Annotated in this window: 52 protein-coding genes and 1 pseudogene (1 of these 53 cut by a window edge); 29 read left to right on the top strand and 24 right to left on the bottom strand. The window is 39.6% G+C overall.

Going from position 1 to position 51,031, the window contains the following annotated elements; all coding sequences use genetic code 11:
* Both tsf and rpsB read right to left on the bottom strand, forming a co-directional pair.
* A protein-coding gene (tsf, locus tag HPSH112_RS07790; RefSeq protein ID WP_000014384.1) for a translation elongation factor Ts crosses the window boundary here: on the bottom strand, positions 1–973 show its 5' portion. It extends 95 nt beyond the left edge of the window; only the first 973 of its 1,068 coding nucleotides appear in the window; the start codon lies at positions 971–973; its stop codon lies beyond the left edge, outside the window.
* Entirely contained in the window at positions 973–1,767 is a 795-nt protein-coding gene (gene rpsB / locus HPSH112_RS07795) for a 30S ribosomal protein S2 (protein ID WP_000258279.1), read from the bottom strand. Before rpsB ends, tsf begins: the two co-directional genes overlap by 1 nt.
* A gap of 250 nt (positions 1,768–2,017) precedes the next feature.
* Here rpsB and HPSH112_RS07800 point away from each other — a divergent pair, with 250 nt between their 5' ends.
* The 18 genes from HPSH112_RS07800 (at position 2,018) to HPSH112_RS08905 (ending at position 23,205) form a co-directional block, all read left to right on the top strand.
* A complete protein-coding gene (locus HPSH112_RS07800; RefSeq protein ID WP_014662302.1) occupies positions 2,018–4,834 on the top strand; it encodes a RecB-like helicase in 2,817 nt (938 codons plus the stop codon).
* Positions 4,835–4,857: 23 nt separating this feature from the next.
* Positions 4,858–6,174, top strand: coding sequence for a sodium/proton antiporter NhaA (gene nhaA / locus HPSH112_RS07805; protein ID WP_001022256.1), 1,317 nt, complete (start codon positions 4,858–4,860; stop codon positions 6,172–6,174).
* 47 nt (positions 6,175–6,221) lie between these two features.
* On the top strand, positions 6,222–6,515 hold the full coding sequence (yajC, locus tag HPSH112_RS07810; RefSeq protein WP_000531748.1) for a preprotein translocase subunit YajC: 294 nt from the start codon (positions 6,222–6,224) through the stop codon (positions 6,513–6,515).
* Positions 6,515–8,092 carry a protein translocase subunit SecD gene (gene secD / locus HPSH112_RS07815; protein ID WP_000765485.1) on the top strand — a complete coding sequence of 526 codons (1,578 nt, stop codon included), beginning with the start codon at positions 6,515–6,517 and terminating at the stop codon, positions 8,090–8,092. Before yajC ends, secD begins: the two co-directional genes overlap by 1 nt.
* A gap of 8 nt (positions 8,093–8,100) precedes the next feature.
* Complete coding sequence (gene secF / locus HPSH112_RS07820) at positions 8,101–9,072, top strand: protein translocase subunit SecF (RefSeq protein ID WP_000418570.1); 972 nt, start codon at positions 8,101–8,103, stop codon at positions 9,070–9,072.
* A gap of 9 nt (positions 9,073–9,081) precedes the next feature.
* Positions 9,082–9,420, top strand: a complete 339-nt coding sequence (locus HPSH112_RS07825) for a DUF6394 family protein (protein WP_000383760.1) — start codon at positions 9,082–9,084, stop codon at positions 9,418–9,420.
* A 9-nt stretch (positions 9,421–9,429) separates the two neighbouring features.
* Positions 9,430–11,850, top strand: coding sequence for a leucine--tRNA ligase (leuS, locus tag HPSH112_RS07830; RefSeq protein ID WP_000345718.1), 2,421 nt, complete (start codon positions 9,430–9,432; stop codon positions 11,848–11,850).
* The gene (gene lptE / locus HPSH112_RS07835; RefSeq protein ID WP_001202096.1) at positions 11,847–12,359 is read left to right on the top strand and encodes an LPS assembly lipoprotein LptE; all 513 of its coding nucleotides are present in this window, start codon (positions 11,847–11,849) and stop codon (positions 12,357–12,359) included. Before leuS ends, lptE begins: the two co-directional genes overlap by 4 nt.
* Positions 12,349–13,518, top strand: coding sequence for a bifunctional folylpolyglutamate synthase/dihydrofolate synthase (locus HPSH112_RS07840; RefSeq protein ID WP_000797885.1), 1,170 nt, complete (start codon positions 12,349–12,351; stop codon positions 13,516–13,518). The genes lptE and HPSH112_RS07840 overlap by 11 nt, the downstream gene beginning before the upstream one ends.
* Positions 13,518–14,444 (top strand): M23B family cell shape-determining DD-metalloendopeptidase Csd2, encoded by a 927-nt coding sequence (gene csd2 / locus HPSH112_RS07845; protein WP_001135966.1) that lies wholly within the window; start codon positions 13,518–13,520, stop codon positions 14,442–14,444. The genes HPSH112_RS07840 and csd2 overlap by 1 nt, the downstream gene beginning before the upstream one ends.
* Before the next feature lie 8 nt (positions 14,445–14,452).
* On the top strand, positions 14,453–15,388 hold the full coding sequence (csd1, locus tag HPSH112_RS07850; protein WP_000478060.1) for a peptidoglycan DD-metalloendopeptidase Csd1: 936 nt from the start codon (positions 14,453–14,455) through the stop codon (positions 15,386–15,388).
* Complete coding sequence (locus tag HPSH112_RS07855) at positions 15,307–15,717, top strand: bactofilin family protein (RefSeq protein WP_014662303.1); 411 nt, start codon at positions 15,307–15,309, stop codon at positions 15,715–15,717. The genes csd1 and HPSH112_RS07855 overlap by 82 nt, the downstream gene beginning before the upstream one ends.
* Positions 15,718–15,720: 3 nt before the next feature.
* Complete coding sequence (gene mfd, locus HPSH112_RS07860; RefSeq protein ID WP_000616343.1) at positions 15,721–18,720, top strand: transcription-repair coupling factor; 3,000 nt, start codon at positions 15,721–15,723, stop codon at positions 18,718–18,720.
* Between the two features lie 123 nt (positions 18,721–18,843).
* Entirely contained in the window at positions 18,844–19,347 is a 504-nt protein-coding gene (locus tag HPSH112_RS07865) for a ubiquinol-cytochrome c reductase iron-sulfur subunit (RefSeq protein WP_000763647.1), read from the top strand.
* 10 nt (positions 19,348–19,357) lie between these two features.
* On the top strand, positions 19,358–20,596 hold the full coding sequence (locus HPSH112_RS07870; RefSeq protein WP_000807835.1) for a cytochrome b: 1,239 nt from the start codon (positions 19,358–19,360) through the stop codon (positions 20,594–20,596).
* Positions 20,593–21,450, top strand: a complete 858-nt coding sequence (locus tag HPSH112_RS07875) for a cytochrome c1 (RefSeq protein ID WP_000657567.1) — start codon at positions 20,593–20,595, stop codon at positions 21,448–21,450. Before HPSH112_RS07870 ends, HPSH112_RS07875 begins: the two co-directional genes overlap by 4 nt.
* Before the next feature lie 88 nt (positions 21,451–21,538).
* Positions 21,539–22,672, top strand: a complete 1,134-nt coding sequence (locus HPSH112_RS08900; protein WP_041199849.1) for a sulfatase-like hydrolase/transferase — start codon at positions 21,539–21,541, stop codon at positions 22,670–22,672.
* On the top strand, positions 22,669–23,205 hold the full coding sequence (locus HPSH112_RS08905; protein WP_000579973.1) for a sulfatase-like hydrolase/transferase: 537 nt from the start codon (positions 22,669–22,671) through the stop codon (positions 23,203–23,205). The genes HPSH112_RS08900 and HPSH112_RS08905 overlap by 4 nt, the downstream gene beginning before the upstream one ends.
* Positions 23,206–23,408: 203 nt before the next feature.
* Here the strand turns inward: HPSH112_RS08905 and HPSH112_RS07890 are convergent, their stop codons facing one another.
* The 5 genes from HPSH112_RS07890 to flgB form a co-directional block, all read right to left on the bottom strand.
* The gene (locus tag HPSH112_RS07890) at positions 23,409–25,256 is read right to left on the bottom strand and encodes a peptidoglycan D,D-transpeptidase FtsI family protein (RefSeq protein ID WP_000369084.1); all 1,848 of its coding nucleotides are present in this window, start codon (positions 25,254–25,256) and stop codon (positions 23,409–23,411) included.
* Between the two features lie 6 nt (positions 25,257–25,262).
* Entirely contained in the window at positions 25,263–25,385 is a 123-nt protein-coding gene (locus tag HPSH112_RS08670; RefSeq protein ID WP_079992015.1) for a transcriptional regulator, read from the bottom strand.
* Between the two features lie 23 nt (positions 25,386–25,408).
* Positions 25,409–25,738 (bottom strand): flagellar hook-basal body complex protein FliE, encoded by a 330-nt coding sequence (fliE, locus tag HPSH112_RS07895; RefSeq protein WP_001147923.1) that lies wholly within the window; start codon positions 25,736–25,738, stop codon positions 25,409–25,411.
* 127 nt (positions 25,739–25,865) lie between these two features.
* Entirely contained in the window at positions 25,866–26,351 is a 486-nt protein-coding gene (gene flgC / locus HPSH112_RS07900; protein ID WP_000480077.1) for a flagellar basal body rod protein FlgC, read from the bottom strand.
* 12 nt (positions 26,352–26,363) lie between these two features.
* Positions 26,364–26,786: a flagellar basal body rod protein FlgB gene (gene flgB / locus HPSH112_RS07905; RefSeq protein ID WP_000347779.1), complete on the bottom strand. Its 423-nt coding sequence runs from the start codon at positions 26,784–26,786 to the stop codon at positions 26,364–26,366.
* Between the two features lie 205 nt (positions 26,787–26,991).
* On the opposite strand from flgB, the gene HPSH112_RS07910 reads away from it, so the two are divergent.
* Positions 26,992–28,158 (top strand): FtsW/RodA/SpoVE family cell cycle protein, encoded by a 1,167-nt coding sequence (locus HPSH112_RS07910; protein WP_000205624.1) that lies wholly within the window; start codon positions 26,992–26,994, stop codon positions 28,156–28,158.
* A gap of 25 nt (positions 28,159–28,183) precedes the next feature.
* On the opposite strand, the gene HPSH112_RS07915 is transcribed toward HPSH112_RS07910, so the two are convergent.
* Positions 28,184–29,191 carry an ABC transporter substrate-binding protein gene (locus HPSH112_RS07915; protein ID WP_000961722.1) on the bottom strand — a complete coding sequence of 336 codons (1,008 nt, stop codon included), beginning with the start codon at positions 29,189–29,191 and terminating at the stop codon, positions 28,184–28,186.
* Positions 29,192–29,396: 205 nt separating this feature from the next.
* Positions 29,397–30,398, bottom strand: coding sequence for an ABC transporter substrate-binding protein (locus HPSH112_RS07920; RefSeq protein WP_000903749.1), 1,002 nt, complete (start codon positions 30,396–30,398; stop codon positions 29,397–29,399).
* Positions 30,399–30,636: 238 nt separating this feature from the next.
* Between HPSH112_RS07920 and HPSH112_RS07925 the strand changes: the two genes are divergently transcribed.
* Both HPSH112_RS07925 and HPSH112_RS07930 read left to right on the top strand, forming a co-directional pair.
* On the top strand, positions 30,637–31,233 hold the full coding sequence (locus tag HPSH112_RS07925) for a peroxiredoxin (RefSeq protein WP_000961651.1): 597 nt from the start codon (positions 30,637–30,639) through the stop codon (positions 31,231–31,233).
* Positions 31,234–31,378: 145 nt separating this feature from the next.
* Positions 31,379–32,194 (top strand): MetQ/NlpA family ABC transporter substrate-binding protein, encoded by an 816-nt coding sequence (locus tag HPSH112_RS07930; RefSeq protein WP_001020056.1) that lies wholly within the window; start codon positions 31,379–31,381, stop codon positions 32,192–32,194.
* 67 nt (positions 32,195–32,261) lie between these two features.
* On the opposite strand, the gene mrdA is transcribed toward HPSH112_RS07930, so the two are convergent.
* The 9 genes from mrdA to HPSH112_RS07975 all read right to left on the bottom strand — a co-directional run bounded on the left by mrdA (position 32,262) and on the right by HPSH112_RS07975 (position 39,639).
* Positions 32,262–34,037, bottom strand: coding sequence for a penicillin-binding protein 2 (mrdA, locus tag HPSH112_RS07935; RefSeq protein ID WP_000793700.1), 1,776 nt, complete (start codon positions 34,035–34,037; stop codon positions 32,262–32,264).
* Positions 34,018–34,461, bottom strand: a complete 444-nt coding sequence (locus HPSH112_RS07940) for a hypothetical protein (RefSeq protein WP_000949885.1) — start codon at positions 34,459–34,461, stop codon at positions 34,018–34,020. Before HPSH112_RS07940 ends, mrdA begins: the two co-directional genes overlap by 20 nt.
* Positions 34,462–34,473: 12 nt before the next feature.
* Positions 34,474–35,100, bottom strand: coding sequence for a ribosome biogenesis GTP-binding protein YihA/YsxC (yihA, locus tag HPSH112_RS07945; protein WP_000560436.1), 627 nt, complete (start codon positions 35,098–35,100; stop codon positions 34,474–34,476).
* A complete protein-coding gene (gene lptA / locus HPSH112_RS07950) occupies positions 35,097–35,654 on the bottom strand; it encodes a lipopolysaccharide transport periplasmic protein LptA (protein ID WP_001267824.1) in 558 nt (185 codons plus the stop codon). The genes yihA and lptA overlap by 4 nt, the downstream gene beginning before the upstream one ends.
* Complete coding sequence (locus HPSH112_RS07955; RefSeq protein ID WP_000830944.1) at positions 35,654–36,247, bottom strand: hypothetical protein; 594 nt, start codon at positions 36,245–36,247, stop codon at positions 35,654–35,656. Before HPSH112_RS07955 ends, lptA begins: the two co-directional genes overlap by 1 nt.
* On the bottom strand, positions 36,222–36,716 hold the full coding sequence (locus HPSH112_RS07960) for a KdsC family phosphatase (RefSeq protein ID WP_000593764.1): 495 nt from the start codon (positions 36,714–36,716) through the stop codon (positions 36,222–36,224). Before HPSH112_RS07960 ends, HPSH112_RS07955 begins: the two co-directional genes overlap by 26 nt.
* Positions 36,713–37,660, bottom strand: coding sequence for a septal ring lytic transglycosylase RlpA family protein (locus HPSH112_RS07965; protein WP_000521839.1), 948 nt, complete (start codon positions 37,658–37,660; stop codon positions 36,713–36,715). Before HPSH112_RS07965 ends, HPSH112_RS07960 begins: the two co-directional genes overlap by 4 nt.
* Positions 37,660–38,784, bottom strand: a complete 1,125-nt coding sequence (locus tag HPSH112_RS07970) for a lytic transglycosylase domain-containing protein (RefSeq protein WP_001126211.1) — start codon at positions 38,782–38,784, stop codon at positions 37,660–37,662. The genes HPSH112_RS07965 and HPSH112_RS07970 overlap by 1 nt, the downstream gene beginning before the upstream one ends.
* Positions 38,785–38,874: 90 nt before the next feature.
* Complete coding sequence (locus HPSH112_RS07975) at positions 38,875–39,639, bottom strand: TatD family hydrolase (protein WP_000469323.1); 765 nt, start codon at positions 39,637–39,639, stop codon at positions 38,875–38,877.
* Between the two features lie 74 nt (positions 39,640–39,713).
* Between HPSH112_RS07975 and ribE the strand changes: the two genes are divergently transcribed.
* The 4 genes from ribE to HPSH112_RS07995 are packed head-to-tail and all read left to right on the top strand — an operon-like array spanning position 39,714 to position 42,261.
* Positions 39,714–40,334 carry a riboflavin synthase gene (gene ribE / locus HPSH112_RS07980; protein ID WP_000491059.1) on the top strand — a complete coding sequence of 207 codons (621 nt, stop codon included), beginning with the start codon at positions 39,714–39,716 and terminating at the stop codon, positions 40,332–40,334.
* The gene (locus HPSH112_RS07985) at positions 40,335–40,607 is read left to right on the top strand and encodes a FlhB-like flagellar biosynthesis protein (protein ID WP_001044053.1); all 273 of its coding nucleotides are present in this window, start codon (positions 40,335–40,337) and stop codon (positions 40,605–40,607) included.
* Between the two features lie 21 nt (positions 40,608–40,628).
* On the top strand, positions 40,629–41,612 hold the full coding sequence (locus HPSH112_RS07990) for a methionine ABC transporter ATP-binding protein (RefSeq protein ID WP_000259772.1): 984 nt from the start codon (positions 40,629–40,631) through the stop codon (positions 41,610–41,612).
* Between the two features lies 1 nt (position 41,613).
* Entirely contained in the window at positions 41,614–42,261 is a 648-nt protein-coding gene (locus HPSH112_RS07995; RefSeq protein ID WP_000625477.1) for a methionine ABC transporter permease, read from the top strand.
* 188 nt (positions 42,262–42,449) lie between these two features.
* Here the strand turns inward: HPSH112_RS07995 and HPSH112_RS08000 are convergent, their stop codons facing one another.
* From HPSH112_RS08000 to wecA, 3 genes are read right to left on the bottom strand one after another with little or no spacing between them, the layout of a single operon-like run.
* Positions 42,450–42,881: a hypothetical protein gene (locus HPSH112_RS08000; protein WP_000914317.1), complete on the bottom strand. Its 432-nt coding sequence runs from the start codon at positions 42,879–42,881 to the stop codon at positions 42,450–42,452.
* 9 nt (positions 42,882–42,890) lie between these two features.
* Positions 42,891–43,487, bottom strand: coding sequence for a lipid A 4'-phosphatase (gene lpxF, locus HPSH112_RS08005; RefSeq protein WP_012443461.1), 597 nt, complete (start codon positions 43,485–43,487; stop codon positions 42,891–42,893).
* A complete protein-coding gene (wecA, locus tag HPSH112_RS08010; RefSeq protein WP_014662305.1) occupies positions 43,487–44,494 on the bottom strand; it encodes an undecaprenylphosphate N-acetylglucosaminyl transferase WecA in 1,008 nt (335 codons plus the stop codon). The genes lpxF and wecA overlap by 1 nt, the downstream gene beginning before the upstream one ends.
* 135 nt (positions 44,495–44,629) lie before the next feature.
* Between wecA and pdxJ the strand changes: the two genes are divergently transcribed.
* The 4 genes from pdxJ (at position 44,630) to flgG (ending at position 48,396) form a co-directional block, all read left to right on the top strand.
* The gene (gene pdxJ / locus HPSH112_RS08015) at positions 44,630–45,418 is read left to right on the top strand and encodes a pyridoxine 5'-phosphate synthase (protein ID WP_001210835.1); all 789 of its coding nucleotides are present in this window, start codon (positions 44,630–44,632) and stop codon (positions 45,416–45,418) included.
* Between the two features lies 1 nt (position 45,419).
* The gene (pdxA, locus tag HPSH112_RS08020; RefSeq protein ID WP_000239369.1) at positions 45,420–46,343 is read left to right on the top strand and encodes a 4-hydroxythreonine-4-phosphate dehydrogenase; all 924 of its coding nucleotides are present in this window, start codon (positions 45,420–45,422) and stop codon (positions 46,341–46,343) included.
* A gap of 63 nt (positions 46,344–46,406) precedes the next feature.
* Complete coding sequence (tsaD, locus tag HPSH112_RS08025) at positions 46,407–47,429, top strand: tRNA (adenosine(37)-N6)-threonylcarbamoyltransferase complex transferase subunit TsaD (RefSeq protein ID WP_000603702.1); 1,023 nt, start codon at positions 46,407–46,409, stop codon at positions 47,427–47,429.
* 178 nt (positions 47,430–47,607) lie between these two features.
* On the top strand, positions 47,608–48,396 hold the full coding sequence (gene flgG, locus HPSH112_RS08030) for a flagellar basal-body rod protein FlgG (protein WP_000946438.1): 789 nt from the start codon (positions 47,608–47,610) through the stop codon (positions 48,394–48,396).
* Between the two features lie 292 nt (positions 48,397–48,688).
* Here flgG and HPSH112_RS08545 read toward each other — a convergent pair.
* The 3 genes and pseudogenes from HPSH112_RS08545 to HPSH112_RS08050 all read right to left on the bottom strand — a co-directional run.
* A pseudogene (locus HPSH112_RS08545) lies at positions 48,689–49,448 on the bottom strand (DUF3944 domain-containing protein); the annotation flags it as partial.
* 353 nt (positions 49,449–49,801) lie between these two features.
* Positions 49,802–49,942, bottom strand: coding sequence for a hypothetical protein (locus tag HPSH112_RS08675; RefSeq protein WP_000071314.1), 141 nt, complete (start codon positions 49,940–49,942; stop codon positions 49,802–49,804).
* Positions 49,943–50,026: 84 nt separating this feature from the next.
* Positions 50,027–50,788 carry a DUF3944 domain-containing protein gene (locus tag HPSH112_RS08050; RefSeq protein ID WP_000323696.1) on the bottom strand — a complete coding sequence of 254 codons (762 nt, stop codon included), beginning with the start codon at positions 50,786–50,788 and terminating at the stop codon, positions 50,027–50,029.
* Positions 50,789–51,031 lie beyond the last annotated feature (243 nt).

Below are 51,031 nucleotides of genomic sequence, written 5' to 3' on the forward strand. Positions count from 1 at the left end.
AATGGTCATCCCATTCTTTGGAGCAATCAGCAACCACTTGAGCGATAGTTTTTTTATCGTCCATGACATAGAATTGCCCTAAAAGGGTTAGGCGTTGATCAATAAGGGTGTTATCAGCGATAAATCTTTCCATTTTTCCAGGAACGATTTTATCCCAGATTTTTTCAGGCTTGCCCTGCACTTTTAATTCGTCTTCAAAAGCTTTTTTTTGGTGTGCTAAAACTTCATCGCTCAATTCAATGCGGCTCCCAAAAGTAGGAATATTTTTTAAAGGTTTGCCCAAGCGTTTAGCCTCTTCATTGTCTTTTTCAATTTCAGCGATCAAGGCTAAAGTTTCTTTTTTGACAAAATCAAGGCTAAAGTCTTTGCTGTCTAATACTTGAGGTTTCATCGCTGCGGCATGCATAGCGATGTTTCGGGCCAGTTCCACCACTTTTGGAGCGTTTTTCTCATTATCGTATTTTATGGTGATTAACACGCCCACCCTGGCGTTAGAATGCGCATAGCCATTGATGATGTGAAAGCTAGGGGCTTTTAAATGAGCGATTTTTCTCACTAAAATGTTTTCACCAATCACAGCGATTTGAGAGTGCAAATATTCTTCAAAAGGCTTGTTGTCTAACGGGCTTTTAAGCAGTTCTTCTGTGGTGTGAATATTGTGGGCTTTGATCGTTTCTAAAGTTTTTTTCACCAATTCCTTAAAGCCCTCATTTTTAGCCACAAAATCCGTTTCGCTATTGATTTCTACCATCATCGCGCTTTTAAAATCAGGCGCTACTTCTAAAGCGATTACGCCCTCAGCAGCGATCCTATCGGCTTTTTTAGCGGCTTTACTCAAGCCTTTTTCGCGCAAGAAATCAATAGCCTTTTGCAAATCCCCAGCCACTTCTACAAGGGCTTTTTTGCAATCCATCATGCCCGCATCGGTTAAATCCCTTAATTTTTTGACTAATTGGGCGCTAATTCCTGACATTATTCGGCTCCTTGAGTGATTTCTTTTTGGATTTCAGCGAGCATTTCTTCTTTTTCTTCATTACTCACATATTCTATCTCTTCGCTATTTTCATCCGCATGGACGATTTCTTCTTGCATGAGTTCTCGCCCCTCTAAAATCGCTTCGCTCATTTCTTTACAAAATAGCCTAATAGAGCGGATCGCATCGTCATTTCCAGGAATGGGGTAATCCACTAAATCAGGATCGCAGTTAGTGTCTAAGGGAGCCACGATAGGGATGTGGAGTTTTCTGGCTTCAGCGACAGCGATTTTTTCTTTAGCCACATCAATCACAAAAATCATATCAGGGATTTTTTTCATGTGGCGCACCCCGCCAAGATATTTATCCAGCTTTTCTTTTTTCCTTAAAATCATGAGCTTTTCTTTTTTAGTCAATAAATCAATTTGACCGCTATTTTCCATTTCTTCAATGATTTCTAATTTCCTCACCGATTTTCTAATGGTGCTAAAATTAGTCAGCATGCCACCAAGCCAGCGGTAATTGACATAAGGGACTTGAATGCTTTCAGCAAATTCTTTCAAAGTTTCATTGGCTTGTTTTTTAGTGCCTACAAACATGATGCTCTTGCCTTGAGCGCTCGCATCGCGCACGATATTATAAGTGTATCTAAAATAGCGCAAAGTTTTTTGCAGATCAATAATATGGATATTTTTCCTAACGCCAAAAATGAATTTCTTGGTTTTAGGATTCCAACGCCTTGTTTGGTGTCCAAAATGCACACCGCATTCTAATAAATCTTTCATGGTTACCATGAGAATATTCTCCTTAAAGTTATTTTGGTTCTCTTCCTCCATGCTCATCTGATTCTTAAATTTCTTAAGAACACCTAAATCAAGGATTAGCATGTGTGAATTTGACGCTGTCTTTGCCTTTGATTCCTATAAAATGATAGAAAAACGACAAAACCCTACGATTATAGCAAAAGATTAGGGTTTTTTAGCTTAAGTAAAAAAGGCTTTTAGGTTATAATAAAGGCAAAATAGAATTTTTAGGATAGATCTAATGGATACACAAAGACAATGCATGGCTTTAAAGGCTTCAGCAGGAAGCGGGAAGACTTTCGCTTTGAGCGTGCGGTTTTTGGCCCTGTTGTTTAAGGGGGCTAATCCTAGCGAGATTTTAACGCTCACTTTCACTAAAAAGGCCACCGCCGAAATGAAAGAGCGCATTTTAGACTATTTAAAAATCTTGCAAAAAGAAAACCTTGAAGATGAAAAAGAAAAAGAAAAATCCCAAAATATCCTAAAAGAATTAGAAGAAAAATACCACTTAAACCCTAGTTTCGTGCAAAATAGCGCTCAAGAAATCTACCAACGCTTTTTAAACGCCGAAATGAGAATCAGCACCATTGATGCGTTTTTCCAAAGCATTTTAAGGAAATTTTGTTGGTTTGTGGGGTTGAGCGCGAATTTTGAAGTCAATGAAGACACAAAAGCGCACCAGCAACAGCTCAATGCGAGTTTTTTGAGCGCTTTAAATAATAAACAGCTTGAGGAATTGAGCGTTTTTATCACTCAATGCTTAAGCCATGATAATTACACAAGCGATTCTATTTTAGAGCGGTTGCGTTTTTTAAAAAACAAGCTCTATTTATTTGATCCCAATAAGAAAGAGCCTGCATTTGATGAAAAGGGTTTTTTAGAAAAATTAAGAAGCTTGAACCAACAAATTCAAAGCGTAGAAACAGCGTCAGATATGGCTAAAACAGCCATTAAATGCGATGATTTTAGGGGGTTTTTAAACAGCTCTTTAACCTGGCTTGAAAAAAAGAGCGAATACCGCCATTTCAAAAAACTCAAAGATGAAATCCCCACTTTAGAGAGCGAATGCGAAGAGATTGAAAACGATCTAAAACGCTATTATGAAGCCAAAGAAAGCGCATTGTTTAAAAAATTCCCTAAATTCATCCAGCTTTATGATAAAGCCACTTCTAAAATCCAAGCCCTGGATTTTGATGCGATTAAAGATAAAGTCCATGCCTTATTGAATGGCTATGAAGAAATGCCGGCGGAGTTTTTTTATTTCAGATTGGACAGCAGGATCGCGCACATTTTGATTGATGAATTTCAAGACACGAGCTTGAACGATTATAAGATTTTAGCCCCTTTTATTGATGAGATTAAAGCCGGGATAGGGCAAGCTAAATGGCACAGGAGCGTGTTTTTTGTGGGCGATGTCAAGCAGAGCATTTATGGCTTTAGGGGGAGTTTTAGCTCCTTGTTTGAAAGCGTTTCTAAGGATTTTTACCACGATAATTTACAATTCAACCACCGCAGTTCGCCTTTGATCATTAATTATGTGAATACCATTTTTAAAAAGGCTTATCAAAATTCCCCCACCGCTTATTTGGAGCAAAAATACCCTAAAGCTTCCAGCAACAAACATGCTAGAGACGGCTATGTTAAAGTCTCTTTAGTGGCTGATGAAAGAGAATTGTTATTAAAACAAATCTTGCAAGAAGCTAAAAACCTTTTAGAGCACCGCATTGATCCTAAAGACATTACCCTTTTATGCGCCACTAATGACGACGCTTTAGAAATCAAAAATTATTTGCAAGAGAATTTGAGTGCGATTCGCCCAAGCACGGAATCTAGCGCTAAATTGTCTCAATTTGTGGAATCTAAAATCATTAAGAACGCTTTAGAATACGCTCTAGCTGAAGAACCTTACAAGCCCTTTTATAAGCACAGCGTTTTAAAACTCGCTGGATACTTGCATGATGATGCCATCGCTTTAGCTGGTTTCAACCCTAAAAAAGAGAGTGTGGCAGGCTTTGTGTGGAAGGTGATGGAATTGTTTGAGCTTTATGGAGAGTGCGCGCAAATCTGCTTGGAGTTGGCGGTTGGGTGCGAAGACGCGAATGAATTTTTAGAAAAATTAGAGGCTAAAGAGATCGCTTCTTTCAATGCAAAAGGCGCTCAAATCATGACCATCCATAAATCTAAAGGCATGCAATTCCCTTATGTGATCGTGTGCGAACGCTTGGGCAAGCCTAAATCAAATAGCTCCAATCAATTCCTTGAAGAATATGATGGCACAGAGCTTCTTCGCCTTTATTACAGAATGAAAAATCGTGAGATGGTGGATAAAGATTACGCTAGGGCTTTAGATAAAGAAGAAGCGGCTAAAGATCATGAAGAAACCAATGTGTATTATGTCGCATTCACTAGGGCTGAGTTAGGGCTGATTGTCGTGGCTAAAGACAAAAAAGGAATGCGCGAAAAATTGGATCTTTTGCCTTTAGAAGAGGGAGAAATCGCGCCGGTTATTTCTTCTCAAAAAGAGCCTTTAATTGCAAGCGTTGTAATCAAGCCCCATGCCTATGGCGAGCAAGTCCAAGAGATAGAAGAAGAGCCTAGCGATTATGAAAAGAATAACGACCAGGAAGCGATCAATTTTGGTATCGCCTTGCACAAGGGATTGGAATACCAATACGCTTATAATATTCCTAAAAAAAGCGTTTTAGAATACTTAAACTACCATCATGGTTTTTATGGTTTGGATTACCAAGCGTTAGAAGAAAGTTTAGAGCTTTTTGAAAACGATGCAAAGATACAAGCTCTTTTTAAAAATTTGGCCCTAAGGGGCGAAGTGGCTTTTTTATTTGAAGGGGTTGTGTCTAGGATTGATGTTTTATTGTGGGATAAGGGGCAAAATTTGTATGTTTTAGATTATAAAAGCTCTCAAAATTACCAGCAAAGCCATAAGGCGCAAGTTTCTCATTACGCTGCGTTTTTGCAAACTCAAGCCCCCCATTTTAAGATACAAGCAGGCATTATTTACGCTCATAAAAGACTGCTTGAAAAATTATGGGTTTGAAATTAAAAATTTTAAGGTTGTCTATGAATATCAAAAAAACAGAAAACGCGCTCAGTGTAACGCTTAAAAACTTTATTAAAAGCGAGTCTTTTGGAGGGATTTTCCTCTTTTTAAACGCTGTTTTGGCGATGGTGGTGGCTAATTCGTTTTTAAAAGAAAGTTATTTTGCGCTATGGCACACTCCTTTTGGGTTTCAAATAGGGGATTTTTTCATCGGCTTTAGTTTGCACAACTGGATTGATGATGTTTTAATGGCGTTATTCTTTTTGATGATAGGCTTGGAGATCAAGCGAGAATTGTTGTTTGGGGAGCTATCCAGTTTCAAAAAAGCTTCTTTTCCTGTGATTGCGGCCATAGGGGGCATGATAGCCCCAGGATTGATTTATTTTTTTCTTAACGCTGACACGCCTTCTCAGCATGGTTTTGGGATCCCTATGGCGACAGATATTGCATTCGCTTTAGGCGTGATCATGCTTTTAGGCAAGAGGGTGCCAACCGCCTTAAAGGTTTTTTTAATCACTCTAGCGGTGGCTGATGACTTGGGGGCTATTGTGGTGATCGCGCTCTTTTATACCACGAATTTAAAATTCGCATGGCTTTTAGGGGCTTTAGGGGTGGTTCTTGTTTTAGCTGTATTAAACCGCTTGAATATGCGCTCGCTTATCCCTTACTTGCTTTTAGGGGTGTTGCTTTGGTTTTGCGTGCATGAGAGCGGTATCCATGCGACCATTGCTGCAGTGATTCTAGCTTTTATGATACCGGTGAAGATCCCTAAAGATTCTAAAAATGTAGAGCTTTTAGAACTGGGCAAGCGATACGCAGAAACGAGTTCAGGAGCGCTTTTGACCAAAGAGCAGCAAGAAATCTTGCATTCTATTGAAGAAAAAGCGAGCGCTTTACAAAGCCCCTTAGAAAGATTGGAGCATTTTTTAGCCCCCATTAGCGGGTATTTCATCATGCCCTTGTTTGCGTTTGCAAACGCTGGGGTGAGCGTTGATTCTAGCATCAATTTAGAAGTGGATAAGGTGCTTTTAGGGGTTATTTTAGGGCTTTGTTTGGGCAAGCCTTTAGGGATTTTCCTCATTACTTTTATAAGCGAAAAGCTTAAAATCACTGCGCGCCCTAAAGGCATCAGCTGGTGGCACATTTTGGGGGCTGGGCTTTTAGCAGGGATTGGCTTTACCATGTCTATGTTTATTTCTAATCTGGCTTTCACGAGCGAGCATAAGGACGCTATGGAAGTGGCAAAAATTGCGATTTTACTAGGATCTTTGATTTCTGGGATCATAGGGGCTTTGTATTTATTTTTATTAAACCAAAGAGCGGCTTTAAAGAAATAGCTAAAAATGCTATAATTTGAGATTAAAACATCTTTTAAGGGAATTAAATGGGACAAACTAAAGACATTCTAACGACGCTTTTACCCCTTGTGGTGCTGTTTCTTATTTTTTATTTTTTGATTGTTCGCCCGCAACGCCAGCAACAAAAAAAGCACAAAGAAATGATAGAGGGCTTGACTAAGGGCGATAAAATTGTCACTCAAGGCGGGTTGATTGTTGAGGTGCTTAAAGCGGAAGCGAATTTTTTTAGCGTGAAACTCAATGATGACACCACCGCTAAACTTTCTAAAAACTATATAGCGTTCAAATTAGACGAAGAAGTGGCACAAAATAACAACTAATGAAACTTTTTAACTCTCGCTTAATCGTTTTTATTTGTGCGCTTCTTTTAGGGGTAGGGTTTTCTGTGCCTTCTTTGCTAGAGACTAAAGGCCCTAAAATCACTTTAGGCTTGGATTTAAGGGGGGGGTTAAACATGCTTTTAGGGGTGCAAACCGATGAGGCTTTAAAAAACAAGTATTTAAGCTTGGCGTCCGCTTTAGAATACAACGCTAAAAAGCAAAATATCTTGCTTAAAGACATTAAATCCAGCCTAGAAGGGATCAGTTTTGAGCTTTTAGATGAAGATGAAGCGAAAAAATTAGACGCGCTTTTAGTGGAATTGCAAGGTCATAGCCAGTTTGAAATCAAAAAAGAAGCGGAATTTTATAGCGTGAAGCTCACCCCTTTAGAGCAAGAGGAATTGCGTAAAAACACGATTTTGCAAGTGATAGGGATCATTCGTAACCGCTTGGATCAATTTGGTTTGGCAGAGCCTGTAGTCATTCAGCAGGGTAAAGAAGAAATTTCGGTGCAATTGCCCGGTATTAAGACTCTAGAAGAAGAAAGGCGCGCTAAAGAGTTGATCTCTCGATCCGCTCATTTGCAGATGATGGCAGTGGATGAAGAACACAATAAAGATGCGATGAAAATGACGGATTTAGAGGCTCAAAAATTAGGCAGCGTGTTGTTATCGGATGTGGAAATGGGGGGTAAAATCTTGCTCAAAGCGATCCCCATTTTAGATGGCGAAATGCTTACAGATGCGAAAGTGGTGTATGATCAAAACAACCAGCCGGTGGTGAGCTTCACGCTAGATGCGCAAGGGGCTAAGATTTTTGGGGATTTCTCAGGCGCGAATGTGGGCAAACGTATGGCGATTGTTTTAGACAATAAGGTCTATTCAGCCCCGGTGATTAGGGAGCGTATTGGCGGGGGGAGCGGGCAAATTAGCGGGAATTTTAGCGTGGCTCAAGCGAGCGATTTAGCGATCGCTTTAAGGAGTGGGGCGATGAGCGCTCCCATTCAGGTTTTAGAAAAAAGGATTATAGGCCCGAGTTTAGGGAAAGACAGCATTAAAACTTCCATCATCGCTCTAGTTGGGGGCTTTATTTTGGTGATGGGCTTTATGGTGCTTTATTACTCCATGGCGGGGGTGATCGCTTGTTTGGCGTTAGTGGTCAATCTTTTTTTGATTCTGGCGGTCATGGCGATTTTTGGAGCGACGCTGACTTTACCGGGAATGGCGGGGATTGTTTTAACCGTGGGGATTGCTGTGGATGCTAATATCATTATCAACGAACGCATTAGAGAGGTTTTAAGAGAGAATGAAGGCATCGCTAAGGCGATCCATTTAGGCTATATCAATGCGAGCCGGGCGATTTTTGATTCTAATATCACTTCCTTGATCGCTTCAGTGTTATTATACGCTTATGGCACAGGAGCGATTAAAGGCTTTGCCCTAACCACAGGCATTGGGATTTTAGCCTCTATTATCACCGCTATTGTAGGCACGCAAGGGATTTATCACGCCCTTTTACCTAAACTCACCCAAACAAAAAGCCTTTATTTTTGGTTTGGCGTGAATAAAAGAGCTTAGGAGTTTTTATGGAATTGTTCAAACAAACTAGAATCTTAAACTTCATGCGTTATTCCAATTATGGGGTGGTTGTTTCAGCGATCTTAGCGCTTTTAGCGTTGGGGCTTTTGTTTTTTAAGGGGTTTTCTTTAGGGATTGATTTTGCGGGGGGGAGTTTGGTGCAAGTGCGCTACACCCAAAACGCTCCCATTAAAGAAGTGCGCGATCTTTTTGAAAAAGAAGCTCGCTTCAAAGGCGTGCAAGTGAGCGAATTTGGCTCTAAAGAAGAAATGTTAATTAAATTCCCTTTTGTAGAAACGGCTGAAAATGAAGATCTGAACGCTATCGTGGCTAATATTTTAAAACCCAGTGGCGATTTTGAAATCCGTAAATTTGACACCGTGGGTCCTAGAGTGGGGAGCGAATTGAAAGAAAAGGGCATTTTGTCGCTGATTTTAGCGTTAATGGCGATCATGGTTTATGTGAGTTTCCGCTATGAATGGCGTTTTGCTTTAGCGAGCGTCGTTGCGCTTGTGCATGATGTGATTTTAGTGGCAAGCTCAGTGATTGTTTTTAAGATTGATATGAATTTGGAAGTGATTGCGGCTTTACTCACCTTGATTGGGTATTCCATTAATGATACGATCATTATTTTTGACAGGATCAGAGAAGAGATGCTCTCTCAAAAAACTAAAAATGCCATTCAAGCCATTAATGAAGCCATCTCTAGCACGCTCACGCGCACGCTTCTAACTTCTTTAACCGTGTTTTTTGTGGTGTTGATTTTGTGCGTGTTTGGGAGCAAGATCATTATTGGCTTTTCATTGCCAATGCTAATAGGCACGATTGTAGGGACTTATAGTTCTATTTTCATCGCCCCTAAAGTAGCGTTATTGTTGGGCTTTGATATGGATAAATACTATGAGAATGAGGCTAGAAAAATCAAAAAAGCTCAAGAGAAAGAAAAAATGCGCCGTTTGTATGAGGGCGGTCAAGTTTAAGGAGTTTCTATGGATTGGGGTCGGGTCATTCATGTGCTGTTTAGCCTTATTTCTTTAACCACCATTGCAGGGTTTTTGTATGAGCCTAACACGGTGGTGTTGTTTGTAGCGTTGGCTTTAAATCTTATTTCTGTTACGCTTAAAATTGGGGTGTGTAAGCGTTTCGCTTCAGAGCTGTTAGCGAGCTCTTTAGCTACCGTGTTGCACCTCATACCGGCGTTTGTGTTTTTACAGATCTTAAATAATTTGGTTAGCGCTTACATGCTCATGATTGGGGCGTTGATTAGCAACGCTTTCAGTCTTATCTTTTTGTTGATTGAAAGCGTTGTAACGAGCGAAACGGATTAAGGGGTAACGATGGATTTTATCAATATAGAAAAAAAATGGCAAGAATTTTGGTGGAAAAATAAGAGTTTTGAGCCTAAAGACGATTTTAACCTCCCTAAAAAATACATTTTGAGCATGCTGCCTTATCCTAGTGGGGAAATCCACATGGGGCATGTGCGCAATTACACCATTGGCGACGCTTTGGCGCGTTATTATCGTTTACACCATTATAATGTGTTACACCCTATGGGGTTTGATTCTTTTGGGATGCCTGCAGAAAATGCGGCCATTAAGCATGGTATCCACCCTAAAACCTGGACTTATGAAAACATTGAAAACATGCAAAAAGAGTTTGAAACTTTAGGGTTTTCTTTTTCTAAAAATAGGGAATTTGCCACTTCAGATCCGGATTACACGAAATTTGAACAGCAATTTTTCATTGACTTGTGGGAAAAGGGGCTAGTCTATCGCAAGAAAGCCATGCTCAATTGGTGCCCTAACGATAAAACCGTTTTAGCTAATGAGCAAGTCATTGATGGGAGGTGTTGGCGTTGCGATACAGAAGTTATTCAAAAAGAACTCTATCAATATTATTTGAAGATCACAAATTACGCTGAAGAATTGCTCAAAGACTTAGAGGCTTTAGAAAACCATTGGCCTTCTCAAGTCCTAATTATGCAAAAAAACTGGATAGGGAAATCTAGCGGGTTGCAATTTGGTTTTAAAATCGCTGATGAGTGCTTGAAGGCTTGCAATGGCATTCAAGAAATTGAAGTTTTTACCACAAGAGCGGACACCATTTATGGCGTAACTTACATCGCCATCGCCCCAGAACACCCTTTAGTAGAGCATGCCATTAAGCAAGTGAGCCAAGAAGATTCAAAGATCATTAAAGCGATTTTAAACACGACTCAAAGAGAAAGAGCTTTAGAGAAAAAAGGGGTGTTTTTAGGCATTTACGCTATCCACCCTTTAACAAAGCAAAAAATCCCTGTTTGGGTGGCTAATTTCGCCCTAGCTAATTATGGCTCTGGGGCGTTAATGGGCGTGCCAGCCTGCGATGAAAGGGATTTTGAATTCGCTAATCTTTATCATATCCCTATTAAAGTGATCACTCAAAGCTCTCAAAATTTGCCTCACACCAAAGAAGAGGTTTTAAAAAATAGCGGGGAGTGGAGCGATCTTTCTAGCTCAGTGGCCAGAGAAAAAATCATCGCTTATTTTGAAAAAGAAAACCTCGGTAAAAGGGTGATCAACTACCGCTTGCAAGATTGGGGAGTGAGCCGCCAAAGGTATTGGGGAGCGCCAATTCCCATGATTCATTGCAAACATTGCGGGATTGTGCCTGAAACCCAACTGCCGGTAACTTTACCTGAAGACATTGTAATTGACGGGGAGGGCAATCCGTTAGAAAAGCATGCGAGTTGGAAATTCGCTCAATGCCCTAAATGCCACAAAAACGCTTTAAGAGAAACAGACACCATGGATACTTTCATCCAATCTAGTTGGTATTTCTTGCGCTACACCACGCCCAAAAATCAGCGTGAAAATCAAGCGTTTGATCAAAATTACTTGAAGTATTTCATGCCAGTGGACACTTACATTGGCGGCATTGAACATGCGATTTTGCACTTGTTATACGCGCGCTTTTTCACTAAGGCTTTAAGGGATTTGGGCTATCTTAATTTAGATGAGCCTTTTAAACAGCTTATCACTCAAGGCATGGTTTTAAAAGATGGCGCTAAGATGAGCAAATCTAAAGGCAATGTCGTTAGCCCTAAAGAGATACTTAAAAAATACGGGGCCGATGCGGCGAGGCTTTTTATCCTTTTTGCTGCCCCACCGGCTAAAGAGTTAGAATGGAATGACAACGCTTTAGAAGGCGCGCACCGGTTCATCAAGCGCTTATACGACAAAGCGAGCGCTATTAACCCCACTACTTCTAAGCCTGAATTTAAAGAAGTCAGCCTGAATGAAGCGGAAAAATTAGGGCGTAAAAAAGTCTATGAAGCGTTAAAAAAATCGCATGAAATTTTCAATAAGGCTGAAAGCGCTTACTCGTTTAACACTTTGATCGCAAGTTGCATGGAGGCTTTAAACGCTTTGAGCGCGCAAAATAATGAGCGGATTTTATGCGAGGGTTATTTTGTGTTGTTGCAAATTTTAGAGCCTATTATCCCGCACACGGCATGGGAGTTGAGCGAGAGGCTTTTTAAAAGAGAGAATTTTAAGCCTATAGCGATCGATGAAAGCGCTTTTGTGGAAGACTTTATGACTTTAGGGCTTACCATTAATGGCAAAAGGCGCGCGGAATTGAAAGTCAATATTAACGCCGATAAAGAAGAAATCATTATTTTGGCTAAAAAAGAATTAGAGAAATATTTAGAAAATGCGAGCGTTAAAAAAGAAATTTATGTGCCTAATAAGCTTGTTAATTTTGTTATCGCATGAGGGCTTTACTTTTTTTTATTTTGTTATTTTTGTTCAAGGGCTGTGGGTATAAGCCCATCGCCGCTTACGCTCAAAACGCTTTAGGCGATAGCATATACGTGAAACTCATTGTGAATTTGCCTAACCCTGAAAACTCTGTAGAGTTTAAGGATTTGATGAATCGTTTAGTCGTGCAACGCTTCCAAAGCCGCTTAGCGAGTGAAAAGGATGCGGATTCTATCATTATTATAGAAATCACGAATGTAACCGATACGAGTATCACGCAAAATAAAGAGGGCTTTACGACTTTCTATCGCGCAACCGTGTCTGTGAATTACACCTACGATAATAAGAGAGGCACACAAAAGACTTTTCAAGATAGCGGGTATTATAATTACGCTGTGAATTTGCAAGACCCCCTTAATACCTACCAAAACCGCTATTATGCTATCAATCAGGCTGTGGAACAAACTTTGACTAAATTTGTGGCTCAAATCGCTTATGAGGGGAAATTCAATAATGAAAAATAGCCATGGATTAAAGGCGTTTTTAGAAACAAAGCCTAAAGAATACCACAAGTTTGACCCTAGCCGTTTCATTCAAATTTATAAAGATTTTAAAAACGCTTTTTTTGAGATTCAAGCGAAAGTCATTCATGTGGTAGGGACTAATGGCAAGGGCAGCACGGGGCGGTTTTTAACCCTTTTATTAGCCGATCAAAATTTTAAGGTGTTGCATTTCACCTCCCCTCATGTTTTTGAATTTAGGGAGCGCTTTTTTTTGAATGGTTCTGTTGTTAAAGAAAGCGTTTTAGAAAACGCCCACCAGCAATTGCAATCACACGCTTTCAGCAGCGCTTGCTCGTATTTTGAATACGCTACCTTACTGGCCGTCATGCTCGCTAAAGATTGCGATTATTTGGTTTTAGAAGCAGGGCTTGGAGGGGAGTTTGACAGCACGAACGCTTTAGAAAAAACTCTAAGCGTTTTCACCCCCATTGATTATGACCATAAGGAATTTTTAGGGGATAGTTTAGAAAGCATTGCGCAAACTAAATTAAAAGCGATGGGCTCTCTTAACATCATCGCTCCCCAACAAGAACTGGTTTTAAATGTGGCTCAAAAAATCGCCAAAGAAAAACACGCAAAATTGATTTTAGTCCAAAATGAAATTTCAAAAGGAGTCAGGGATTATATTGAACGCCACCATTTAGCCCATTTTTTAGCGATGAATTTAGAAGTGGCTCTAAAAGCGTTTGAAACGCTTATGCCATGCAAAGAACAAGAAGTTTTAAAAAACCTAAAGCCCTTGGATTTAATCGGCCGTTGCGAGCTTTTAAGCCCTAATATCTTAATAGATGTCGGGCATAACCCCCATAGCGCCAAAGCCTTAAAAGAAGAAATCAAACGCATTTTTAACGCTAAAGTCATTTTAATTTATAATTGCTATCAAGATAAGGACGCTTTTTTGGTGCTAGAAATTTTAAAGCCTGTGGTTAAAAAGGTTTTGATTTTAGAATTGCATCAAGAAAGGGTTATCAAGTTAGAAAAGCTTAAAGGGATTTTAGAAACTTTAGGGTTAGAATACGCTTTGTTTGAAGATTTGAAAGAAAATGAAAATTATTTGGTGTATGGCTCATTTCTGGTAGCCAACGCTTTTTATAAGCGCTATCAAAAGAAGAGGGATTGATGCCACAAAACCAGCTCATGATCACCATCATTGATGAATCAGGCTCTAAACAGCTCAAATTTTCTAAAAATTTAAAACGCAACCTCATCATTTCTGTTGTTATTTTTTTGTTGATCGTGGGGCTTGGCGTGGGGTTTTTAAAATTTTTAATCGCTAAAATGGATACGATGACAGCACAAAGGAATGCGGTTTTAAGGGATTTTAGGGATTTGTATCAAAAAAATTACACTTTAACAAAAGAGATTAAAAACAAGCGAGAAGAGCTCTTTGTTGTGGGGCAAAAGATTCGCACGATAGAATCCTTGATTGAAGTCAAAAGAGGGGCTAATGGGGGCGTGCATCTTTATGATGAAGTGGATTTAGAAAATTTGAATTTGGCCCAAAAACATTTAGCGCTCATGCTCATTCCTAATGGCATGCCCTTGAAAACTTATAGCGCTATCAAACCCACCAAAGAAAGGAACCACCCCATTAAAAAAATTAAGGGCGTTGAATCCGGGATTGATTTTATCGCGCCATTGAACACGCCTGTTTATGCGAGCGCTGATGGGATTGTGGATTTTGTGAAGACCAATTCTAATGTGGGGTATGGGAACTTGGTGCGCATTGAACATGCGTTTGGTTTTAGCTCCATTTACACGCATTTAGATCATGTCAATGTGCAGCCCAAAAGCTTTATCCAAAAAGGGCAGTTGATTGGCTATAGCGGGAAGAGCGGTAATAGCGGCGGCGAAAAATTGCATTATGAAGTGCGCTTTTTGGGTAAAATTTTAGACGCGCAAAAATTTCTAGCATGGGATTTAGATCATTTTCAAAGCGCTTTAGAAGAAAATAAATTTATTGAATGGAAGAATTTGTTTTGGGTTTTAGAAGACATTGTCCAGCTCCAAGAGCATGTGGATAAAGATGCGCTCATAGGCCAGTAAGGATTTTAGTGTTTTTGGATAGGCGTTTGATTGTGATGGTTACGGACTCTAAAGGGAGCCGTTATATTAATGTTCATATCTTATTCCGTCAAATTGGCTTGTATGCGCTTTTGAGCGTTGTGGGATCTTTATTGTTTTTAGGCATTTCGCTACTGGTTTTAAATAAAGAGATTAAAAACATTGACAAGCAGCATGCTTTAATCACTAAGGAATTTGAGAAAAAAAGAGAGACGAATGAAAAACTTTCTTTGCAAATGGATGAATTTTTAGACGATTTGCAACTTTCAGGGGAGCGCATCAACGATTTAGAAGAAGTGGTGGGAGTGAATAGGCCTGAAGAAAAAGAAGAGGGCAATTTTTCTAGCCGCTTAGATGTCGCTGGGATTACTGGGCTTCAAAAAAGCTTTATCATGCGCCTTATCCCTAATGACTACCCGCTAGAATCCTATCGGCGCGTTTCAGCCGCCTTTAATAAAAGAATCCACCCTATTTTGCATGTGTTGCACAACCATACCGGGCTTGACTTAAGCACCGCTATTAACACCCCTGTGTATGCGAGTGCAAGCGGGGTAGTGGGGTTAGCGAGTATGGGGTGGAATGGGGGGTATGGGAATTTGATTAAAGTTTTCCACCCTTTTGGTTTTAAAACCTACTACGCCCATTTGAATAAAATCATCGTAAAAACGGGCGAATTTGTCAAAAAAGGGCAGTTGATTGGGTATAGTGGTAATACAGGGATGAGCACAGGGCCGCATTTGCATTATGAAGTGCGTTTTTTAAATCAGCCCATAAACCCCATGAGTTTCACTAAATGGAACATGAGGGATTTTGAAGAAGTTTTCAATAAAGAAAGGAGCATCAGATGGCAATCTTTGATAACAATAATAAATCGGCTAATGCAAAAACAGGACCAGCGACTATCATCGCTCAAGGCACAAAAATAAAGGGGGAGCTTCATTTGGATTGCCATTTGCATATAGATGGCGAATTAGAAGGGGTGGTGCATTCTAAAAGCACGGTGGTGATCGGGCAAACCGGAGCGGTAGTGGGTGAGATTTTCGCTAATAAATTAGTGGTCAGTGGCAAATTTACTGGCACGGTGGAAGCGGAAGTGGTAGAAATCATGCCTTTAGGACGCCTTGATGGTAAAATCTCTAGCCAAGAGCTTGTGGTGGAAAGAAAGGGGATTTTGATTGGGGAAACGCACCCTAAAAACCTTCAAGGGGGGGCGTTGTTGATCAATGAGCAAGAAAAGAAAATTGAAAATAAATAGGGAATGATCCAATCTAGCCTTTATAGAGCCTTAAACAAAGGCTTTGATTATCAAATACTCGCTTGTAAGGATTTTAAAGAGTCCGAGCTCGCTAAAGAAGTCATAAGCTATTTTAGGCCAAATACCAAAGCCATTCTTTTCCCGGAGTTTAGGGCTAAAAAAAACGACGATTTGCGTTCGTTTTTTGAAGAATTTTTACAGCTTTTAGGGGGTTTAAGGGAGTTTTATCAAGCCTTAGAAAACAAGCAAGAAGCGATCATTATTGCCCCTATTAGCGCGTTATTGCACCCTTTGCCTAAAAAAGAACTTTTAGAAAGCTTTAAAATCACTCTTTTAGAAAAATATAACCTTAAAGATTTAAAAGACAAGCTTTTTTATTATGGTTATGAAATTTTAGACTTAGTGGAAGTGGAAGGCGAAGCGAGCTTTAGGGGGGATATTGTGGATATTTATGCGCCCAATTCTAAAGCGTATCGCTTGAGTTTTTTTGACACGGAGTGTGAGGGCATTAAGGAGTTTGACCCCACCACTCAAATGAGCCTCAAAGAAGATTTGTTAGAAATTGAAATCCCCCCCACGCTTTTTAGTTTAAACGAACAATCTTATAAGGATCTGAAAACCAAAGTGGAGCAAAGCCCATTAAATAGCTTTTCTAAAGATTTAACCAGTTTTGGTTTGTGGTTTTTAGGGGAAAAAGCAAACGATTTGTTGCATGCCTATAAAAGCGTTATAAGCCCTAAAGCTTTAGAAGAAATTCAAGAATTAGCGAGCTTAAACGAATTGGATAATGAGCGTTTCAAATTTTTAAAGGTTTTAGAAAACCCGCAAGGCTATGAAGATTTAGAAATCCATGCGCATGCCCTAGAGAGCTTTATAGCTTTGCATTCAAATCGTAAAATCACGCTCCTAGCCCCTAATAAAACGATTTTAGACAATGCGATAAGCGCGCTTGAAAAAAGCCATATGGAATGCGTCATTGCCCCCTTTGTGTTAAATTTTAAAACCCCTGATGGGATTTTTATTTCGCTCAATTCCTTTGAAAGGAAGAAAAAACGCCAAAAATCCAAGCTCGCTTTGAATGAATTGAATGCGGGCGAATGGGTGGTGCATGATGATTACGGGGTGGGCGTGTTTTCTCAATTAGTCCAACACAGCGTTTTAGGGAGCAAGAGGGATTTTTTAGAAATCGCTTATTGGGGCGAAGATAAACTGCTATTACCGGTAGAAAATTTGCATCTAATCGCTCGCTATGTGGCGCAAAGCGATAGCGTGCCAATTAAAGACCGGCTAGGGAAAGGGAGTTTCCTCAAACTGAAAGCTAAAGTTAAAACTAAGCTTTTAGAGATTGCAAGCAAGATCATTGAATTAGCGGCTGAACGCAATTTGATCTTGGGTAAAAAGATGGATACGCATTTAGCGGAGTTGGAAGTCTTTAAATCGCATGCGGGGTTTGAATACACAAGCGATCAAGAAAAAGCCATCGCTGAAATTTCAAAGGATTTAAGCTCTAAGAGAGTGATGGACAGATTATTGAGTGGGGATGTGGGTTTTGGGAAAACAGAAGTGGCGATGCATGCGATTTTTTGCGCGTTTTTGAACGGCTTTCAAAGCGCTCTAGTCGTGCCTACTACTTTATTGGCGCACCAGCATTTTGAGACTTTAAGGGCGCGTTTTGAAAATTTTGGCGTTAAAGTGGCTCGTTTGGACAGGTATGCGAGCGAAAAAAACAAGCTTTTAAAGGCGGTGGAATTAGGGCTGATTGATGTTCTTGTAGGCACGCATGCGATTTTGGGCTCGAAATTTAAAAACTTGGGTTTAGTGGTGGTGGATGAAGAGCATAAATTTGGCGTGAAACAAAAAGAAGCTTTAAAAGAATTGAGTAAAAGCGTGCATTTTTTAAGCATGTCCGCTACGCCTATCCCGCGCACTTTAAACATGGCGCTCTCTCAAATTAAAGGCATTAGTTCTTTAAAAATCCCGCCCACAGACAGAAAGCCCAGCCGCACTTTTTTGAAAGAAAAGAACGACGAACTCTTAAAAGAGATTATTCATAGAGAATTACGCCGTAACGGGCAAATTTTTTACATCCATAACCACATCGCTAGCATTTCAAAAGTCAAAACCAAGCTAGAAGAGTTAATCCCTAAACTCAAAATCGCTATTTTGCATTCCCAAATTAACGCAAATGAGAGCGAAGAAACCATGCTAGAGTTTGCTAAGGGAAACTATCAGGTTTTATTATGCACTTCTATTGTGGAATCAGGGATTCATTTGCCTAACGCTAACACGATCATTATAGATAACGCGCAGAATTTTGGGCTGGCTGATTTGCACCAATTGAGAGGGCGTGTGGGGAGGGGTAAAAAAGAAGGCTTTTGCTATTTCCTTATAGAAGATCAAAAAAGTTTGAATGAACAAGCCCTAAAACGCTTGCTCGCTTTGGAAAAAAATTCGTATTTAGGCAGCGGGGAGAGTATCGCTTATCATGATTTAGAAATCAGGGGGGGCGGGAATTTGCTCGGGCAAGATCAGAGCGGGCATATTAAAAATATCGGTTATGCGCTCTATACGCGCATGCTTGAAGACGCGATTTATGAATTGAGTGGGGGGAAAAAAAGGCTTGAAAAGAGCGTAGAAATCCAATTGAGCGTGAGCGCTTTTTTAAACCCTGAACTCATTGCAAGCGATAGTTTGAGGTTGGATTTATACCGCCGTTTGAGTTTGTGTGAGAATACAGATGAGGTGGGGCAAATCCATGAAGAAATAGAAAACAGGTTTGGCAAAACAGACGATTTGAGCGCTCAATTTTTGCAAATCATTACGCTTAAAATTCTAGCCAACCAGCTTGGCATCATCAAACTTTCTAATTTCAACCAAAACATCACCATCACTTATAGCGGTGAAAAGAAAGAAAGCTTAAAAGCCCCAAGCAAAGACGATAACGATATTTTAGAAACCCTTTTGAAACATTTGCGCGCTCAAATTTCTTTAAAGCGGCACTAAAAGCGTTTGATTTTAGCGTTAATTTTGTTATTTTAAAAAGATTATTAAGAGAGTTTGTTGTAAAATAGGGATTTGCTATGCCTTTAGTCGTTAAAAGGTAATTATTGTGAAGGAGTTTTTTACATGGCAGATATTCAAAGGCGTGATTTTTTAGGAATGAGCCTTGCTAGTGTTACAGCTATAGGGGCTATAGCGAGTCTAGTAGCGATGAAAAAGACTTGGGATCCGCTTCCAAGCGTTGTTTCAGCCGGTTTTACAACCATAGATGTGGCGAATATGCAAGAAGGGCAGTTTTCCACTGTGGAATGGCGTGGGAAACCGGTCTATATCCTCAAGCGTTCTAAAAAAGAGGGTTTTAATGAAAAGCGCGATTTTAAAATTGGCGAGAGCGTTTTTACCACAGCCATTCAAATTTGCACGCATTTAGGGTGTATCCCCACTTATCAAAATGAAGAAAAAGGCTTTTTATGCCCATGCCATGGGGGGCGTTTCACTTCTGATGGCGTGAATATTGCCGGCACTCCCCCTCCACGCCCTTTTGATATTCCGCCTTTTAAAATTGAAGGCACTAAGATCACTTTTGGTGAAGCCGGGGCTGAATACAAAAAAATGATGGCTAAAGCGTAAGGAGAGTTCAATGGCAGAGATAAAAAAAGCGAAGAATTTAGGCGAATGGCTGGACATGCGTCTTGGCACTAACAAGCTTGTTAAAGTGCTAATGACAGAATACTGGATCCCTAAAAACATCAATTTCTTATGGGCTATGGGGGTGATTTTATTGACCCTTTTTGGTGCGCTTGTGATCTCAGGGATTTTCTTGCTCATGTATTACAAGCCTGATGCGAAAATGGCGTTTGATAGCGTGAATTTCACCATCATGCAAGAAGTGGCTTATGGCTGGCTTTGGCGCCACATGCATGCCACGGCAGCGAGCATGATTTTTGTCATCATCTATATCCACATGTTTGTCGGTATCTATTATGGCTCTTACAAAAAGGGTCGTGAGATGATTTGGATTAGCGGGATGATTTTGTTTGTGGTCTTTAGCGCGGAAGCCTTTAGCGGGTATATGCTGCCTTGGGGGCAGATGAGCTATTGGGCCGCAGCGGTTATCACGAATTTATTTGGGGGCATTCCTTTCATTGGGGCTGATGTGGTGGAGTGGATTAGGGGGAATTATGTTGTGGCGGATTCCACTTTAACGCGCTTTTTCATGCTCCATGTGTTTTTACTGCCCATTGCGATCATTTTGCTCATTGGGATGCATTTTTATTCTTTACGCATCCCGCATGTCAATAACCAAGAAGGCGAAGAGATTGACTTTGAATCAGAAGAAAAGAAATTCATTGAAGGCAAGAAAAAAGAATCCAAAGTCATTCCTTTTTGGCCGGTATTCTTGTCTAAAGATATTTTTGTGGTTTGCGCGTTTATGGTCTTTTTCTTTTACTTGGTGTGTTACCACTATGATTTTGCGATGGATCCTATCAACTTTGAAAGGGCTAACAGCCTTAAAACGCCGCCTCACATTTACCCTGAATGGTATTTCTTATGGAGCTATGAAGTCTTAAGGGGCTTTTTCTTCAGCGCTGATTTAGGGCTAATGGCCTTTGGCGTGGCGCAAGTGATCTTTTTCTTACTGCCCTTTTTGGACAGAAGCCCAGTTGTCGCTCCCGCGCACAAGCGGCCTGCGTTTATGGTGTGGTTTTGGCTTTTAATCATTGATATGATTGTTTTAACGATCTATGGTAAATTGCCTCCGCTTGGGATTGGTAAATACATTGGCTTAGTGGGTTCAATCACTTTCTTGGCCCTTTTCTTTGTGGTATTGCCCATTATCACTATCGCTGAGAGCAAGAAACAAGGGGGTGCTAGATGAAAGAATTTAAGATTCTAATTATCCTTATTGTGGTGATAGGCGTGATTTATTATGGGGTTGAGCCTTATGCGCATTCGGTGATGCACCCTAAAGTCGCTCCGGCAGATTTTGCTTTCAAGGATTTAGAGCCGATGGATTTAAAAAATGGCGACGCTAATAAAGGCAAACAGCTTGTAGCCGAAAATTGCACCGCTTGCCATGGCATTAAATCCCAAAACATTCCAGCCCCTATGGATAGCCTTAGCGCGAGCAACTCTTTTGGGGTCGTGCCACCGGATTTAAGCCATGTGGCGGGGGTTTTGAGCGCGAATTTCTTAGCCCACTTCATCAAAGATCCTGTGAAAACGGCGAAATTGAGCCATAAATTTAACGATGAAAGGCCATATCCTATGCCGGCGTTTTCTCAATTTAGCGATAAAGATTTGAGCGATATTGTGGCGTATCTCACTTCTATTTTGCCTAAAAATTTGAGCGATAAGGAAGTGTTCGCGCAAAGCTGTCAAAGGTGCCATAGCCTGGATTACGCTAAAGATAAGGCCTTTAGCGATCCTAAAGATTTAGCCAATTATTTAGGCTCTCATGCGCCTGATTTGTCCATGATGATTAGAGCTAAAGGCGAACATGGCTTGAATATTTTCATCAACGATCCGCAAAAGCTTTTGCCTGGCACGGCTATGCCTAGAGTGGGGTTGAATGAAAAGGCTCAAAAACAAGTCATCGCATATTTGGAAAAAGCGGGCGATAGGAAAAAACATGAAAGGAATACCTTAGGGATAAAGATCATGATTTTCTTTGCGGTGCTGTCGTTCTTGGCTTATGCGTGGAAAAGAAAAGTTTGGAGCGAAGTGCATTGATTTGAAAAAAGAGGGGGAGGTGTTTTTTGTGGCCTTGTTTTATGGTCAGTTGCTTAGAATTTCCTTATGTCTTAATGTGGTGGTTTTGGTGATTTTAGACGCTAAATTTTTTGTGTTCATTCTTTTTAATGCGCTTTCAACATGCTTTCTCTCTTCAGTGAGCGTTGGCTTTATTTTCAAAGCATTTTTGTATAGTTTTATATGGCTTTTTATTATTTATTATGCGATTAGTTTTATTAAAAACAGGTTTATAACAGAAAGTCTAAAAAGTTTTATATTATTTTTAGGGATTGTGTTTAGCTGTATAGATATTTTTGGTTCGTATTATTTTCATTTGCCTTTGTCTAATGAGTTGGGTAATATTTTATTCACCACGCATTATAAAGAGAGTTTAGAATTCCTCCATGCCTATGTCTATCCGCACTGGTATTTTGTGATAGGGCTTATTTTAATAGCCATAGGTTCTCTAAAACTATTCAGTCTCATTCCTAATAAACCAATTCCTTTAAAAATAGCTAGTATTTTAAGCGTTTTATTTTTGATTGCAGAGATGCCACACACTATAAAAACCATCAAAAAATATAAAGAAGATGAAGCGTTGTTGAATGCTGATGGAACGATAGAATACATTGCTTTGGCTAAAGGAGCGTATTATTTTTGGAGGAATATTAGCAGTTTGAGAGAAAGCAATAACTCCAGTCAAGCTTTAGAAAACGCTTCTTATCCTAAAGATTACTTAGTCAAAAATACAGGAAATATTGATAATGTGGTGTTAATTTTTGGCGAGAGTTTGAACAGAAATTTTATGGGTATTTATGGCTATCAAACCCCTACAACTCCCTATTTGAGTGCTCTAAAAGAAAAAGGTTCGCTTTTAGTATTTGATAATGTGATCAGTCCAGCTTTTTATACGGATAAAAGTTTCACAATGCTTTTAACTTACGCCAATAGGGATAATCTCAACCAAAAGGCATGGTATCAATATAAAAATCTAGCCCATATCCTTAAATTGACCGATTATAAAAGCGTTTGGATCACCTCTCAAGGCTATGGACTCATGTGGGGCAATAGCTATTATCAAATAGCTAAGCATTTTGATACTTATATAGAAAATGATAAGCCTTATGATGAAAACTTAGCCACTCTTTTCAAGCGGTATTATAATAACGAGAGAGAGAGAGAGAGAGTAGAAAGCACAAAAATTTTGTTGTTTTTCATTTGATCGGCAACCATTTTGAATACAAGAACCGCTTTCCTAAAGAATTTTCCTACTTTAATCTCAATAACACTTCTTACTTTTCAAAAAACAAGCCTTTGCGGGTTAAAAACAATGCTGATAAGCAAGTTGTAACCGATTATATTAACAGCGTTTATTATAATGATTATGTTTTGTATTCTTTGGTTGAATTGTTTAAAGATAAGGATAGTCTCGTAATTTATCTAAGCGATCATGGCGATGACATGTTTGAATCAAGCGATTTTAACACCCATGAGTGTTCAAATGCCAGTGTAGAAATCCCATTTTTAATCTATATGAGCGATACATTCAAACAAAAACGCCCGCAAATGGTAAAAAGTTTTGAAGAAGCTTTACACAAGCCTTTTATGAGCGATGATTTATTGCATACCTTGTTGCCATTGGCAGGAATAATTACCAAAGATTATGAAAAAACAAGAGATTTATTTAATGAGAATTACAACGATAAGCGCCCAAGGAAACCATGCGATAGCAAGGTTTATCCTATGAATAAATGAGCGATATTATAATTGTTTGATTTTTGAGCTTAAAAAAGCAATTAGGCTTTGCTTGTTATGGTATGGGTAAATGTTATGATTTAAAAATAGGATCAATCTAACTTAAACAGATTTTTTCTAATCTATCCTCTAAATTTAGCCTTAATACAGCAGATCCGGCAATTTTAGACTCCTTTTTTGGAGTTTGGGTTAAAAAGAGCCTTTTATTTTATCTTAAAGCGGTTTTTCTCCAACGCGTTCTGGATCGCAATAGAGGGCGATAGGTAATTGTAACGCACTAAAATTTCGGTGATTTCTTTAAAAATAGGGGCTGCAATCTTGCTAGCGTAATATTCTTCCTTGCCGTGCGAGCCTAAGATAACCACGCCGATAGTAAAAACCTGCTTTTCATCTTCAGCGAACCCAAAAAAAGAGCTGTTGTAGGACTGCACGCTGTAACTCCCGTTTTTAGCAACCCTAGCCGTGCCCGTTTTGCCCCCTATGTATAGCCCTTCAAATTGAGCGTTTTTGCCTGTGCCGTAACGCACCACTTTAATTAAGGTTTCTTTCATTTTTCTAGCGCTTTTTGGATTGATGACTTGAAAAGTGGGTTTGGGGCTAGGGATGTAAATATCGCCATTAGGGGCGGTTTCTCGTTGCACTAAATAGGGGGTAGTCAATTTGCCTTCATTAGAAAACACCGCATAAGCCCTTAAAAGCTGCAAGAAAGTCGCGTTCAACCCATAGCCATAAGAGACGCTGCCCTTTAACACTTCACGCTTGAAAGCGGACAAAGGAGGGATCTTCCCTGTGGCCTCTAAGGATAAATCAATGCCCGTTTTTTGAGAAAATCCATAGCCTAAAAGCCCGTTATAGAAATCCTCCGGGTTGAGATTTTTGCTGATTTTTATCATGCCCACATTGCTAGATTGGATCAAAATGTCTTCAACAACGGCTTTTTTACTAGGGATAAAGTCATCTTTAATGGTGTATTTTCCCAATTGGTAATAGCCATGGTTTAAATCAATGCGTTCTTTGGGGTTGATTAAATTCTTGTCTAACAGCAAGGAATAAACAATGGGTTTAATCGTGCTGCCTGGCTCAAAAACCTTTTCGGCAACGCTCAAATTCAAGCTTTCATAATCGCTGGTTTTAATCGCATTAGGGTTGAAGCGCTTGCTTGAAGCTAACGATAAAATTTCCCCGCTTTTGGGGTTGATGATACCCACTAGGATTTCTTCAGCCTTGAGTTTGTCTTTAGCTTTGTTTAATAAGGTTTCAATTTCTCTTTGGAGTTTTAAAGGAATGCTCAAATACACCTCATAGCCATCAAGCCGTTCAACCTCTGTATAAGAGTGGTTTTGGATAAAGTTAAAACTCACATCTCTTTTGCCTGTTCTTATGCCATTTTGTTGGGCTTTAAGCAAGTGATCTTGAGATTTTTCAACGCCTTTTTTACCGGTAATTAAAGTGAGCTTGTCTTCTTCTTGTTTTTGCACATAGCCAATGATTGGCTCTAGGCTATTTTGATAAGGGTAATGCCTAGAAACGCCGCTCACTTCAATGTTTAGCCCTTGCTTTTGCCACACTTTATCGCGCGCGTCTTTGAAATTTTGAAAAACCCCAAAGGTTAAAAATTTCTTATTCAAGTCTCTAAGATTAGCAGCGGTATTGGGCGTGAGATCATAAGCTAGAATGGTATAGCCTTTCGTATTGATGGCGTCTTTTAAGGACTTTTTAGGGATATTACTATAAATAGAAAGGAAATCAATGAAAAAATCTTCTTTATCTGGGTTTAAAAACCTTGTGTCAAAGCCCAGTTTGAAAAGGGTTTGCGAAGCGGCTAGGCTGTAGTTGTCTTGACTATAGATAGTCCCCCTAGTTGCAGTGTCTTGTTTGCTCATCACCAAAGTGGGCATGTTGGCTTGGGCAAAAAAAGCTTTTTTAAAAGCCACCATTAAAAAAACAATAAAAAGCAACAAAAAGACTAAAGCCGTAAATACGACCTTGTATTTTTGGGTTTCTAAAAATCGCTCTGGGTTGAAGTTGGGATCAATGTTTTTATTATCCATGAACGCTCACTTGAAAATGGCGTAACACTGGATTTTCACAACGCATGAGAACATGAATTTTTGATGATAAAATCTGTCAAAATTGAGTGCAACAACGAACCCTCTCTTTAAAAAGGACCAAGCGATCATTTAAAGAGACGCCACTTAAGAGATTAGATCTGCGTTCTTAAAAGCTCTTTATAAGCGCTGATCGCTTTGTTGCGCACTTCAAGCATGAGTTTCATGCTCGTTTCAGCCTTCCCTATAGCGATAGCCGCTTGGTGTAAATCTTTGATTTGCCCTGTCGCCATGTCGGCTAAGGCTTTATCAGATTGCTCTTGAGTGCTGTTAAGCTCATTGATGGATTGTTTTAAGAGTTTGGAAAACTCCCCACCTTTTTGTTCTTTAAAGGTGCTGCCTGATTCTTCTCTTTTAGTCCTGTTGTCCGTGTTAAGCTCAGAGAAAGGACTCAATAAGCTTTTATCATTGTGTATGGCTTGCATAGAACCTCCTTAAGCTCTTTTTTAAAAATTTAACTCTATTAAATATTTTATTCATTTCTGTATTCTACTGATCTTTGGCTAATACTACCTAAATTTCCTTATACTACCATAAATTGTTGGAAATCGTTCATGTTTGTAACATGCCAATCGCATTTTGCGCCATGTTTTTAGCGCTTTGAAAGGCTGCAACATTGGCCTGATAGGCTCTAGTCGCTTCCACTAAATCCGCCATTTCAACCACCGCATTCACATTGGGGTAAGCCACATAGCCTTGAGCGTTAGCGTCAGGGTGGCTGGGATCGTATTTCATCAAAGGCTCGCTATCATCGCGCACAATCTTATCCACCACCACGCTTGTGATAGGGATTAAGGGGTTGTCATCGCCTTCATCTAAGGGGTCTTCATAGGGGGTGATTTGATGGTTTTGAGCGATTTTTTGGTTTAAAATCTCATTGAAATCAAAAGCCTTAAACACCGCTTCTTGCCTCCTATAAGGGCCTCCTTCGCTCGTGCGTGTGGTGTTAGCGTTAGCGATATTAGAAGAAATCAAATTAGCCCTTAAGCGTTGGGCAGACAAACCATAACCGCTAATATCAAAAGAAGATAAAAACATGCTTTCCCTTAACTATAAATTCTTACTGGAATCAATGGCGTAATTGATCACGCCTCGATACTTTTTTAAGGCTGAACTCAAGGCTAAATACATGGTAGAGTTCTTACCCATTTCGCTCGTTTCTATGTCTAAATCCACGCTGTTACCATCATTCTTAGCCAAATGCCCGTCTCTAAAAAAAAGGCTTGCCCCATCTTTAGCACTATTTTCAAAGTCTAAATGCCTAGGGTTAGTGTGGGCTAAAGGCAAAACTTTACTGGATTGGTTTTCAAAAATTTCTGCTTTTTTCTTCGCTAAAACGCTTTCAAAATCCAAATCCTTTGACCTGTAAAAGGGGGTATCCACATTAGCGATATTAGAAGCGATCATATCCTGCCTTAAAGCCCTATAATCTAGCGCTTTATAAACCAATCCAAACGCTTTAGAAAAATCCATCAAAACCCCTTTTTTAAACCCTTGCAAATTCATAGCATGCAAAAAACATTCCAAAACCGGCTCGCTTTCTCATCAAAGAATGCGATCAATTTCAAAGCGCACTTAAGCTTGAGCGATAAGATAATTCAGAGCCATTATAGTGTAAAATACCCCTAAAATACCTTAAGAGAACGCCTATTTAAAAAACCAAGATAAGGAAATCCTAATGACTACAGACAAAAGCCTGTTTTTTTGCGCTTCGCTATTGATTTTTTTGGGGGTATTGATGAGCTATTCGCTCTCAACTTACACCACAGTGGTGCTGTATCATTATGGGGAGTTCCATTTTTTCATACGACAGCTTGTGAGCGCGATCATGGGGATTGTTATCATGTGGGGGTTGTCTAGGGTTGATCCTAGCAAGTGGTTTGGCCGTTTGGGGTTTTTTCTTCTTTTTATCCCATTATTACTCATTATTGGCATGTTTTTTTTGCCAGAAAGCCTTTCTAGTAGCGCGGGAGGGGCGAAGCGATGGATTCGTTTGGGGTTTTTTTCTCTCGCACCCTTGGAGTTTTTAAAGATTGGCTTCACCTTTTTTCTTGCGTGGAGTTTGTCTCGCACCTTTGTGGCAAAAGAAAAGGCTAGTGTTAAAGAAGAACTGATCATTTTTGGGCCTTATTCAGTGGTGTTTGTGGTATTAGCGGTTGGGGTGGGGTTTTTGCAAAACGATTTGGGGCAGATCGTTCTTTTGGGGGCAGTTTTAATCATGTTGTTAGTCTTCTCTGGAGGGAGCGCGCATTTGTTTGGCTTGATTGTTTTAGGGGCGCTTGCGATCAGCGTTTTAGCGATTGTTACAAGCCCTCATAGGATCTTGCGCGTGAAATTGTGGTGGTCTAATTTGCAAAATTCGCTTTTCACGCTTTTGCCGGATAAATTAGCGAACGCTCTTAGAATAAGCGACTTGCCCGAATCCTATCAAGTCTTTCATGCAGGCAACGCCATGCATAATGGGGGGTTGTTTGGGCAAGGGCTTGGGCTAGGGCAAATCAAGCTTGGGTTTTTGAGCGAAGTGCATACAGATATGGTTCTAGCTGGGATCGCCGAAGAATGGGGTTTTTTGGGGCTATGCGTTTGTTTTATTTTGTTTTCTGTTTTGATTGTTTTGATTTTTAGGATCGCTAACCGCTTGAAAGAGCCAAAATATTCGCTATTTTGCGTGGGTGTGGCGCTGCTCATCAGTTTTTCTTTAGTGATCAACGCCTTTGGGGTGGGAGGGATTTTTCCGGTTAAAGGTCTAGCGGTGCCGTTTTTGAGCTATGGAGGGAGTTCGCTTTTGGCGAATTGTATCGCTATAGGGCTTGTTTTAAGCCTGGCGCGATACACGAAGGGCTAAAGAATACTAGCCCTTTTTTTAAAAATCAATGCCATAAAAAGGGCTCAATTTCTGTATCCTTCAAATCAAAAACCACTTTATAGTAGTCTTTAACAATCGCATTAATATCCACGTCTTTAAACGCTTCAGGGTGGGCTTTTAAAGCGATAAATAAGCTTATGAGCGGAGCTCTAGGCCCGCCAATATCCATTGTGGGGAGTTTATAAACTTGCTTGTTTTTAATGGCTTTGATAGTGGAAAACTTAGGGTTGTTTAACACATCTTCAGGCGTGAGTGGGCTTACCCACCAAATGAAAATGATTTCAGGGTTTTCTTTAACGATTTTTTCCACGCTAATATCAGCACGCCCAAATTTGACATATTTCAAGCCAAAATTGTCTATGCCTCCTTTTTCTAAAATGTCTGAGCTAATGGCTTGATGGCCGCTGATTTTATTGGCTTTGTGGAAAAGCTCCACCCCTTTTTTCTTTTTGACATCTTTCAAACGCTCTTTGATAAAATCCAAAGTTTCTTGCATTTTGGCGAATTTTTTAGAAGCGTCAATTTCTAAGACCGCAGCTTGAGCTTGCATAGCTTGCATGGCCTCTGCAATCGTTGTCTCTTGGAAAGAAAGGAATGAAATCCCAAATTTTTTCGCATGCTCTACCGCTTTAGGGTTGCCCACAAAGGTTACAACAAGATCAGGGCTGAGTTTTTTTAAAAGCTCTACATTCAGCGCGGCTGTATGATCAGTGCTCATGTGTTTGATGCGTTTAAGCTCTTCGCCTTTGAGAGTGGCTTTAACAATATCATCTTTAAAAGCGTAATCCGAAACGCCTACAACCCTATCCCAAACATTAAGCATGGCAGGCACTTCTACATAGCTCCCTATATAGGCTATTTTAGAAACAGGGAGCTTTATAGTTTGCTCCCCGAAATAATCCTTGACTTTGACTTCTTGCATTGAAGCGTTGCACACATTCAACAATAATGAAGCGACAAGCACGCCTAAAGAATAAGAAATAAAAGCTTTTTTAAAGCGAGTAACTAACATAACGATCCTTTTTGTATGATTTATAAAGCGATTATAACATCACTAAGAAAACAACAATAGTAAAAATGAAACTATTTTTCATAAAATCTTAAAAGATAAAGGCAAGATAAAAATTAGAGAAGAAAATTTTAGCTACAAGGCTTGTTTTAAGCCTGGCGCGATAGATACATGAAGGGCTAAAAAATACTAGCCTTTTTTTTAAAAATCAATGCCACAAGAATGGCTCAACTTCTGCATCCTTCAAATCAAAAACCACTTTATAATAGTCTTTAACAATCGCATTAATATCCACGCCCTTAAACGCTTCAGGGTGGGCTTTTAAAGCGATAAAAAGACTAATGAGTGGGGCTCTAGGCCCGCCAATATCCATTGTGGGGAGCTTATAAACTTGCTTGTTTTTAATGGCTTTGATAGTGGAAAACTTAGGGTTATTTAACACATCTTCAGGGCTAAGCGGGCTTATCCACCAAATAAAGATAATTTCAGGGTTTTCTTTAACGATTTTTTCCACGCTAACATCAGCGCGCCCAAATTTGACATATTTCAAGCCAAAATTGTCTATACCCCCTTTTTCTAAAATATCTGAATCAAGGGCTTGATGGCCACTGATTTTATTGGCTTTGTGGAAAAGCTCCACCCCTTTTTTCTTTTTGACATCTTTCAAACGCTCTTTGATAAAATCCAAAGTTTCTTGCATTTTAGCCAGCTTTTTAGAAGCGTCAATTTCTAAGGCTTTAGCTTGAGCGTCAATATCTTCCATGACTTCTGCAATGGTTTTTTCTTGGAAAGAAAGGAATGAAATCCCAAATTTTTTCGCATGCTCTACCGCTTTAGGGTTACCCACAAAGGTTACAACAAGATCAGGGCTAAGCTTTTTTAATAATTCCACATTCAAAGCCGCCACATGATCGCTACTCATGGATTTAATGCGTTTAGGATCTTTGAGAGTGGCTTTAACAATACCAGATTTAAAAGCGTAATCCGAAATGCCTACAACCCTATCCCAAGTATTGAACATAGCAGGCACTTCTGCAAAGCTACCCAAGTAGATTATTTTAGAAACAGGGAGCTTTATAGTTTGCTCCCCGAAATAATCCTTGACTTTGACTTCTTGCACTGAAGCGTTAGCCACGCCCAATAAAGATGAAACAATAAGCGCGCCTAAAGAATAAGAGATTAAAGCTTTTTTAAAGCGAGCGATCAGCATGACAATTCCTTTTGTATGATTTATGAAGCGATTATAACACCATTAAGGAAATACAAGCAGTAAAAATGAAACTATTTTTCACAAAATCTTAAAATTTAAAAGGAAATACCCTTTCATTAACTTTTTAAGAATATACTCCACCATGTTTCCACTGATTGAGTGGAAAGCATAATAAATTAAATCTATTTTAGGTTTAATTTTGATCCAACAAGATTTTAAAACACTTAAGGAGTTGTATATGTTAGTTACAAAACTTGCCCCCGATTTTAAAGCACCTGCCGTTTTAGGAAACAATGAGGTTGATGAACACTTTGAGCTTTCTAAAAATTTAGGCAAGAATGGTGTGATCCTTTTCTTTTGGCCAAAAGATTTTACTTTTGTATGCCCTACAGAAATCATTGCGTTTGACAAAAGAGTGAAAGACTTCCACGAAAAAGGCTTTAATGTGATTGGCGTGTCTATTGACAGCGAGCAAGTGCATTTCGCATGGAAAAACACCCCTGTGGAAAAAGGCGGTGTCGGTCAAGTGTCTTTCCCTATGGTGGCTGATATTACTAAGAGCATTTCTAGAGATTATGATGTGCTGTTTGAAGAAGCGATCGCTTTGAGAGGTGCTTTTTTGATTGACAAAAACATGAAAGTAAGACACGCAGTGATCAATGACTTGCCATTAGGTAGGAATGCAGACGAGATGCTTCGCATGGTAGACGCTCTCTTACACTTTGAAGAACATGGTGAAGTGTGCCCAGCAGGCTGGAGAAAAGGCGATAAAGGCATGAAAGCTACCCATAAAGGCGTTGCAGAATATCTTAAAGAAAATTCCATTAACCTTTAATGGTTTGATTCGCTGTTTAATCAAGAGAAACTTCGTTTTTCTTGGTTGAATCCTTTTCTTTTTATTCTTTGCCGATTCCTGAAATTTTCGTATCGTTTTATCTTTTTATCATTTTTGAATTAATTTTTTTTAATAAAGGGTTTTTATGAATATATTCAAGCGTATTATTAGTGTAGGGGTAATTGCTTTAGGTTTGTTTAATCTCTTAGACGCCAAACACCACAAAGAAAAAAAAGAAAAGCATGAAATCACTCGTGAGCTTAAAGTGGGCGCTAATCCTGTGCCGCATGCGCAAATCTTGCAATCAGTCGTGGATGATTTGAAGGAGAAAGGGATCAAATTAGTGATCGTGTCTTTTACGGATTATGTGTTGCCTAATTTAGCGCTCAATGACGGCTCTTTAGACGCGAATTACTTCCAGCACCGCCCTTATTTGGATCGGTTTAATTTGGACAGAAAAATGCATCTCATCGGTTTGGCCAATATCCATGTGGAGCCTTTGAGATTTTATTCTCAAAAAATCACGGACATTAAAAACCTTAAAAAAGGCTCAGTGATTGCCGTGCCAAACGATCCGAGCAATCAAGGCAGGGCGTTGATTTTACTGCATAAACAAGGGATTATCGCTCTCAAAGACCCAAGCAATCTATACGCTACGGAGTTTGATATTGTCAAAAATCCTTACAATATCAAAATCAAGCCTTTAGAAGCCGCATTGTTGCCTAAAGTTTTAGGGGATGTGGATGGGGCTATTGTAACAGGGAATTATGCCTTGCAAGCAAAACTCACCGGAGCCTTATTTTCAGAAGACAAGGACTCGCCTTATGCCAATCTAATAGCCGCTCGTGAGGATAACGCGCAAGATGAAGCCATAAAAGCGCTGATTGAAGCCTTACAAAGCGAAAAGACCAGGAAATTTATTTTGGATACCTATAAGGGAGCGATTATCCCGGCTTTTTAAACGCAAAAACGCCTCTTTATCTTAAGATAAAGGGCGTTCATTCTCATAAAAATCTTGTGTGAGCCAGTTACAATTGGTTAAGATAGCCAAGCTCATAGAGTTTGTTGCTCATTTCAACTAACAAGCCCCCTAGTTTTGAACCCCCTTCCCCATGTTCTACTAAAATGGTGATAGCGTATTTGGGTTTTTCATAGGGCAAAAAGGCGGTAATCCACGCATGGGATCGATGGAAATATTCCATATTCTTTTCTTTCATGCGATTGACGATGTTTTGAGCGATTTCCACGACTTGCGCGGTGCCGGTTTTGCATGCTAAAGTAACCTTAGAACCCCTCGTGGAATGATAAGCGGTGCCGTCTTTATGGTTGCACACTTCATACATGCCCACTCTCAAGGCTTGGAGCTTCTTTTTTTGAAAGCTGTTTAGGGGATCTTTGAGCGGTTGTTTGTTGTTGATAGCGAAATGAGGCGTTGCCAGTTTGCCCGTAGCAATGAGTCCCGTGTAGGCTAAAACCTGCAAGGGCGTGGCTAAAAAAGAGCCTTGCCCAATAGCGGTAATGAGCGTGTCCCCAACGCGCCAATCTTGATTGAAGCGTTTGAGTTTCCACAAATTATCCGGCACAATCCCCACAAATTCATTCGGCAAATCAACGCCCGTTTTTTCCCCAAAGCCCACTTCCCTTAAGGTTTTAGAGAGTTTTTCTATAGAAATTTCAAGCCCAAACTTATAAAAATACACATCCACGGACTCCCTAATGGCTTTATACAAATTAGAATTGCCATGCCCTGTTTTTTTCCAGTCTCTGAATTTGCGCTTGCCCACTTCAATAAAAGGTGGGGTGGGTATGGTGGTGTTTTCTGTGATATTAAGGTTTTCTAAAAAGCTCAAGCCCACGCCCATTTTAACCACAGATCCCGGCGGGTACAAGGCGTTAGCGAAGCGGTTTAGTAGGGGGTTATAAATATCATCTTGAAGTTTTTGCCATTTGTCTTGACTGATCCCGCCTACAAAATCGTTCAAATTGTATTCAGGGTAACTTCCTGCAACGAGCAATTCCCCATTTTCTGCATCCATCACTAAAATAGCCCCCCTTTTATTTTCAAAGAGCTTGTCCGCTTCTTTTTGCAAGCGTTTGTCTAAACTCAATTGCAAGTGGTTGTTGGTGCTTGGTGGCACTACTTCTAAGGTGGCTAATTCTTGATTGAGCGCATTGACGCGCATGATTTTATAGCCCACCTTGCCTTGTAAGAGCTTGTTGTATTCTTTTTCAACGCCGGTTTTGCCCACAATCTGGCTGTATTGATTCTCTTCATCGTCTTTCAAATCTTGCAAGCTTGCCACCCCCACATAGCCTAAAACATGCGAAGCTAAAGCGTTATTAGGGTAGTAGCGCTTGTCTAAGGGAAGCGCAAAAATGCCTTGAGTTTGGATGAGCTTGGTATAAAGAGGTTGCATGGCGGTATAAGGGATGAAGCCAACCACTTTAATGAGGTTATGGTTATAAAGCGAATTTTCTTTTTGGTAATTGTTTAAAAGCGTTTCTTTGGAAAAGTTAGGGAAAAACTTTTGGATGATTTCAATTTTTTCTAAAAGTTCTTTTTGTTTCAATCCGCTAGGCAAAAACACGCCAAACACCAATTCATTAGTGGCTAAAAACTCATGGTTTCTGTCTGTAATATTACCCCTTGTAGGGACTAGAAATTCCTTTTTAGTCATGTTTCGTTCAGCCAGTTTTTCATAGTATTCTTGATTTTTAACGCTTAAAATAAATAAATTTAAAACCAATAACCCCCAAAACCCTATAAAAACAAAGAGCAAAAGCTTATAGCGAAGATTTTTCATACAAACCCCACAAAGCGCTCTCTATTAAAGCAAAAAGAGCGAGAAAGCCGAGTATTTTCAAACTCAAAGGCACAGAAAAAAAGCGCGATAAATAAAGGTAATAAACCAAAAAAACATGCAAAGTTTTGAATAAAAAGCTATCATTAAAAAGCTTTAAAGAGTTTTTATAGGCGATTTGATGGTAGATTAAAAACAGCAAAGCTAAAACGCCTAAAGTCTTTAAATGCATGCTTTCAAACCAAAACAAACAACCAAACACGCTCAAACTGGGTAAAAAATGATCGTATTTTTTCGCATAAAACAAGAATAAAAACCCAATCATAGGGGGTAAAAAAGGCATTAAATCCCTCAAAAGGCTATAAAAATAAAAACCAAGGATCCCTAAGCATAAGAAAAAAAAGGAATCTTGTTTTAAAGAGAGCATGGTTTTTGCGGCTTATAAAGGGTTAGTGAGCAAGTATTTCAAAAGGGTTTGGCGCACTATTTCAAGGGTTGGGTATTTTGAAGAGAGAGCGTTAAAATGGGCGCTATTGATTAAAAAAGGTTTAGGAGCGTTTAAAAAAAGGCGGTGTTGCTCGTTTTTATTCAACTTGTCAAATTTCGTAAAAAGAGAAAGGTAGGCTTGATCGGGCCTTAAAAGGGCTTGAATGTTTTCTTTAGCGTTTTTGTCAATTTCTAAATTCAAATGGCGCGCATCCACTAAATGGATAAAAAGTTTGATAGAAACCCTAACGCTCAACAATTCCCATAAAAACCCCTCCCATTCTTTTTTCAAGCTTTTAGAAACTTTAGCGTAGCCAAACCCGGGCAAATCAATCACATTAAAGGTGGCCTTTAAGGCGTTTTCTTTATCTTCCCAAGTGGTGGAAAAAAAATTCGCTAAACGGGTTTTTCCAGGCGTTGCTGAACTTTTAGCGAGATTTTTTCCTAACAAGGTATTAATAAACGAGCTTTTACCGACATTGCTGCGCCCTAAAATGACCATTTCAGAAGTCAAGCTCGCAGGGCATTGCGAAAGTTGGCTAGAAGAAGTGAGGAAATGAGCGTCTTTAATGGCGATCATGGCTTTTCCTTAGCGCCTTTCTTCTTCAATTTAGCCTTACGATTTTCTTCATTAATATCTTCCATATCAAACACAAATTTAGCGGGCCGTTTCGCGCTCCCCAACACATCAGCATAACCCTTAGCTTTGTTTAAAATGATTTCATCACCGGTAATAACATTAGATTTCCCCACTTCTCTAACCACCGCATTTTGCAATAATTTGTATTCCCCATTCAGCGCGTTATAAATGAGCTTGTCAGCGCTCCCGCTGATTTCACGATTATCCTCTGTAAAGATGTTAAAATGCGTGTTCCCTGTGGCTTCATAGCGCTCTGGCTTTCGTTTATCGTTTAAAAACACGCTCACCTTATCCGCAAACAACCGGTCTTTACCTTTTTTGATCTGCACATTACCTTGAATAACGGCGGTTTTGGTTTTGTCGTTCGCTACAAATTGGTTGCCAGTAATTTCTAAAAGTTCTCTTTCTTTTTTCAAACCTTTGCCATCTGTTTTTTGAGCGTCCATCACGCTTAAAATACCAAAACAACACACAAGGACACACCACCAACGCATTAAAACCCTCCTTTGAAAGTGGGGAGTTTTTTCTTTTCTTTCTGGCTTTGTCTGATTTCATCTAAAAATAAATGCGCTTGAATGCTTTGAGCTTCAACCACTTCTAAAACATGCGAATAAGAAATGTCAAGCCCTTCAACCTTGCTGTCCTTTGAAGTGAGGATGAAACGGCCCTTACCTTTAAAATTTTGCTCTTTGTGGTTGTAAATCCCTGTTTCACTCCAAAAACTAGAATCATCGCTTCTTTTATAAGTTACCCCATTAGGGAAGAAATACAAATCCTGTTGCCGTTTGGCTTTAGGGGATTCAACGCTTTCTATCGTGTCTTCATCATAACGCTTGATCTTAGAATCAAAAAAGATCTCATGATCATCGTATTGCAGAGCTTTTTTGCCCTCTATGGACAGATCAAGGATTTTATCGTTGATTTGAAACGCTTTAAAATTTTCTAACTCAATTTTAGGGATATTTTCTTTAGAGATCACGCTAGTGGGTTGGGAGCGCAAAAAGAAAAAAACTAACCCTATCGTGATGAAAGACAAAACCACAAAAAAGTTTAAAACGCTATTAGAGGTAAAGTTTGAGCGCTTCATCTTGCAAGCCTTCTAATGTTAAAAGATAATCAATCGCTTCCCTAACAGCCCCCTTACCCCCTGAATTTTGCAACACTTTATAGGCCTTGCTTTTAAGTAAGGGGTGCGCATCAAAAGGAGCGAAACTCAAAGCGCATGCCTTAAACATGCCTAAATCGTTATAATCATCGCCTACGCATGCGATTTCTTGCACGCTTAATTGCAAGTCTTTTTTGAGCCGCTCCACAACCACGCCTTTATTTTCAACGCCCATAAAAACAAACTGAACGCCCAAACTCTCCATGCGTTTTTTGACCATTATTGAAGTTCTTCCTGTAATGATAGCGATTTTTTTGCCTAATTTTTGCCATAGCGTCATGCCAAGCCCGTCTTTGACATTAAAAGCCTTCATCTCGTGAAAATTTTCATCAAAATACAACGACCCGTCTGTGAGCGTGCCATCCACATCTAAAAGCAATAACTTAATCATTCTCTGGTTAAAACCGCATTCTGGTTATATTTTTTCATAAAATCCCTAGCCTCTTCTTCGCTTTGAAACCCTTGAACTAAAACTTTATACAAATCGTCTTTAAAAGCGACCTTAACGCTGTAATTTGGATTTTCTGCTTGCAATTTATCCGCTAAAGTTTGAGCGCCTATTTGGTTTCTAAAAGCCCCCATTTGCAAAGAAAATTTCCCTCCGCTCACGCTTTTTTCGCTCTCGCCGACTTTAAATTCCTTGTGTAAGATCTTTGAATAGTTAGCGTTAAAGGATTGTTCGTATTGCTTAGAGATAACCCCACCAAAACCCAAAACAATAAGACGCACGCTAGCTGTGCCTTTTCTAACCATATCAATATCCCTAGCGGCCGCATTAGACAAATCAATGATGCGATCGCTCACAAAAGGCCCTCTATCGTTGATGCGCACAATGGTGCTTAAATGGTTTTCAACATTGATGACTTTCACCACGGTGTTCATGGGTAAAGTCTTGTGCGCGGCGGTGTGGGCATACATGTTATAAATTTCCCCATTACTGGTTTTTTTGGCATGGAAATTGGGGCCATACCAGCTCGCAATGCCATCAAATTTTTCGCCCAAATCCACTTTAGTGGGGTAATACCACTTGTTCCCCACTTGATAAGGGCGCATGGTGGCTCTTTGGATCGCGCTAGAATCGCGCATGCCGTTATCTAGCGGCTGATCTTTTGTGTTGTTATCTTGCGAATTGGAGTGGTGTTTGAAATGGCGTTCAAAAAAGTTGCGTTTATAGGTGGCTTTTTTGGTTGTCGGATCGTAGTCTTTAGCGTTTTCATAAGCGCGCAAGCTTTCATGCTTGTAAGACAAATTCTTTACCCCCTCTCTTTTAACCGCACAAGCGCTAATCAAAAAAATAACGCCTAAAAAATAAACTCTTTCCAACGCCAAACCCATTAAAATTCCCTTGTAGCGAGTAATTTCTTATTGGTAGGGATGATCAAGCGCTGGTGGATAAAAATATTAGAATCTTTGAGGTTATTGGCTAATTGGATACTAGAAATGCTGACTTGATAGCGTTTAGCGATAGAAGATAAGGTTTCTTTAGGCAAGACCACATGGGTGATAAAAGGGCTTTTTGGACTGGCTTGAATGTTTTTATTTTGTTTGAGTTGGCGTTGTTTGAAAAGGGCGAGTTTTTCATAAGGGATATAAATGGTGTAGGTGGGGTCTTTAGAAGGCAGAATGTTATAACGGAATTGGTGGTTGTAGGATTTTAAGGTTTCTAAACTCAAGTTTAAATTTTTGGCCACTTGGACTAAAGAAGTGTGCCTTTTAAACGGAACGCCCACTAAACTCACCCTCGCCCCACGATTGAGCAGATATTCTTTATCTTTGAGGTTGTCTAGGCTGTTGAATTTTAACGCTAGGCTTAGAATGGAGCGGATATACTCTCGTGTCTCTTTAGGGAGATACTTTTTATCTTCATCTAACAAAATCTTAATGTCCGAAGTGCCGGCGACTTTAATAGCGTTTTGAACCTTGCGTAAGCCGTAATTATACGCCATAGCGACCAAATACCACTCCCCGGTTTGCTTGTAGAGCCGTTTCAAATAAGTGATCGCCGCTTTAGTGCTTTTAATGGGATCTCTTCTTTCATCAATGTAATGATTGACTTTAAGCCCTAATTCTTTAGCCGTGCTTGGCATGAATTGCCAAATCCCTACCGCTTTTTTCCTGCTATAAGCCCTTGATGAAAATTTAGACTCTGCCATGGCTAAAAATAAAAATTCTTGTGGCACGCTCGCTTCTATTAGCATGTTTTTAATGATGGGGATGAACTGGTAATTCACATCAAATCTTTTGACTAACTTTTTCCATTCTTCTTCTTTGTTCATTTTTTTTAAAGCGTTTGGCATTTGGGATAAAAAGCCCGCATTAACCCCAAAAGCCTCTAACGCTTTGGTGTCAATATTGGATTCAAAAGCCATTTTCGCATGGCCTAAAGAAGCCAATAAAAGCCAATGGGTAACAAAAAAAACCAACCATTTTTGACTAAAACACTTCATTCTTTTTGGCATCACATCCTAATAACTACAGCTATTGAGCTTTTAAAATAGCCTTGATTATAGCTAAACTTGAATAACGCTTTCTAACACACAGCCCCATTTTTAGGGGAAATTAAAGAGCGTTTGGGCGTTATGCGTGCTTAAAGAAGCGAGCTCTGCAATCTCTATGTTGATGATTTCGGCAATTTTTTGAGCGATTAAAGGGATATATATAGGGCTATTTCTGGTGCCTCTAAAAGGGTGTGGGGTCAAATAGGGCGAATCCGTTTCTAAAAGAAGCCTGTTTTTAGGGATTTTAGGGAGGATCTCTACCAGTCTTTTAGCGTTTTTAAAAGTGCTAACCCCTCCTATCCCATAGTAAAAACGATCGCTTAATTCTAAAAGCATGTTATCAGCACTAAAGCAATGCAACACCCCAAAAGCCTTAGGATAGCTTTTTAAAATATTCAAACTATCAAAACTCGCCTCTCTGATGTGGATAATCAAGGGCTTGTTGTGTTGGATGGAAAATTCAATCTGTTTGGTAAAAATTTCTTTTTGTTTGTTTTTATAATTTTCTCTTTCATTCAATGCAGGCAAGCGGTAGTAATCCAGTCCGCATTCGCCTATCGCTACGCACTTTTGATGCCCAACAAACTTTTCAAACAAGCGTTCATCAAAGCTTTCCACATCATAAGGGTGAGCGCCTATGGCAAAAAACACGCCTTCAAATTTTTCGCTAATTTCTATCGCTCTCTTCAAATCCTTCATGTCTGCACCCGGAATCACGCATTGAGTCACGCCTTTTTCTAGGCTTTCTTTTAACACTTCTTCTAAATCGTTTTCATAGTCCTTGTGATCCAAATGGCAATGCGTATCAATAAACATGCTTTTATCCTATGGTTTTATTTAATATGTTACAATACTTAAGCATTTTAACATAAGGAAAATAATCATTAACGATGTTCAGCGGCCTAATCCATCAAATAGCTAAAGTAAAAAGTTTCCAAAACAATATTTTAAGCATAGAGAGCGATCTCAATCCCAAGCTTGGCGATAGCATTGCGATCAATGGGGCGTGTTTGACCGCCATAGAAAGTTCAAAAACGCATTTTAGCGTGGAATTGAGCCAAAAAACCCAAAACAGCGTAGCGTTAGAAAACTACAAGGATTTAGTCCATATTGAGCCAGCCCTAAAAGCCGATGCGAGTTTGGACGGGCATTTTGTGCAAGGGCATATTGACGCTATCGGGGTAATTGAAACAATCATTCATCATTCTAATCAAGTGGATTTTTTCATCAGCGCTTCTAAAGAAACGCTTTTATTGTGCGTTGAACAAGGCTCTATCGCCATTGATGGGGTGAGTTTGACTTTAAGCAAGGTGGAAGAAAAGGGGTTTTGGCTAACGATTATCCCTTACACTTTAGAAAACACCCTTTTTAAGACTTATAAACTCAAACGGCGCGTGAATATTGAAACGGACATGCTGGTTCGTAGCGTTGCGTCTATTTTGAAAAAAACAAAAGGGTTTGAAAAAAATTTCTCTTGGAATGACGCTGACGCTTTGACTTTAGGGTATTAGATGAATAAAACCATAAAAGCCGCCGCTCTAGCCTATAACATGGGGCAAGATCATGCCCCAAAAGTGATCGCAAGCGGGGTGGGTGAAGTGGCTAAAAGGATCATTCAAAAAGCTAAAGAATACGATATAGCGCTCTTTTCTAACCCCATGCTGGTGGATTCGCTTTTAAAGGTGGAATTAGACTGCACGATACCTGAAGAATTGTATGAAAGCGTGGTGCAAGTGTTTTTGTGGCTCAATAGCGTGGAAAATAACGCGCAAATGTCTGGGTGAGCAAGAGATAAAGTTAAAACGATGGTAGTAGAATTAAAAAACATTGAAAAGATTTATGAAAACGGGTTTCATGCTCTAAAAGGCGTGAATTTGGAATTAAAAAAAGGCGATATTTTAGGCGTGATAGGCTATTCAGGGGCGGGGAAATCCACGCTCATTCGCCTAATCAATTGCTTGGAGCGCCCCAGTTCTGGCGAGGTTTTAGTCAATGGGGTCAATCTGTTAAAATTAAAGCCTAAAGAATTGCAAAAAGCGCGCCAAAAAATAGGCATGATTTTCCAGCATTTCAATTTATTGAGCGCTAAAAATGTGTTTGAAAATGTCGCTTTCGCTCTAGAAATCGCGCGATGGGAAAAAACCAAGATCCAATCAAGGGTGCATGAATTATTGGAATTGGTGGGGCTAGAAGATAAAATGCATTTTTATCCTAAACAGCTCAGCGGTGGGCAAAAACAACGAGTAGCGATCGCTAGGAGTTTGGCGAATTGCCCTGATTTGTTGCTTTGCGATGAAGCCACATCCGCTTTGGATTCTAAAACCACGCATTCTATTTTAACGCTTTTAAACGGCATTCAAAAAAAGCTTAATTTGAGCGTCGTTTTCATCACGCACCAGATTGAAGTGGTTAAAGAATTGTGCAATCAAATGTGCGTGATCAGCAACGGCGAAATTGTAGAAAGTGGCTCGGTAGAAGAAATTTTTGCTAACCCTAAACATGCCGTTACTAAAGAATTGCTTGGCATCAAAAACGAGCATGGGGATCAAAGATCGCAAGACATTTATCGCATCGTGTTTTTAGGGGAGCATTTAGACGAGCCGATCATTTCTAATTTGATCAAGCGTTTTAAAATAGATGTGAGTATCATTTCAGGCAATATTGAAGAGCTTACGACTAAAGATATAGGGTATTTAGTGGTGCGGTTTTTAGGCAGCACTACAGAGACTCAAAGGGCTTTAGAGTATTTGAACGCTTTAGGCTTACAAGTGGAAAAATTAAAGGATTAAAATGATTTCTCAAATGCTCATTCAAGCCACGCTAGAAACGCTTTATATGGTGTTTGTGGCGAGCTTTTTGGCGGTTGTTTTTGGCTTACCTTTGGGGGTTTTATTGTTAGTGAGTAAAAAAGGGCATTTGTTAAACAAACCCCTTTTGCATAAAATTTTAGACACTTCTATCAACATGACTCGCTCTTTCCCTTTTATCATCCTCATTATTTTGCTCCTGCCTTTATCGCGCTTTTTGATTGGCACAAGCATTGGCTCTAGCGCAAGCATTATCCCGCTAGCCATTTCAGCCATTCCTTTTGTTGCAAAGCTTTTTGAAAATTCTTTAATGGAAGTAGAGCATGGCAAGATTGAAACCACTTTAAGTTTGGGAGCGTCTAATTTGGAAGTCGTTAAAATGATGCTTTTAGAGAGCCTGCCCTCTTTAGCGAATAATATCACCATCACCTTAATTTCTTTAATAGGCTATTCGGCTATGGCAGGAGCGTTAGGGGCTGGGGGCTTGGGGGATTTAGCCATTAGGATTGGCTATCAAAGTTATAGGGGCGATGTGCTTTTTTATGCGGTGGTTGTGATTATTGTTTTAGTGCAAATCATTCAAAGCGTGGGGGATTATGTGGTGAAACGCCTAAGAAAGCATAAGTATTAGGGATTTGGTTCTCATCAAATACAAATATTCAAAGCCAACTTTAATACGCTTTGGTTGATGGGGTTTTTTTAAGCTTTGTTTATGGCGAAACTCAATCCTCTAAGAACGCTTTTAAAAGGTTATCGCTCAAACTGAATTGGAGCTTTTTACGATGAATATTCAATTAAATCCTCATGCAAAAATTGGCTTTATTTTGCGCCGTTGATAAATTTATCCATCTGTTTTTCTAAGTCTATGATTTGCGTTATCGCTCCTTCTAAAATTTCAAAATTTTTAGCGTTTTTTGGGGTAATGCATGCAAGCTTGTTGGAAGTTTTTTCTAACGATTGGATGTTTTTAAGCAAGGTTTTTAAAACTTCTACGCTTTTAAAATCCTTCTCAAAATAATCATCAAATTGCTGTTCTGTTTGAGACAAATTCTCTAAAAAAGCGCTTTGAAGGCGTATTTGGGTGCGATCATGCCCGGTTTTAACACATGTTTTATAGGTTTCATCGATCATAATAAAAGCGTCTTTGGCTTTCAAAAAAGCCTTTGAAAGTTCAGCGATGATTTCATAATGTTCGCCTTGCGCTCTTAAAAACCCTAAAAAAAGCAAAATGAGTAATAACTTTTTTAGCACTTTATCCCTTTACCATTGATAAGAAAAGCTCACCCCATAGCGGCTACTGCCCTTAAAATCGCTAGAGATTTCAGGATAGAGCATCCATTGTTTGGGTTTGTAGCGTGAAGTGAATAAATAAGCAAACCCCCATGCGATAAGGCTGCCGATCGTAACTTGCAAGATCGTGTGTTTTCCTGCCACCACTCTGCTGGCATCAGTGAGGATTGCAAGAGCGATCACAGGAAGAGCCGGTTTCCACCCATAGCGGTAATACACAAACCCAGCCGCGCTAAACACCCCCCCAGCATGCCCGCTTGGCATGCCTCTCCAAGAATTGCAGCATGGGCGTTTAGCAAATTCCACTCTAGCCCCATCTTTATGGGCGGTGCTAAAAGCTCCTTTAAGGCCATAAATCACTCCTTGAGTAACCAATGTGCCGACCGCTAATTCCCCTAAACCTCTATAATCGCGCATCGCCAAACTGACCGTGCCTACAAAAATAGGCAAAAACCTAAGCACATCGCCGATCTCTTCTAAAATGTATGCCCCCTCATTGATCGGCTCACTCCTTAAAGGATAGACCCATAAAAGTAGGCTCAAAAAAAGACCTTTGAGTTTTTTCATTAAAACGCTCGCTTTTCTAAAGCATAAACCCGCCTGTTCAAATAAGCATAGCCTATTAAATAGCATGCGATAAAGACTAAGCTAATAACCATGAGCGCGTAAGCATCCAAGCGAAAAAAGACGCTTAAAAAAATAAAAGGCAGGTTGCACAGAATAAGGATAAACGCGCATAGAGAATTGGGGTAACCCAAAGAGCGCCGTTGCAAGAATTGGAATAAAAGGGTGTGCAAATGCAAATTATCCGGCATGGTGGCTTTTTGGCGTTTTATTTTGCGCCTAAGGATACTAAAAAGCACCTCTATAACCGGATAAAGCATTAAATTGAGCCCAAAAAACACGCTGATTTTTTGCTCTAAACTCAAATTCAAAAGGGAAATCCCGCACACCAAACCCAAAAAATACGCCCCCCCATCGCCTAAAAAAATCTTTCCTAAAGGGAAATTTAACACCATAAACCCAAGCACCATGTAAGCCAGCAAACAAGACAAATTGCTAGGGTCTATATAATGAATGACTAAAAGCGCAATCGCGCAAATCCCTGACGCAAGCCCGTTAAACCCATCAATAATATTAATAGCGTTGCTGATGCCCACTAGCATAAAAATTGCGAATAAAAAAGCGATAAAATAAGGCAAGCTAAAGAGGGGCGAAAAATCGCTCACCACTAAAGGCGTTGATGAGATGATGCAAACAACCCCTACAGCTTGCAAAATAAGGCGTATTTTGGGGCTGAGTGAAAGGTTAATATCTTCTAAAAAACCGCTTAAAAAAACTAACAACAGCCCCAAAAAAACAAAAAACCCCTTAAAAGGCGTCTCAAAAGACTCAAAAAGATAAGCTAACACAAAAGAAAGAAAGATCCCAAGCCCCCCGGCTCGTGGGGTTCTTGCATGATGAAAGCCTTGTATTTTATTAGCGTTATCCACAAAGAGCGTGGATTTTTTAGACCACAAAACAATCAAAGAGCAAATGAAGAGACTGGTTAGAAAATATAGCACCCACAACACTTTTTATTGGATTTAATTGGCATTTTGTTTTGGGTATTATAGCAAAAGATAGCTTGATGATAAAATCTTATAGGTATAAGAGGTGGGTTTTATGTTACAATTTCAAAAATCATTATTATAAAATAAAGGATAGTCATGCGTTTTGGATTGAATATTGATCACATTGTTACTTTAAGAGAGATAAGAAAAACTTATGAGCCTGAGATTTTAGAAGCCCTATTCATCGCTAAAAACACCCATAAAGTGGATTTAATCACCATCCATTTGAGAGAAGACAAACGGCACATTCAAAATGAAGATGTTTTGAGGCTGCTTGAAATAAGCCCTTTGCCTATCAATATTGAATGCTCTATTAATGCTGGAATCACTGATTTTTTATGCTCTTTGAAAAATAAGCCGAGTAAGGTTACAATCGTGCCTGAAAACAGAAATGAGGTTACGACAGAGGGGGGGTTGGATTGCTCATTAAAGGGTTTAGGAGAGGTTATTAGAGCGTATCACAATAAAGGCGTTGAAGTGTCTTTGTTTATTGATCCTTTAAAAGACTCTCTGCATTTTGCAAGGGAGCATCAAGTCAAACAAGTGGAGTTCCACACTGGGGTGTATGCGAATTTGCACAACGCTCTATATTCTAACGCTAACAACCAAATCCATGCCATTAGCGCGCTCAAAGACAAAAGCCCTAAAGAATTGAAAGAAGAATTGCACAACGCCTTTTTGCAATTAAGAAGAATGAGTAAAGAAGCGTTTTTTATGGGTATCACGGCGTGCGCGGGGCATGGGTTGAATTATTCTAATGTGAAAGAATTGTTAAAAATCCCCTCTTTAAGAGAGCTTAATATCGGTCATAGCGTGATTTCAAAAGCGGTTTTAGTGGGATTAGAAAAAGCGATTTTAGAAATGGCGCAACTCATCAAGCGATAAAATGGTTAAAAAGAAAATTGCGATCAGTTGTGGGGATATTCAAGGCGTAGGCTTAGAATTGATTTTAAAAAGCCATAAGGAAGTGAGCACGCTGTGTGAGCCGTTGTATCTCATTGATAGCGAACTTTTAGAGCGGGCCAATCAATTGCTTAATAACGCTTATGAAACTAAAACGCTTAACACGCTCGCTATTGATGCCCCCTTACCCTTATTAAACTCTAGCACGATAGGCAAAGTCAGCGCTCAAAGCGGGGCGTATAGTTTTGAGAGTTTTAAAAAGGCTTGCGAGTTAGCGGATGATAAAGAAGTGGATGGCATTTGCACTTTGCCTATCAACAAACTCGCATGGCAACAAGCTCAAATCCCTTTTGTGGGGCATACCGATTTTTTAAAGCAACGCTATAAAGATCATCAAATCATCATGATGCTTGGGTGTTTTAAGCTCTTTGTGGGGCTATTTAGCGACCATGTGCCTTTAGGGGCGGTTTCTCAACTCATTCAAGTGGGAGCGTTAGTTCGGTTTTTGTTAGCGTTTCAAAAAAGCACTCAAGCTAAAATTATTCAAGTGTGTGGTTTTAACCCCCATGCGGGCGAAGAGGGTTTGTTCGGGAAAGAAGATGAAAAGATTTTAAAAGCCATTCAAAAGAGCAACCAAACGCTGGGCTTTGAATGCTTTTTAGGGCCTTTGCCCGCTGATAGCGCTTTTGCCCCCAATAAGCGCAAAATAACCCCTTTTTATGTGAGCATGAGCCATGATGTGGGGTTAGCCCCTTTAAAAGCGCTCTATTTTGATGAAAGCATTAATGTGAGTTTGAACGCCCCCATTTTACGCGTTTCCACTGACCACGGCACAGCGTTTGATATCGCTTATCAAAACAAAGCGAACAACAAAAGCTATGTGAATGCGATCAAATATTTGGCTTAAAGATTTTAAAATCCAAGCCAACAAAGTATAATTCAAGCAAAAACACCACCCAAAGATAAAGACATGATTTTAAGCATTGAAAGTTCTTGCGATGACAGCTCTTTAGCCCTTACAAGAATAAAGGACGCCAAGCTCATCGCTCATTTTAAAATCTCTCAAGAAAAGCACCACAGCTCTTATGGGGGCGTTGTGCCTGAGCTTGCATCGCGCTTGCATGCTGAGAATTTGCCGCTCTTATTAGAACGCATCAAAATCAGCTTGAATAAGGATTTTTCTAAAATTAAAGCCATCGCTATCACTAATCAGCCAGGTTTGAGCGTTACCTTAATAGAAGGTTTGATGATGGCAAAAGCCTTGAGCTTGTCTTTGAATTTACCCTTAATTTTAGAAGACCATTTGAGAGGGCATGTGTATTCGCTTTTTATCAATGAAAAACAAACCTGCATGCCTTTAAGCGCACTCTTAGTTTCTGGGGGGCATTCTTTGATTTTAGAGGCTAGAGATTATGAAGACATTAAAATCGTTGCCACGAGTTTAGACGATAGCTTTGGAGAGAGTTTTGACAAGGTTTCCAAAATGCTTGATTTAGGCTATCCAGGAGGCCCCATAGTGGAAAAATTAGCCCTTGATTATGTGCATCAAAACGAGCCTTTAATGTTTCCTATCCCTTTAAAAAACAGCCCGAATCTGGCTTTTAGTTTTTCAGGTTTAAAAAATGCGGTGCGTTTGGAGGTTGAAAAAAACGCCTCCAACTTGAATGAAGCGATCAAACAAAAGATTAGCTATCATTTTCAAAGTGCAGCCATTGAGCATCTAATCCAACAGACTAAACGCTATTTTAAAATCAAACGCCCTAAAATTTTTGGCATTGTGGGGGGAGCGAGCCAGAATCTGGCTTTAAGGAAGGCGTTTGAAAATTTGTGCGATGAGTTTGATTGCAAGCTTGTTTTAGCCCCTTTAGAATTTTGCAGCGATAATGCCGCCATGATAGGGCGATCCAGCCTAGAAGCTTATCAAAAAAAACGCTTTGTCCCTTTAGAAAAGGCCAACATTTCGCCAAGAACGCTCTTAAAAAGTTTTGAGTGAATGGGTGTGAAAAGAAAGCGCATAATAAAACGCCCTAAAATTTAAGCGTCAAATATCGGTTATTTTGAGGTAAGAGCTTAAAAAATAAGGCATTAAAACAACGCTTCAATTTTAGTCAAATTTAATCTTATTTTTGTTAGAATCTCGGGTGATTAAGTTTTAGTTTAAAGGGAAAATCATGCTCCGCTCTCTCTATAGCGCCACTTCAGGGATGCTCGCCCAACAAACGCACATTGACACCACTTCAAACAACATCGCCAATGTCAATACCACCGGGTTTAAAAAATCTCGCGCGGATTTTAACGATTTGTTTTACCAAGCGATGCAATACGCTGGCACCAACACAAGCAACACGACTCTATCGCCTGATGGCATGGAAGTGGGCTTGGGCGTGCGCCCTAGCGCGATCACTAAAATGTTTTCGCAAGGCAGCCCTAAAGAAACGGAAAATAATTTAGATGTCGCCATTACGGGTAAAGGCTTTTTTCAAGTCCAGTTGCCTGATGGCACCACCGCTTATACAAGAAGCGGGAATTTTAAGCTAGACGAACAGGGCAATCTTGTAACGAGCGAGGGCTATCTTTTGATCCCTCAAATCACTTTACCTGAAGACACCACGCAAGTGAATATCGGTGTGGATGGCACGGTGAGCGTGACTCAAGGCTTGCAAACGACTTCTAATGTGATCGGGCAAATCACGCTGGCTAATTTTGTCAATCCGGCGGGGCTTCACTCTATGGGGGATAATTTGTTTTCAATCACCAACGCTAGCGGCGAGGCGATTGTGGGCAACCCAGATTCTCAAGGATTGGGCAAGTTAAGGCAAGGCTTTTTGGAATTGAGCAATGTGAGATTGGTAGAAGAAATGACGGATCTAATCACCGCTCAAAGGGCTTATGAAGCCAATTCTAAAAGCATTCAAACCGCTGATGCCATGCTCCAGACGGTCAATTCCCTCAAACGATAAAGGGGATTTCACTCTCCTTAACACTCTTTGGCTTTTCGCTTCTTTATTGTTTTTCTTTATTATTTTTGTGTTTGGGGTGGTTTTGCACTTTAGAGTGGCTGTTACTCTTTTTGTGGTTCTTGGAGTTGGGATTTTTGGCGTCAATTTTTTGGATAGTGCTTGGCTGGTTGTTGCTTGCGTTGTTGCTTGGTTGGTGTTCTCTTTTGATGAAGAAAACAGCTAAAATAGCTAGACTAATAAGAAAAATGATAGTTAGATACCACATTTTCTTAGTTTTATTTGCTTTCTGTTTTGCTTCTTGTTCTGCTTTTAATTTTGCTTCTTGTTCTGCTTTCAGTTTTTTCCGTAAGGCGGCAATCACAAAGCATGCCGGCACGGTTACCCTATAAGCCGGTCCTGCAAGACTAACGCTCACTAACGCGCCTGTAATGGCCCAACCAATAGGGCCAGCTAAAATGCCCAGAGTTTTTGTGAGCACCATCTTACCTGCTACAGCCTTTAAACCACCCCCCTAAAGTTTTGCCTGCCACTGCGTTTGCGATGCTCGTGGTCAATTGATAGGCGTGAAAATCATCTGTTTTGAGCAAACCCAGAAAGGCTGTGCTCAAGGCTTGTTTGCTTAAACTATCTATGTTTTTTATATCTAACTCACGGCCAACTTCCCTCTTTTCTTCATCGCTCATTTCTTCTAAGCTTTTCTCCAAGATCTTAGCAAGCATGTTTTGCTCAATCAAAGAGGTTTCAGATTTTTCATTATAATTAACTTTTAAATGATCGCACACATCGCACAAAATTTTTTTGTATAAAACCCCTTCGCCTCTAAACAAATTCGCAAAACTATTGCTCCCATAGTATTGCAACTCTTCAGCGATCCTTTCTGTGTATTGAGCATAATTGTCGCCATGTTTTTTGTATTCTTCTGAATATGTTAAGTATTCATTAACTCTTTTTTGACCATCTTCGGCATAAACAAGCACATCAAACAAATCTTTCAAATCGCTAGAGCTTAATCGCTTTAAAAATTCCAAATCGCTATCGTATTTGTATGCCATGCAATTCCTTTAATTTTACTTCTACCGCTCGCTCAAATCCCACCAACCCCCTTTTTAGTGAAGTGATTAGTGATTATAGCATCATTTTTTAAAACCATTTTAACGCCCTAAAAGGCTTAAACACACCCGCTAACTGCGCATAAAGATAGCGCTACAGATGCTAATGAGCTCTATTTAGTTTTACAACCAAAGAACGATGGTAATGATTAAAATATTTTGACACGCTTATCATTTTAAGATAGGATAAATCTGATTTGAAAGTAGGAAACTATTGATTTCTTCTTTAGGTATAACTTAATGAAACGCTACTTTGATTTTTGGCACAAAAACCCCCTCCTTTAACCCTCTAACCCTTACTTTTTGTCGTTTTTATGCTCGTGGTTAGCGTTGCATTGATTAGCTTGGTTTTGGCTATTTTTTTGACAACTTTCGTTGTTTTGATTTTTAGCATCACCTTTTTGATTGTGGTGTTGATTGCTGCAACTGTTACTCATTTTGTCTCCCTTAAATTAAAATAAAAACTAGATGCATTTTCGCATCTAGGTCTCCATTCTATACCTTTTTCCCTAAAAAAAAGCTTAAATGGATTCTATTTGCAACGACTTCTTATCTTCACTGGCTTGCTGTGTTTTTAAGCGTAAAGTGGCAACCACAATGCATGCCGGTATGGTTACCCTATAAGCCGGCCCTGCAATATCAATCGCTGTCCATACGCCTGTAATGATCCAGCCAACAGGGCCTGTTAAAAAGCTCAGAGTTCTTGTAAGCACCTGATTGCCCGCAAGCGATAAACCACGCCCTAGAATGGTTTTTGCGACCGCATTCGCAACAATGACGGCTAATTGATAAGATTTAAAGCCTCCCATTTTAAACAGCGTTAAAGTCGCTGCGCTTAAGGCTTGTCTGTTTAAATTGTCCGTGTTTTTTATGGACAATTCATCGCACATTTCTTTCACTTCTTCATCGTCCATTTCTTCCAAACTTCTTTCTAAGATTTTAGAAAGCATGTTTTGTTCAATTAAAGTCGTTTCGGTTTTCTTGTTGTAATTGACCTTTAACTTATCGCACACATCGCATAGGATCTCTTTATATAAGACTCCTTCGCCTTTAATGAAGCTCGCAAAACTATTGCTCCCATAGTATTGCAACTCTTCAGCGATTCTTTCTGCGTATTTAGCGTAATCGTCGCCATGCCTTTTGTATTCTATTGAGCTTGTCAGTTTTTCATTGTGCCTTTTTTCGCCGTCTTTACCAAAAACAAGCACCTCAAACAAATCCAACAAATCGCTAGATTCCAATTGCTTTAAAAATTCCAAATCTCTATCATATTTGTATGCCATATTATTCCTTTATATTGTTTTATCACTTATTAAAAGCAAACGACTTTTCGCGCTTCATCGCTGTTTTTCTAAAGTGATTACTGATTTTAATATCATTTGTCTAAAACTATACTTAATATTCTAAAAAGGCTTAAACTCAAAAGCCCAACGCTTTTAAGCCCTATAGATTCCATGCTTTAAAGCATCAATCCTTTGGTTAGCTTGAATCATGTTCTCTTTTTAATTTTTTAAAATCATTAAATT

This window comes from Helicobacter pylori Shi112 (assembly GCF_000277405.1).
Lineage (GTDB): Bacteria > Campylobacterota > Campylobacteria > Campylobacterales > Helicobacteraceae > Helicobacter > Helicobacter pylori_C.

Coding starts and splice junctions, on each gene's coding strand:
- rpsB (WP_000258279.1), bottom strand. CDS start 1,767: ATGGTAACCATGAAAGATTTATTAGAATGCGGTGTGCATTTTGGACAC.
- HPSH112_RS07800 (WP_014662302.1), top strand. CDS start 2,018: ATGGATACACAAAGACAATGCATGGCTTTAAAGGCTTCAGCAGGAAGC.
- nhaA (WP_001022256.1), top strand. CDS start 4,858: ATGAATATCAAAAAAACAGAAAACGCGCTCAGTGTAACGCTTAAAAAC.
- yajC (WP_000531748.1), top strand. CDS start 6,222: ATGGGACAAACTAAAGACATTCTAACGACGCTTTTACCCCTTGTGGTG.
- secD (WP_000765485.1), top strand. CDS start 6,515: ATGAAACTTTTTAACTCTCGCTTAATCGTTTTTATTTGTGCGCTTCTT.
- secF (WP_000418570.1), top strand. CDS start 8,101: ATGGAATTGTTCAAACAAACTAGAATCTTAAACTTCATGCGTTATTCC.
- HPSH112_RS07825 (WP_000383760.1), top strand. CDS start 9,082: ATGGATTGGGGTCGGGTCATTCATGTGCTGTTTAGCCTTATTTCTTTA.
- leuS (WP_000345718.1), top strand. CDS start 9,430: ATGGATTTTATCAATATAGAAAAAAAATGGCAAGAATTTTGGTGGAAA.
- lptE (WP_001202096.1), top strand. CDS start 11,847: ATGAGGGCTTTACTTTTTTTTATTTTGTTATTTTTGTTCAAGGGCTGT.
- HPSH112_RS07840 (WP_000797885.1), top strand. CDS start 12,349: ATGAAAAATAGCCATGGATTAAAGGCGTTTTTAGAAACAAAGCCTAAA.
- csd2 (WP_001135966.1), top strand. CDS start 13,518: ATGCCACAAAACCAGCTCATGATCACCATCATTGATGAATCAGGCTCT.
- HPSH112_RS07855 (WP_014662303.1), top strand. CDS start 15,307: ATGGCAATCTTTGATAACAATAATAAATCGGCTAATGCAAAAACAGGA.
- mfd (WP_000616343.1), top strand. CDS start 15,721: ATGATCCAATCTAGCCTTTATAGAGCCTTAAACAAAGGCTTTGATTAT.
- HPSH112_RS07865 (WP_000763647.1), top strand. CDS start 18,844: ATGGCAGATATTCAAAGGCGTGATTTTTTAGGAATGAGCCTTGCTAGT.
- HPSH112_RS07870 (WP_000807835.1), top strand. CDS start 19,358: ATGGCAGAGATAAAAAAAGCGAAGAATTTAGGCGAATGGCTGGACATG.
- HPSH112_RS07875 (WP_000657567.1), top strand. CDS start 20,593: ATGAAAGAATTTAAGATTCTAATTATCCTTATTGTGGTGATAGGCGTG.
- HPSH112_RS07890 (WP_000369084.1), bottom strand. CDS start 25,256: ATGGATAATAAAAACATTGATCCCAACTTCAACCCAGAGCGATTTTTA.
- HPSH112_RS08670 (WP_079992015.1), bottom strand. CDS start 25,385: ATGATCGCTTGGTCCTTTTTAAAGAGAGGGTTCGTTGTTGCACTCAAT.
- fliE (WP_001147923.1), bottom strand. CDS start 25,738: ATGCAAGCCATACACAATGATAAAAGCTTATTGAGTCCTTTCTCTGAG.
- flgC (WP_000480077.1), bottom strand. CDS start 26,351: ATGTTTTTATCTTCTTTTGATATTAGCGGTTATGGTTTGTCTGCCCAA.
- flgB (WP_000347779.1), bottom strand. CDS start 26,786: ATGGATTTTTCTAAAGCGTTTGGATTGGTTTATAAAGCGCTAGATTAT.
- HPSH112_RS07910 (WP_000205624.1), top strand. CDS start 26,992: ATGACTACAGACAAAAGCCTGTTTTTTTGCGCTTCGCTATTGATTTTT.
- HPSH112_RS07915 (WP_000961722.1), bottom strand. CDS start 29,191: ATGTTAGTTACTCGCTTTAAAAAAGCTTTTATTTCTTATTCTTTAGGC.
- HPSH112_RS07920 (WP_000903749.1), bottom strand. CDS start 30,398: ATGCTGATCGCTCGCTTTAAAAAAGCTTTAATCTCTTATTCTTTAGGC.
- HPSH112_RS07925 (WP_000961651.1), top strand. CDS start 30,637: ATGTTAGTTACAAAACTTGCCCCCGATTTTAAAGCACCTGCCGTTTTA.
- HPSH112_RS07930 (WP_001020056.1), top strand. CDS start 31,379: ATGAATATATTCAAGCGTATTATTAGTGTAGGGGTAATTGCTTTAGGT.
- mrdA (WP_000793700.1), bottom strand. CDS start 34,037: ATGAAAAATCTTCGCTATAAGCTTTTGCTCTTTGTTTTTATAGGGTTT.
- HPSH112_RS07940 (WP_000949885.1), bottom strand. CDS start 34,461: ATGCTCTCTTTAAAACAAGATTCCTTTTTTTTCTTATGCTTAGGGATC.
- yihA (WP_000560436.1), bottom strand. CDS start 35,100: ATGATCGCCATTAAAGACGCTCATTTCCTCACTTCTTCTAGCCAACTT.
- lptA (WP_001267824.1), bottom strand. CDS start 35,654: ATGCGTTGGTGGTGTGTCCTTGTGTGTTGTTTTGGTATTTTAAGCGTG.
- HPSH112_RS07955 (WP_000830944.1), bottom strand. CDS start 36,247: ATGAAGCGCTCAAACTTTACCTCTAATAGCGTTTTAAACTTTTTTGTG.
- HPSH112_RS07960 (WP_000593764.1), bottom strand. CDS start 36,716: ATGATTAAGTTATTGCTTTTAGATGTGGATGGCACGCTCACAGACGGG.
- HPSH112_RS07965 (WP_000521839.1), bottom strand. CDS start 37,660: ATGGGTTTGGCGTTGGAAAGAGTTTATTTTTTAGGCGTTATTTTTTTG.
- HPSH112_RS07970 (WP_001126211.1), bottom strand. CDS start 38,784: ATGCCAAAAAGAATGAAGTGTTTTAGTCAAAAATGGTTGGTTTTTTTT.
- HPSH112_RS07975 (WP_000469323.1), bottom strand. CDS start 39,639: ATGTTTATTGATACGCATTGCCATTTGGATCACAAGGACTATGAAAAC.
- ribE (WP_000491059.1), top strand. CDS start 39,714: ATGTTCAGCGGCCTAATCCATCAAATAGCTAAAGTAAAAAGTTTCCAA.
- HPSH112_RS07985 (WP_001044053.1), top strand. CDS start 40,335: ATGAATAAAACCATAAAAGCCGCCGCTCTAGCCTATAACATGGGGCAA.
- HPSH112_RS07990 (WP_000259772.1), top strand. CDS start 40,629: ATGGTAGTAGAATTAAAAAACATTGAAAAGATTTATGAAAACGGGTTT.
- HPSH112_RS07995 (WP_000625477.1), top strand. CDS start 41,614: ATGATTTCTCAAATGCTCATTCAAGCCACGCTAGAAACGCTTTATATG.
- lpxF (WP_012443461.1), bottom strand. CDS start 43,487: ATGAAAAAACTCAAAGGTCTTTTTTTGAGCCTACTTTTATGGGTCTAT.
- pdxJ (WP_001210835.1), top strand. CDS start 44,630: ATGCGTTTTGGATTGAATATTGATCACATTGTTACTTTAAGAGAGATA.
- pdxA (WP_000239369.1), top strand. CDS start 45,420: ATGGTTAAAAAGAAAATTGCGATCAGTTGTGGGGATATTCAAGGCGTA.
- tsaD (WP_000603702.1), top strand. CDS start 46,407: ATGATTTTAAGCATTGAAAGTTCTTGCGATGACAGCTCTTTAGCCCTT.
- flgG (WP_000946438.1), top strand. CDS start 47,608: ATGCTCCGCTCTCTCTATAGCGCCACTTCAGGGATGCTCGCCCAACAA.
- HPSH112_RS08675 (WP_000071314.1), bottom strand. CDS start 49,942: ATGAGTAACAGTTGCAGCAATCAACACCACAATCAAAAAGGTGATGCT.
- HPSH112_RS08050 (WP_000323696.1), bottom strand. CDS start 50,788: ATGGCATACAAATATGATAGAGATTTGGAATTTTTAAAGCAATTGGAA.